This is a genomic window from Pseudomonas sp. ATCC PTA-122608, from assembly GCF_001952855.1.
Classification (GTDB): domain Bacteria; phylum Pseudomonadota; class Gammaproteobacteria; order Pseudomonadales; family Pseudomonadaceae; genus Aquipseudomonas.
Window position 1 is genome coordinate 455322 of the sequence record NZ_LPNO01000001.1, and the last position, 54963, is coordinate 510284.

General features: G+C 60.5%; 57 protein-coding genes (2 of these 57 running past the window's edge). 34 read left to right on the forward strand and 23 right to left on the reverse strand.

The window, feature by feature from the left end; translation table 11 throughout:
- A protein-coding gene (gene dgoD, locus AU074_RS02160; protein ID WP_003213645.1) for a galactonate dehydratase crosses the window boundary here: on the forward strand, positions 1-688 show its 3' portion. It extends 461 nt beyond the left edge of the window; 688 of the gene's 1149 nt are visible here — the last part of the coding sequence; its start codon lies off the left edge, out of view; it ends in the stop codon at positions 686-688.
- Positions 689-868: 180 nt separating this feature from the next.
- Complete coding sequence (locus AU074_RS02165) at positions 869-2173, forward strand: MFS transporter (protein WP_076013291.1); 1305 nt, start codon at positions 869-871, stop codon at positions 2171-2173.
- 129 nt (positions 2174-2302) lie between these two features.
- Here AU074_RS02165 and AU074_RS02175 read toward each other — a convergent pair whose 3' ends face one another.
- The 3 genes from AU074_RS02175 to trpB form a co-directional block, all read right to left on the reverse strand.
- Positions 2303-2749: an anti-virulence regulator CigR family protein gene (locus tag AU074_RS02175; RefSeq protein WP_076013293.1), complete on the reverse strand. Its 447-nt coding sequence runs from the start codon at positions 2747-2749 to the stop codon at positions 2303-2305.
- 139 nt (positions 2750-2888) lie between these two features.
- Positions 2889-3698 carry a tryptophan synthase subunit alpha gene (gene trpA, locus AU074_RS02180; RefSeq protein WP_008439583.1) on the reverse strand — a complete coding sequence of 270 codons (810 nt, stop codon included), beginning with the start codon at positions 3696-3698 and terminating at the stop codon, positions 2889-2891.
- Positions 3698-4918 carry a tryptophan synthase subunit beta gene (gene trpB / locus AU074_RS02185; RefSeq protein WP_076013294.1) on the reverse strand — a complete coding sequence of 407 codons (1221 nt, stop codon included), beginning with the start codon at positions 4916-4918 and terminating at the stop codon, positions 3698-3700. The genes trpA and trpB overlap by 1 nt, the downstream gene beginning before the upstream one ends.
- A 109-nt stretch (positions 4919-5027) precedes the next feature.
- Here trpB and AU074_RS02190 point away from each other — a divergent pair, with 109 nt between their 5' ends.
- Positions 5028-5924, forward strand: a complete 897-nt coding sequence (locus AU074_RS02190) for a LysR family transcriptional regulator (RefSeq protein ID WP_076013295.1) — start codon at positions 5028-5030, stop codon at positions 5922-5924.
- Here the strand turns inward: AU074_RS02190 and AU074_RS02195 are convergent.
- Positions 5921-6247: a YqjD family protein gene (locus AU074_RS02195; RefSeq protein ID WP_003170746.1), complete on the reverse strand. Its 327-nt coding sequence runs from the start codon at positions 6245-6247 to the stop codon at positions 5921-5923. The genes AU074_RS02190 and AU074_RS02195 overlap by 4 nt on opposite strands.
- A 156-nt stretch (positions 6248-6403) precedes the next feature.
- Here AU074_RS02195 and AU074_RS02200 point away from each other — a divergent pair, with 156 nt between their 5' ends.
- Together AU074_RS02200 and AU074_RS02205 are read left to right on the forward strand one after the other, a co-directional pair.
- A complete protein-coding gene (locus AU074_RS02200; RefSeq protein ID WP_017848986.1) occupies positions 6404-6619 on the forward strand; it encodes a dodecin in 216 nt (71 codons plus the stop codon).
- 117 nt (positions 6620-6736) lie between these two features.
- A complete protein-coding gene (locus tag AU074_RS02205; protein WP_003214893.1) occupies positions 6737-6964 on the forward strand; it encodes a DUF1161 domain-containing protein in 228 nt (75 codons plus the stop codon).
- Positions 6965-7078: 114 nt separating this feature from the next.
- On the opposite strand, the gene AU074_RS02210 is transcribed toward AU074_RS02205, so the two are convergent.
- Positions 7079-8080 carry an LLM class flavin-dependent oxidoreductase gene (locus AU074_RS02210; RefSeq protein WP_076013296.1) on the reverse strand — a complete coding sequence of 334 codons (1002 nt, stop codon included), beginning with the start codon at positions 8078-8080 and terminating at the stop codon, positions 7079-7081.
- A gap of 217 nt (positions 8081-8297) precedes the next feature.
- On the opposite strand from AU074_RS02210, the gene AU074_RS02215 reads away from it, so the two are divergent.
- A complete protein-coding gene (locus tag AU074_RS02215) occupies positions 8298-8729 on the forward strand; it encodes an OsmC family protein (RefSeq protein ID WP_003170750.1) in 432 nt (143 codons plus the stop codon).
- A gap of 182 nt (positions 8730-8911) precedes the next feature.
- A complete protein-coding gene (locus AU074_RS02220) occupies positions 8912-9151 on the forward strand; it encodes a DUF1161 domain-containing protein (RefSeq protein WP_076013297.1) in 240 nt (79 codons plus the stop codon).
- Here AU074_RS02220 and AU074_RS02225 read toward each other — a convergent pair whose 3' ends face one another.
- Complete coding sequence (locus tag AU074_RS02225; protein WP_076013298.1) at positions 9152-9574, reverse strand: hypothetical protein; 423 nt, start codon at positions 9572-9574, stop codon at positions 9152-9154.
- 140 nt (positions 9575-9714) lie between these two features.
- On the opposite strand from AU074_RS02225, the gene AU074_RS02230 reads away from it, so the two are divergent.
- A complete protein-coding gene (locus tag AU074_RS02230; RefSeq protein WP_076013299.1) occupies positions 9715-10770 on the forward strand; it encodes an aminopeptidase in 1056 nt (351 codons plus the stop codon).
- 79 nt (positions 10771-10849) lie between these two features.
- Here AU074_RS02230 and AU074_RS02235 read toward each other — a convergent pair whose 3' ends face one another.
- Both AU074_RS02235 and AU074_RS02240 read right to left on the reverse strand, forming a co-directional pair.
- Positions 10850-11503: an HAD family hydrolase gene (locus AU074_RS02235; protein ID WP_076013300.1), complete on the reverse strand. Its 654-nt coding sequence runs from the start codon at positions 11501-11503 to the stop codon at positions 10850-10852.
- Positions 11504-11514: 11 nt separating this feature from the next.
- Positions 11515-12057 carry a gamma carbonic anhydrase family protein gene (locus AU074_RS02240; protein WP_076013301.1) on the reverse strand — a complete coding sequence of 181 codons (543 nt, stop codon included), beginning with the start codon at positions 12055-12057 and terminating at the stop codon, positions 11515-11517.
- 54 nt (positions 12058-12111) lie between these two features.
- Here AU074_RS02240 and prlC point away from each other — a divergent pair, with 54 nt between their 5' ends.
- Complete coding sequence (gene prlC, locus AU074_RS02245) at positions 12112-14211, forward strand: oligopeptidase A (RefSeq protein WP_173860305.1); 2100 nt, start codon at positions 12112-12114, stop codon at positions 14209-14211.
- Positions 14208-14480, forward strand: a complete 273-nt coding sequence (locus tag AU074_RS02250) for a YheV family putative zinc ribbon protein (RefSeq protein ID WP_003214872.1) — start codon at positions 14208-14210, stop codon at positions 14478-14480. Before prlC ends, AU074_RS02250 begins: the two co-directional genes overlap by 4 nt.
- A gap of 27 nt (positions 14481-14507) precedes the next feature.
- Here the strand turns inward: AU074_RS02250 and AU074_RS02255 are convergent, their stop codons facing one another.
- Complete coding sequence (locus tag AU074_RS02255) at positions 14508-15194, reverse strand: tyrosine-protein phosphatase (protein WP_076013303.1); 687 nt, start codon at positions 15192-15194, stop codon at positions 14508-14510.
- A 283-nt stretch (positions 15195-15477) separates the two neighbouring features.
- Here AU074_RS02255 and AU074_RS02260 point away from each other — a divergent pair, with 283 nt between their 5' ends.
- From AU074_RS02260 to AU074_RS02285, 6 genes are all read left to right on the forward strand, one after another.
- Positions 15478-16218, forward strand: coding sequence for a gluconate 2-dehydrogenase subunit 3 family protein (locus AU074_RS02260; protein WP_003214869.1), 741 nt, complete (start codon positions 15478-15480; stop codon positions 16216-16218).
- A 2-nt stretch (positions 16219-16220) separates the two neighbouring features.
- A complete protein-coding gene (locus AU074_RS02265; RefSeq protein ID WP_076013304.1) occupies positions 16221-18005 on the forward strand; it encodes a GMC family oxidoreductase in 1785 nt (594 codons plus the stop codon).
- Positions 18006-18017: 12 nt separating this feature from the next.
- Positions 18018-19316 carry a cytochrome c gene (locus tag AU074_RS02270; protein WP_076013305.1) on the forward strand — a complete coding sequence of 433 codons (1299 nt, stop codon included), beginning with the start codon at positions 18018-18020 and terminating at the stop codon, positions 19314-19316.
- An 81-nt stretch (positions 19317-19397) separates the two neighbouring features.
- Positions 19398-20456 carry a PA0069 family radical SAM protein gene (locus AU074_RS02275; protein ID WP_063033715.1) on the forward strand — a complete coding sequence of 353 codons (1059 nt, stop codon included), beginning with the start codon at positions 19398-19400 and terminating at the stop codon, positions 20454-20456.
- Positions 20457-20653: 197 nt separating this feature from the next.
- Complete coding sequence (locus AU074_RS02280; protein ID WP_076013306.1) at positions 20654-21385, forward strand: carbonic anhydrase; 732 nt, start codon at positions 20654-20656, stop codon at positions 21383-21385.
- 85 nt (positions 21386-21470) lie between these two features.
- A complete protein-coding gene (locus tag AU074_RS02285; RefSeq protein ID WP_076013307.1) occupies positions 21471-23012 on the forward strand; it encodes a SulP family inorganic anion transporter in 1542 nt (513 codons plus the stop codon).
- Between the two features lie 129 nt (positions 23013-23141).
- Here AU074_RS02285 and AU074_RS02290 read toward each other — a convergent pair whose 3' ends face one another.
- A complete protein-coding gene (locus AU074_RS02290; protein ID WP_076013308.1) occupies positions 23142-23789 on the reverse strand; it encodes a hypothetical protein in 648 nt (215 codons plus the stop codon).
- A 368-nt stretch (positions 23790-24157) separates the two neighbouring features.
- Here AU074_RS02290 and coxB point away from each other — a divergent pair, with 368 nt between their 5' ends.
- From coxB to AU074_RS02310, 4 genes are all read left to right on the forward strand, one after another.
- A complete protein-coding gene (coxB, locus tag AU074_RS02295) occupies positions 24158-25285 on the forward strand; it encodes a cytochrome c oxidase subunit II (RefSeq protein ID WP_076013309.1) in 1128 nt (375 codons plus the stop codon).
- 58 nt (positions 25286-25343) lie between these two features.
- Positions 25344-26933 (forward strand): cytochrome c oxidase subunit I, encoded by a 1590-nt coding sequence (gene ctaD, locus AU074_RS02300; protein ID WP_076013310.1) that lies wholly within the window; start codon positions 25344-25346, stop codon positions 26931-26933.
- Positions 26934-27074: 141 nt separating this feature from the next.
- Positions 27075-27626 carry a cytochrome c oxidase assembly protein gene (locus AU074_RS02305; protein ID WP_076013311.1) on the forward strand — a complete coding sequence of 184 codons (552 nt, stop codon included), beginning with the start codon at positions 27075-27077 and terminating at the stop codon, positions 27624-27626.
- A 35-nt stretch (positions 27627-27661) separates the two neighbouring features.
- On the forward strand, positions 27662-28549 hold the full coding sequence (locus tag AU074_RS02310) for a cytochrome c oxidase subunit 3 (RefSeq protein ID WP_076013312.1): 888 nt from the start codon (positions 27662-27664) through the stop codon (positions 28547-28549).
- 6 nt (positions 28550-28555) lie between these two features.
- Here AU074_RS02310 and AU074_RS02315 read toward each other — a convergent pair whose 3' ends face one another.
- Complete coding sequence (locus tag AU074_RS02315; protein WP_010168612.1) at positions 28556-28759, reverse strand: twin transmembrane helix small protein; 204 nt, start codon at positions 28757-28759, stop codon at positions 28556-28558.
- Positions 28760-28842: 83 nt separating this feature from the next.
- Here AU074_RS02315 and AU074_RS02320 point away from each other — a divergent pair, with 83 nt between their 5' ends.
- From AU074_RS02320 to AU074_RS02340, 5 genes are read left to right on the forward strand one after another with little or no spacing between them, the layout of a single operon-like run.
- Positions 28843-29583, forward strand: a complete 741-nt coding sequence (locus AU074_RS02320; protein WP_076013362.1) for an SURF1 family protein — start codon at positions 28843-28845, stop codon at positions 29581-29583.
- Entirely contained in the window at positions 29549-30148 is a 600-nt protein-coding gene (locus AU074_RS02325) for a hypothetical protein (RefSeq protein WP_076013363.1), read from the forward strand. The genes AU074_RS02320 and AU074_RS02325 overlap by 35 nt, the downstream gene beginning before the upstream one ends.
- A 10-nt stretch (positions 30149-30158) precedes the next feature.
- Positions 30159-31238, forward strand: a complete 1080-nt coding sequence (locus tag AU074_RS02330) for a heme A synthase (RefSeq protein WP_076013313.1) — start codon at positions 30159-30161, stop codon at positions 31236-31238.
- On the forward strand, positions 31226-32125 hold the full coding sequence (cyoE, locus tag AU074_RS02335; RefSeq protein WP_076013314.1) for a heme o synthase: 900 nt from the start codon (positions 31226-31228) through the stop codon (positions 32123-32125). Before AU074_RS02330 ends, cyoE begins: the two co-directional genes overlap by 13 nt.
- Positions 32122-32757: an SCO family protein gene (locus AU074_RS02340; RefSeq protein ID WP_003214837.1), complete on the forward strand. Its 636-nt coding sequence runs from the start codon at positions 32122-32124 to the stop codon at positions 32755-32757. The genes cyoE and AU074_RS02340 overlap by 4 nt, the downstream gene beginning before the upstream one ends.
- Positions 32758-33039: 282 nt before the next feature.
- Here AU074_RS02340 and AU074_RS02345 read toward each other — a convergent pair whose 3' ends face one another.
- The 3 genes from AU074_RS02345 to AU074_RS02355 are packed head-to-tail and all read right to left on the reverse strand — an operon-like array spanning position 33040 to position 35546.
- Complete coding sequence (locus AU074_RS02345; RefSeq protein ID WP_076013315.1) at positions 33040-33813, reverse strand: MetQ/NlpA family ABC transporter substrate-binding protein; 774 nt, start codon at positions 33811-33813, stop codon at positions 33040-33042.
- A gap of 51 nt (positions 33814-33864) precedes the next feature.
- On the reverse strand, positions 33865-34539 hold the full coding sequence (locus AU074_RS02350) for a methionine ABC transporter permease (protein ID WP_063033708.1): 675 nt from the start codon (positions 34537-34539) through the stop codon (positions 33865-33867).
- Positions 34539-35546, reverse strand: coding sequence for a methionine ABC transporter ATP-binding protein (locus AU074_RS02355; protein ID WP_076013316.1), 1008 nt, complete (start codon positions 35544-35546; stop codon positions 34539-34541). Before AU074_RS02355 ends, AU074_RS02350 begins: the two co-directional genes overlap by 1 nt.
- A gap of 268 nt (positions 35547-35814) precedes the next feature.
- Here AU074_RS02355 and katE point away from each other — a divergent pair, with 268 nt between their 5' ends.
- Positions 35815-37956, forward strand: a complete 2142-nt coding sequence (gene katE / locus AU074_RS02360) for a catalase HPII (RefSeq protein WP_076013317.1) — start codon at positions 35815-35817, stop codon at positions 37954-37956.
- A 112-nt stretch (positions 37957-38068) separates the two neighbouring features.
- Here the strand turns inward: katE and AU074_RS02365 are convergent, their stop codons facing one another.
- The 4 genes from AU074_RS02365 to zur are packed head-to-tail and all read right to left on the reverse strand — an operon-like array spanning position 38069 to position 40874.
- A complete protein-coding gene (locus tag AU074_RS02365) occupies positions 38069-38788 on the reverse strand; it encodes a PA5502 family lipoprotein (protein WP_076013318.1) in 720 nt (239 codons plus the stop codon).
- A 37-nt stretch (positions 38789-38825) separates the two neighbouring features.
- Complete coding sequence (gene znuB / locus AU074_RS02370; RefSeq protein ID WP_076013319.1) at positions 38826-39614, reverse strand: zinc ABC transporter permease subunit ZnuB; 789 nt, start codon at positions 39612-39614, stop codon at positions 38826-38828.
- Positions 39607-40392: a zinc ABC transporter ATP-binding protein ZnuC gene (gene znuC / locus AU074_RS02375; protein WP_076013320.1), complete on the reverse strand. Its 786-nt coding sequence runs from the start codon at positions 40390-40392 to the stop codon at positions 39607-39609. Before znuC ends, znuB begins: the two co-directional genes overlap by 8 nt.
- Positions 40392-40874 carry a zinc uptake transcriptional repressor Zur gene (zur, locus tag AU074_RS02380; protein ID WP_026078035.1) on the reverse strand — a complete coding sequence of 161 codons (483 nt, stop codon included), beginning with the start codon at positions 40872-40874 and terminating at the stop codon, positions 40392-40394. The genes znuC and zur overlap by 1 nt, the downstream gene beginning before the upstream one ends.
- Positions 40875-40932: 58 nt before the next feature.
- Between zur and AU074_RS02385 the strand changes: the two genes are divergently transcribed.
- Positions 40933-41862 (forward strand): zinc ABC transporter substrate-binding protein, encoded by a 930-nt coding sequence (locus AU074_RS02385; protein WP_076013321.1) that lies wholly within the window; start codon positions 40933-40935, stop codon positions 41860-41862.
- A gap of 128 nt (positions 41863-41990) precedes the next feature.
- On the opposite strand, the gene AU074_RS02390 is transcribed toward AU074_RS02385, so the two are convergent.
- Both AU074_RS02390 and AU074_RS02395 read right to left on the reverse strand, forming a co-directional pair.
- A complete protein-coding gene (locus AU074_RS02390; protein WP_076013322.1) occupies positions 41991-42944 on the reverse strand; it encodes a homoserine kinase in 954 nt (317 codons plus the stop codon).
- A gap of 56 nt (positions 42945-43000) precedes the next feature.
- Positions 43001-43291, reverse strand: a complete 291-nt coding sequence (locus tag AU074_RS02395; RefSeq protein WP_003214814.1) for a DUF2782 domain-containing protein — start codon at positions 43289-43291, stop codon at positions 43001-43003.
- A 74-nt stretch (positions 43292-43365) separates the two neighbouring features.
- Between AU074_RS02395 and polA the strand changes: the two genes are divergently transcribed.
- The gene (gene polA / locus AU074_RS02400; RefSeq protein ID WP_076013323.1) at positions 43366-46158 is read left to right on the forward strand and encodes a DNA polymerase I; all 2793 of its coding nucleotides are present in this window, start codon (positions 43366-43368) and stop codon (positions 46156-46158) included.
- 265 nt (positions 46159-46423) lie between these two features.
- Here polA and yihA read toward each other — a convergent pair whose 3' ends face one another.
- A complete protein-coding gene (gene yihA, locus AU074_RS02405) occupies positions 46424-47065 on the reverse strand; it encodes a ribosome biogenesis GTP-binding protein YihA/YsxC (protein ID WP_003214811.1) in 642 nt (213 codons plus the stop codon).
- A 192-nt stretch (positions 47066-47257) separates the two neighbouring features.
- Between yihA and AU074_RS02410 the strand changes: the two genes are divergently transcribed.
- From AU074_RS02410 to AU074_RS02435, 6 genes are all read left to right on the forward strand, one after another.
- Positions 47258-47560, forward strand: a complete 303-nt coding sequence (locus AU074_RS02410; RefSeq protein WP_076013324.1) for a cytochrome c5 family protein — start codon at positions 47258-47260, stop codon at positions 47558-47560.
- A 33-nt stretch (positions 47561-47593) separates the two neighbouring features.
- Positions 47594-48199, forward strand: coding sequence for a cytochrome c4 (locus AU074_RS02415; protein ID WP_076013325.1), 606 nt, complete (start codon positions 47594-47596; stop codon positions 48197-48199).
- Between the two features lie 169 nt (positions 48200-48368).
- On the forward strand, positions 48369-49004 hold the full coding sequence (locus tag AU074_RS02420) for a thiol:disulfide interchange protein DsbA/DsbL (protein WP_008439638.1): 636 nt from the start codon (positions 48369-48371) through the stop codon (positions 49002-49004).
- Positions 49005-49014: 10 nt separating this feature from the next.
- Positions 49015-49893, forward strand: a complete 879-nt coding sequence (locus tag AU074_RS02425; protein ID WP_010168652.1) for an endonuclease/exonuclease/phosphatase family protein — start codon at positions 49015-49017, stop codon at positions 49891-49893.
- The gene (locus AU074_RS02430; protein WP_076013326.1) at positions 49890-51989 is read left to right on the forward strand and encodes a diguanylate cyclase; all 2100 of its coding nucleotides are present in this window, start codon (positions 49890-49892) and stop codon (positions 51987-51989) included. Before AU074_RS02425 ends, AU074_RS02430 begins: the two co-directional genes overlap by 4 nt.
- 98 nt (positions 51990-52087) lie before the next feature.
- Positions 52088-52864, forward strand: a complete 777-nt coding sequence (locus AU074_RS02435; protein ID WP_076013327.1) for an N-acetylmuramoyl-L-alanine amidase — start codon at positions 52088-52090, stop codon at positions 52862-52864.
- Positions 52865-52880: 16 nt separating this feature from the next.
- Here AU074_RS02435 and AU074_RS02440 read toward each other — a convergent pair whose 3' ends face one another.
- Positions 52881-54668, reverse strand: a complete 1788-nt coding sequence (locus AU074_RS02440; RefSeq protein WP_076013328.1) for a KinB sensor domain-containing domain — start codon at positions 54666-54668, stop codon at positions 52881-52883.
- 10 nt (positions 54669-54678) lie between these two features.
- Positions 54679-54963: the 3' end of a sigma-54-dependent response regulator transcription factor AlgB gene (gene algB, locus AU074_RS02445; RefSeq protein WP_076013329.1), read on the reverse strand. Its footprint extends 1062 nt past the window's final position; the window shows 285 of its 1347 coding nt (coding positions 1063-1347); its start codon lies beyond the right edge, outside the window; its stop codon occupies positions 54679-54681.

Genomic DNA, 54963 nt, shown 5'->3' on the forward strand with positions numbered 1-54963 from the left:
CGACAGCTTCGAAAAAGTCGACCAGGCCCTGGCCAATGTCGCCGCCGTGCGGGATGCGGTCGGCCCGAACGTCGGCATCGGCGTCGACTTCCATGGCCGGGTGCACAAGCCCATGGCCAAGGTGCTGATGAAGGAGCTCGATCCCTACAAACTGATGTTCATCGAAGAGCCGGTGCTCAGCGAAAACTACGAAGCGCTGAAAGAGCTGGCGCCGCTCACCAGCACCCCGATTGCCCTTGGCGAGCGCCTGTTCTCGCGCTGGGACTTCAAGCGCGTGCTCAGCGAAGGCTACGTCGACATCATCCAGCCGGATGCTTCCCACGCCGGCGGTATCACCGAAACCCGCAAGATCGCCAACATGGCCGAAGCCTACGACGTGGCCCTTGCCCTGCACTGCCCGCTCGGCCCGATTGCCCTGGCGGCGTGCCTGCAACTGGATGCGGTTTGCTACAACGCGTTCATCCAGGAACAGAGCCTGGGCATTCACTACAACGAGAGCAACGACCTGCTGGATTACGTACGTGATCCGGGGGTTTTCGACTACGACCAGGGCTTTGTGAAAATCCCCAATGGGCCAGGCCTGGGCATCGAGATCAACGAGGAATACGTGATTGAGCGCGCGGCCATCGGGCATCGCTGGCGCAACCCGATCTGGCGTCATGCCGATGGCAGTTTTGCGGAGTGGTAAACACCGCGAATTTGAGGTGAAAACCCGATCAATGTGGGAGCGGGCTTGCTCGCGAAGGCGGAGGGTCAGTCAACACATCCGCTGCTGGTAGACCGCTTTCGCGAGCAAGCCCGCTCCCACATTTGATTCGGTTTCTTCAGTAAGACCTGTCCTCAATAACCATAAGAAGAGGCAACCCCCATGCAATCCGAGTCCTTCACCGGGCAGGCTTCTTTAGTCACGCCCAGCCGAAAGCGTTTCTTCATCATGGTGCTGCTGTTCATCACCGTGGTGATCAATTACCTGGACCGCAGCAACCTGTCGATTGCCGCCCCGGCCCTGACCAGCGAGTTGGGGATCGACCCGGTGCATGTCGGGCTGATTTTCTCCGCGTTCGGCTGGACCTACGCTGCCATGCAAATCCCCGGCGGCTGGCTGGTGGACCGGGTGCCGCCGCGCATTCTCTACAGTGTCGCCCTGCTGCTGTGGTCGATCGCCACCGTGATGCTCGGCTTTGCCGCCAGCTTCATCGCGCTGTTCGTATTGCGCATGGCGGTCGGTGCCCTGGAAGCCCCGGCCTACCCGATCAACAGCCGCGTGGTCACCACCTGGTTCCCCGAGCGTGAGCGGGCCACGGCGATTGGCTTCTACACCTCCGGGCAGTTTGTCGGGTTGGCGTTTCTCACGCCGGTGCTGGCTTGGCTGCAACACGCTTTTGGCTGGCACATGGTGTTTGTCGCCACCGGCGGCGTGGGCATTCTGTGGGCGTTGATCTGGTACGCGGTGTACCGCGAACCACGGGATTTCAAGGGCGCGAATGCGGCGGAAATCGAGCTGATCCGCAAAGGCGGCGGGTTGGTGGATATCCAGGCACAAGCGGCCAAGGCGCCGTTCAGTTGGGTCGACCTTGGCATCGTACTGAGCAAGCAAAAGTTGTGGGGTATCTACCTGGGGCAGTTCTGCCTGAACTCCACGCTGTGGTTTTTCCTGACGTGGTTTCCGACCTACCTGGTGAAATATCGCGGCATGGACTTCATCAAGTCCGGCCTGCTGGCTTCACTGCCGTTTCTGGCGGCGTTTGTCGGGGTGCTGTGTTCGGGGTTGTTTTCCGACTGGCTGATTCGACGGGGGACGTCGGTAGGGTTCGCGCGCAAGTTGCCGATCATCGGCGGGCTGTTGATTTCCACAGCGATCATCGGCGCCAACTTTGTTGACTCCACGGCATGGGTGATTGCGTTTCTGGCGGTGGCGTTTTTCGGCAATGGCCTGGCGTCGATCACCTGGTCATTGGTGTCGACCCTCGCGCCGTCAAGGCTGTTGGGGCTGACGGGCGGGGTGTTCAACTTCATCGGCAATCTGTCGGCGATTACCACGCCGATTGTGATTGGCTTTCTGGCCACCGGAGATTCGTTTGCACCGGCGATTACGTACATCGCGGTGTTGGCGTTGCTGGGGGCGTTGTCCTACATCTTGTTGGTCGGCAAGGTCGAGCGCATAGAGATTTAGGCGACTGGTTAATACCTGTGGCGAGGGAGCTTGCTCCCGCTGGAGTGCGCAGCGCTCCCAAGATTTTTGGGCCGCTGCGCAGCCCAACGGGAGCAAGCTCCCTCGCCACAGTGGGTCAGACTCGCGCTACTAGTACAGCGCGCCATCCAGAATCTGATAGACGATGCTGGTGCCAATCGCGATCAGCACGATGTCCCCGCCCGAGCGGCGCCATTCGTAGCCCGGGTATTGCGGCAGATGGCCCAGCGCCCGTGGGTCCAGGCGCTCGCCGTAGTAGTTCGGCGGCAGGCGCTGGCCGCGCACCAGGTGGATACCGGGAGGCGGCGGTGCGCCACGGCGGAAGTCGCCATGGTTATCGCGGATGACCTGTCTCACAGGGCCGAAATCCTGAGGAGGCCCGCCACGGTGATTGTCCTGGGGCCCGCGACGGTCATCGCCACGGTGATCGTTCTGCTGGCCCGGCGGGCCGCCACGGTCAGGTCCGCCGCCTTGGTCATACGGTGCGGCTTGCACCAGCGCGCTGGCGCCGAGCAACAGCACACCCAGACTGGCTATCACACGTTTAGGCATCTTCATCAGGGGTTTCCTCAACTGCACAAACAACAAAAAGGGATTTCGAACCACGTTCGAAATCCCTTGGTCTTGTTAGCTTAGGTGCTGATTTCCCGGCTTGATTCCTCTGTATCAGGAACTTTACCTACCGCTTACGAGCCGCTTACTTACGGGCGTTGCGCACACCTTCCGACAGCGCTGAACACAGGGTCAATACACCGTCGATGGCCTGTTGATCGTTGCTGGCATTGGCGATGTGATCGATCAGTGCCGAACCCACCACCACACCATCTGCCAGGCGGGCGATTGCAGCGGCCTGCTCCGGGGTGCGGATACCAAAACCGATGCTGATCGGCAGGTCGGTATGCCGACGCAGACGGGTTACGGCTTCTTCAACGTGTTCCAGGGTTGCGGCACCGGCACCGGTCACACCGGCCACCGAAACGTAGTACACAAACCCGGAGCTGCCGTTGAGTACGGTCGGCAGACGCACGTCATCGGTGGTCGGCGTGGTCAGGCGGATAAAGTCGATACCGGCAGCCTGGGCCGGGTCGCACAGCTCGCCGTTATGCTCGGGCGGCATGTCGACCACGATCAGGCCGTCGACGCCGGCTTCTTTTGCATCGCTGATAAAGCGTGGCACGCCGTACATGTGGATCGGGTTGAAGTAGCCCATCAGCACCAGCGGCGTGTCGCTGTTGCCCTCGCGGAACTCGCGAACCATTTGCAGGGTTTTCGTGAGGTTCTGCTTGGCGGTCAGTGCACGGATGTTGGCCAGTTGAATGGCCGGGCCGTCGGCCATCGGGTCGGTGAACGGCATGCCCAGCTCGATTACATCGGCGCCGGCCGCCGGCAAGCCCTTGAGGATCGCCAGCGAGGTGTCATAGCCCGGGTCGCCAGCGGTGACGAAGGTCACCAGGGCGGCGCGGTTTTGTTCTTTCAGTTGCGCAAAACGTGTTTGCAGGCGGCTCATCAGTGTTTCTCCTGCTTGGACTGTTCCATGTGGTGCATCACGGTTTGCATGTCTTTGTCGCCACGGCCGGACAGGTTGACCACCATCAGGTGATCTTTCGGCAAGGTCGGCGCGCGTTTAAATACTTCGGCCAAGGCGTGGGCGCTTTCCAGTGCAGGAATAATCCCTTCCAGGCGGCAGCATTTGTGAAAGGCGTCGAGGGCTTCGTCGTCGGTCACCGAGGTGTACTGGACGCGGCCGATGTCGTGCAACCAAGCGTGTTCAGGGCCGATGCCCGGGTAGTCGAGGCCAGCGGAGATCGAGTGGGCGTCGATGATCTGGCCATCGTCGTCCTGCAACAGGAAGGTACGGTTGCCGTGGAGCACACCCGGTACGCCGCCGTTGAGGCTGGCCGCGTGTTTGCCGGTCTCGATGCCGTAGCCGGCCGCTTCAACGCCGATGATTTCGACGCTGGTGTCATCCAGGAACGGGTGGAACAGGCCCATGGCGTTGGAACCGCCGCCGATGCATGCCACCAGGCTGTCGGGCAGACGGCCTTCCTGGGCCTGCAGTTGGGTACGGGTTTCCTTGCCGATCACGGCCTGGAAGTCGCGAACCATGGCTGGGTACGGGTGCGGACCGGCTACGGTGCCGATCAGGTAGAAGGTGCTGTCGACGTTGGTGACCCAGTCGCGCAGGGCTTCGTTCATTGCGTCTTTCAGGGTGCCGGTGCCGGCGACTACCGGGATCACTTCAGCGCCCAGCAGCTTCATGCGGAATACGTTGGCCTGCTGGCGCTCGATGTCGGTGGTGCCCATGTAGATCACGCAGTCCAGGCCAAAACGCGCGGCGACGGTGGCGGTGGCCACACCGTGCATGCCGGCGCCGGTCTCGGCGATGATGCGTTTTTTGCCCATGCGCCGCGCCAGCAGGATCTGGCCGATGCAGTTGTTGATCTTGTGGGCGCCGGTGTGGTTCAGCTCTTCGCGCTTGAGGTAGATCTTGGCGCCGCCGCAGAATTCGGTCAGGCGTTCGGCGAAGTACAGCGGGCTTGGGCGTCCGACGTAGTCGCGCTGGAAGTAGGCCAGTTCTTCATTGAAGGCCGGATCGATCTTGGCCGCTTCGTATTCGCGGGCCAGATCAAGGATCAACGGCATCAGGGTTTCCGCCACGTAGCGGCCGCCGAACGAACCAAACAGGCCATTGGCGTCTGGGCCGTTGCGTAAATCGGTCTGAGTCATGGGACGCTCCAGGTAGAAAATGTGTAATTGGCAATGACGGTCACTCTACCCCTGACGCTTCCACGTGAAAACCGATAAGATCGCCACAACCTGTCAGGAAAACTCACAGATGAGCCGAGACCTCCCACCCCTGAACGCCCTGCGCGCTTTCGAGGCGGCTGCACGCCTGAACAGCGTCAGCCAGGCCGCTGAGCAACTGCACGTGACCCATGGCGCCGTCAGCCGGCAGCTCAAGGTGTTGGAAGAACACCTCGGTGTCAGCCTGTTCGTCAAGGACGGGCGCGGCCTCAAACTCACAGATGCCGGCATCCGCCTGCGAGATGCGAGTTTTGAGGCGTTCGAGCGTCTGAGGGACACCTGCGCAGAACTCACACAAAGCAGCGCAGACGCACCATTTGTGCTCGGCTGCTCCGGCAGTCTGCTGGCGCGCTGGTTTATTCCGCGTTTGGGGCGCCTGAACGCCGATCTGCCGGATTTGCGCCTGCATCTGTCGGCGGGCGAAGGCGACCTCGACCCGCGTCGCCCCGGATTGGACGCGCTGCTGGTGTTCGCTGAGCCGCCGTGGCCGGCGGATATGCAGGTGTACGAATTGGCCAGCGAGCGCATTGGCCCGGTCATGAGCCCGCGATTTGCCGATTACGAGCGTTTACGCCAGGCACCTGCCGAAGCCCTGCTGGATCAAGCCTTATTGCACACCACTTCGCGCCCACAAGCCTGGCCCAGCTGGGCGCAGCACCACGGAATCGACGCTGGCGCGTTGAAGTACGGTCAGGGTTTCGAGCATTTGTATTATTTGCTGGAGGCGGCGGTGGCCGGGCTGGGGGTGGCAATTGCGCCTGAGCCGCTGGTGGCAGAGGACCTGCGAGCGGGTCGCCTGGTTGCGCCGTGGGGTTTCAGTGAAACCCCGGCGCAACTGGCGTTGTGGCTACCCAAGCGCGCCGCGGATGGGCGCGCCCGGCAACTGGCGCAGTGGCTCAAGGCTGAGCTTGCGCGCCAGGTTGTTTAGTCGCCGCGTTTGCACAGCAAGTAAGCAGCCAGCAGGCCCAGCGCGCCAACGGCGACGCCAGCGGTAGTCCATGGGTGCTCTTGCGCGTAGTCCCGTGTCGCAACACCGGTTTCGCGGATTTTGACTTTGCTTTCTTCGTAAGCATCGCTGATCAGGTGACGGGAATGCTTGAGAGCATTCTCGGCATTGCTTTTCAGGGCCTTCAAGGTTTTGCGCGACTCGTCAGACGCATCGTCCTTGAGGCTTTCCAGAGATTTGAGCAGGCTCGAAATCTCGGCTTCCATGCTTTCCAATGACGCTTTGCGTAAAGAGGTGTTGGCCATGTGGGCTCTCCTGGAGTGATTGAGTGGCGTGTGTTGTTTCCGACTGCGGCGGTTTCAGAAAGTGCAGTAAATCTGAACTTTCGTATGGGAATGGTCGCCAGAAGCAGTACGAGAATTCACTGCTAGGCTTCATTAACGACCCCAGGAGAAAACCTTATGAGTGATCATCACACCTACAAGAAAGTCGAACTGGTGGGCTCTTCCACCACCAGCATCGAGGAAGCCATCAACAATGCCTTGGCCGAAGCCAGCAAGAGCATCAAGCACTTGGAGTGGTTTGAAGTGACCGAAACCCGCGGTCATATCAAGGACGGCAAGGCCGCGCATTTCCAGGTCACCCTCAAGGTGGGGTTCCGTATTGCCAGTAGTTGATACAGCTTGTTGAACTTGCGCGCTGGCCGATTGCCATAAACTCCGCTACAACCTTTAGGCACGTCGACGTGACGAGCGGCGACGTGCTTCCTTTCGATCAACCCAAGGAAGTGACGGATGAAGAACTTTTTGTTGGCGGTAGGTTTGTTGAGCATTGCGGGCACAGCCCTGGCGGCGGGCAAGCCTTGTGAAGAGCTGAAAAGCGAGATCGCGGCGAAAATCGACGCGAAAGGCGCTTCGGGCTACTCCCTGGAAATCGTGGACAAAGGTGCTGCACCTAGTGACCACACGGTTGTCGGCAGCTGTGAAGCCGGTACCAAGGAAATCGCCTACAAGCGCGGGTGATCCCGTGTTGCAGACGTAAAAAACCGACGCAAGTGCGTCGGTTTTTTTGATCGTTCCCTCGCTCCGCGTGGGAATGTAGCCTGGGATGCTCTGCGTCCCGCCTTACTCCTAGATTCAGCCCTTCATGATCTGCGAAAGCAGCTCGTAGGAATGAATCCGGTCGGCATGCTCGTACAGGTCACAGGTGAAGATCAGCTCATCAGCGCCGGTCTGCTCCACCAGCACTTCCAGCTTGGCGCGGATCTTCTGCGGGCTGCCCACCATGGCCAGGCCAAGGAAACTGCCTACAGCGTCTTTCTCATGGGGCAGCCACAGGCCGTCCATGGTCTTGACCGGCGGGCGCTGCACCAGGCTTTGCCCACGCATCAAAGCGAGGATTCGCTGGTACACCGAGGTGGCCAGGTAATCAGCCTGTTCATCCGTATCGGCGGCCACCAACGGGATGCCGAGCATCACGTAGGGCTTGTCCAACACGGCCGAAGGCTTGAAGTGGTTGCGATAGACGCGAATCGCTTCATGCATCAGGCGCGGTGCGAAATGTGAGGCAAAGGCGTAAGGCAAACCGCGCTCGCCTGCCAGCTGCGCACTGAACAGGCTCGAACCCAATAGCCACACAGGGACGTTGGTGCCGGTGCCGGGTACGGCGATCACTCGTTGGTCCGGAGTGCGTGGGCCGAGGTAGGCCATCAATTCCGCTACGTCTTCCGGGAAATCATCGGCGCTGCCGGAGCGTTCACGGCGCAGGGCGCGGGCGGTCATCTGGTCGGAGCCAGGTGCGCGGCCCAAGCCCAGGTCGATGCGGCCCGGGTACAGGCTTTCCAGGGTGCCGAACTGCTCGGCGATCACCAACGGCGCGTGGTTGGGCAGCATCACGCCACCGGAACCGACACGAATCGTCGAAGTGCCGCCTGCCAGATAGCCCAGCAATACCGAGGTCGCCGAGCTGGCGATGCCGTCCATATTGTGGTGTTCGGCCACCCAGAAACGGTTGTAGCCGAATTTTTCTACATGCTGGGCCAGGTCCAGGGAATTGCGCAGCGACTGCGCCGGGCTGCCGTTGGCACGCACTGGCACGAGGTCGAGGGTCGAGAACTTTACGTCGGACAGCGATTTCATAAGCCTGCTTCTCCAATGGGGGCGCAGGCTTCTTAGACGAACCAAAACCTGCCGCTTCATGTGCATGTTCTATGCAATGAGGGCATATACCCGAGATTCAATAGCGAAGGTGAAATTTCCTACTTAATCGCTAGGTTTCTCCGACAAGATGAACTTTGCCGGGGCGTCTATCCTCAGAACCCTTACTGAGGCAAAACCACCGTTCGAGGAGACCGCTATGAGTATCGTTAAAAAAGCATCCGCGCATTGGGAAGGCGACCTGAAGACTGGCCTGGGTTCCATTTCCACGGAAACCGGCGTGCTGCGCGAAGCGCCCTACGGTTTCAAGGCCCGTTTTGAAGGCGGCAAGGGCACCAACCCTGAAGAACTGATCGGCGCCGCCCATGCCGGTTGTTTCTCCATGGCCTTTTCCATGATTCTCGGCGACGCCGGGCTCAAGGCAGATAGCATCGACACCCAGGCCGAAGTGACCCTGGACCAAGTGGACGGTGGCTTTGCGATTACAGCCGTGCACCTGATCCTCAAGGCAAAGATCCCGGGCGCCAGCCAGGCCCAGTTCGATGAGTTGAGCAAGAAAGCCAAGGAAGGATGCCCGGTATCCAAGGTACTGAACGCAACCATTACCCTGGATGGCACCCTCGTTAATTGATCGACCCTTGTAGGAGCGAGCGTGCTCGCGAAGACTTCAAAGGCGCCGCGCCCTTCCAGGCGGCACGCGTTATCGTTGAGGTTTTTCGCGAGCACGCTCGCTCCTACACGTTCAGGTATGGTCGAATAGCCGATTGCAGACTCAGCGCACACCCGTGCGCGTGCATTCAGGGAGCTTCACACATGAAACGTATTGCCTTGGCGGTTATCTGCGGTGCACTGGCCACGTCGGCCCTGGCGGCGCCGAAAGATTGTGAAGAGCTCAGGAAAGAGATTGAGGTCAAAATCCAGGCGAATGCCGTTCCGTCCTACACCCTCGAAATCGTCACCAAGGAAGAAGCAGACAAGCACGACAGCGCCATGGTTGTCGGCAGCTGTGAGAATGGCACCAAGGCCATCGTCTACCAGAAGAACAACGACTGATCAGATGCAGTTGACGCTACGTTCTTCGGCCAGCAATTGACCCGCTTTGTTGTACAGCCGGATATTCGGGTTGTAGCCCAGTGAGCGCCCTTCCAGGCGATAGCGCTGGCCTGCCTCGAAACGGTCGTATTGCAGGGTCATGAAGCAGGTTCGGTCGGTAGTTTGGCCAAATCCGCTGAAACTGCCGCCAGTGGGCACCTCGAAATCAAATCGCACCATCAATTCGTGGCTGCCAGGTGGCACCTGGAAGTAGCGCCCGTCGTTCAGGTTTTTCCCGTCCAGGCGTTGCGCCATCACCAGCTTGGCGCCGGGTGTCGGGGTGGCGAAGTCGACCCAGGCTTGCTGCGGATCAACCGCGGGTAGCGGCGTCGACGCGCAGGCACTGAGAAAGATCGCGGCGACGGGAAGCAGTAGCTGACGCATGTTAAGCACTCAACTGTAGGAATGTTCGTTTGAGCGGCTGCGCTCGGCAGCACGCTCCCTGAGTATAAACACGCCACGCCATGGAAAAATTCCCCACAGGCGAGATAGTCTGGCGGGATAGTTACCTGCGAGAGGTTTTAATGGTCAGGCGTTTACTTCCCGGGTTGATGCTGCTGTTGCTCAGTGGCTGTTCCAGCGTCAGTTACTACAGCCAACTGGCAGACGGGCAATTGCAACTGCTGCGGGCCCGGGAGCCGGTCTCCGTGGTCATCGCCGATCCGTCTCGTCCACAGGTGCTGCGCGAGCATTTGGTGCAATCCCAGAAAGCCCGCACCTTCGCCAGCGAACACCTGCACCTGCCGGATAACCAGAGTTACCGCTTGTATACGGATATTGGCCGCCCTTATGTGGTCTGGAACGTCTTCGCCACGCCTGAATTTTCCCTGTCGCCACAGACTCACTGCTTCCCGATTGCCGGGTGCGTGGCCTATCGCGGTTATTACAACCAGGGCGCCGCGCGTGGCCAGGCGGCGTTGTTGAAACAGCAAGGCATGGACGTGTCGATTGGTGGCGTGGAGGCCTATTCCACCCTCGGCTGGTTCAATGATCCGATCATGAGTTCGATGATGAGCTGGGGCGACGAGCGCCTGGCCACGCTGATTTTTCATGAGCTGGCGCACCAGCGGTTTTATGTGAAGGACGACACTGAGTTCAACGAGTCGTACGCCACCTTCGTCGAGCAAGAAGGCACCCGGCAATGGCGCGCGGCCCGGGGCTTGCCGCCTGCCAGCGAGTCGGCGTTGAAACAGCGCGACCAGTTCACCCGGTTGGTGCTCGACACCCGCAAGCGTCTGGAGCAGCTGTATACCCAGCCACTGGCGGCAGATGCCATGCGCCTGGCCAAGGCGGCTGAATTCGAACGCCTGCGCCGTGACTACCGGCAAATGCGCGATAGCCAGTGGGGTGGCGACAAGCGTTATGACGCCTGGATGAACTTGCCGATGAACAACGCCAGGTTGTTGCCGTTTGGCCTGTATGACCAGTGGGTGCCGGCGTTTGCCGCGTTGTTCCGGCAGGAAGGCGGGGATTGGCCGAAGTTCTTTGCGGCGGTGGAGAAGCTGGGCGGGTTGCCCGTAGTTGAGCGTAAAGCGGTACTGAGGCGTTTGGAGGAACCCGAGCCTTTGGTTGGCACATAGGGCCTCATCGCGGGCAAGTTCGGCTCCCACAGTGGGTCGCGTTTCCCTGTGGGAGCCGGGCTTGCCCGCGATAGCGATCTTATGGCCGCTGCAAAAACGCCTGATGCATCTGCGCCAATGTTTCGAAATGCCAGGTCGGCGCTTCGGCACTCAGCTCCTCATGGCTGCCAAACCCGTAACCCACTGCCGCGCAATCCAGCCCGTTGCTGCGGGCCCCGATCAGGTCGTGCTTGCGGTCGCCAATCATCAGGGTGCTGGCCGGGTCCAGGCCTTCCTCTGCCATCAGGTGGGCGATCAGCTCGACCTTGTTGGTGCGGGTGCCGTCCAGCTCGCTGCCGTAGATCACCTTGAAGTGTTTGGCGAAATCGAAATGCCGGGCGATTTCACGGGCGAACACCCAAGGCTTGGACGTGGCCACATACAGCTGGCGGCCCTGGCCATTCAACGCTTTCAGCAGCGGCATCACGCCGTCGAATACGCGGTTTTCGTACAGGCCGGTAACCTTGAAGCGCTCGCGGTAGAAATTCACTGCTTCCCAGGCCTTGGCTTCGTCGAAGTCATAAAACTGCATGAACGCTTGCAGCAGCGGCGGGCCGATGAAGTGCTCAAGCTTGGTCAGGTCCGGCTCATCGATCCCCAGTTTGGCGAGGGCGTACTGGATCGAGCGGGTGATCCCTTCGCGCGGATCGGTGAGGGTGCCATCGAGGTCGAACAGAACGGTTTGGTAATGCATGGGTGTCCTTGTCATTGGTCGAAGCCTTCGGCCAGGTGCAGGTCTTTGAGCTTTACGTAGTTCGCAGCGCTGTAGGTGAAAAACGCCCGTTCCTTGTCAGTCAGCGGGCGGATCTGTTTAACCGGGCTGCCGACATACAAGAAACCGCTCTCGAGTTTCTTGCCCGGCGGCACCAGGCTGCCGGCGCCGATGATCACGTCGTCCTCCACCACGGCGCCGTCCATCACAATGCTGCCCATGCCGATCAGAATCCGGTTACCCACCGTGCAGCCATGCAGCATGACCTTGTGGGCAATGGTCACGTCGTCGCCGATCAACAGCGGGAAACCATCAGGATTGAAGGGCCCGGCGTGGGTAATGTGCAGCACGCAGCCGTCCTGCACGCTGGTGCGCGCACCGATGCGGATACGGTGCATGTCGCCGCGAATCACCGTCAGCGGCCATACCGAGCTGTCGGCGCCGATTTCGACGTCGCCGATCACCACCGCCGATGCATCGACGAAAGCCCCGGCAAGCAAGGCCGGCGTGTGATTCTGGTAGGTGCGAAGGGTCACGATAGGCTCTCTCTCTTCTGCTGATAGCTGCGGTGGGCGTTGATTGTAATTAAGATGGCCCCATCTTTGTTCTTACATGTTTCTTCAGCCAAGGTGCCAACCGTGAGCGCGAACAACCCTCTTCTGCAGTCCTACGACCTGCCGCCGTTCTCGGCGATCCGTGCCGAGCACGTACAGCCGGCCATCGAACAGATCCTCGCCGACAACCGCGTCGCCATCGAAGGCATCCTGCAAAGCCAGGGTAAAAATCCGACCTGGGCCGGCCTGATCCTGGCCATGGACGAACTCAACGACCGCCTGGGCGCCGCCTGGAGCCCGGTCAGCCACTTGAACGCCGTGTGCAACAGCGCCGAACTGCGCGAAGCCTACGAGGCTTGCTTGCCGGCACTGAGCGCCTACTCCACCGAGATGGGCCAGAACCGTGAACTGTTCCAGGCGTTCGAAGCCCTGGCCAACAGCCCGGAAGCCGCCGGCTTCGACGTGGCGCAAAAAACCATTCTGGAACACTCCCTGCGGGACTTCCGCCTGTCAGGTATCGATTTGCCGCCTGAGCAGCAAAAGCGTTATGCCGAAGTGCAGAGCAAGCTTTCCGAGTTGGGCAGCAAGTTCTCCAACCAATTGCTCGACGCCACCCAGGCCTGGACCAAGCACGTCACCGACGAAGCGACCCTCACCGGCCTGACCGATTCGGCCAAGGCGCAAATGGCGGCCGCAGCCCAAGCCAAGGGCCTCGACGGTTGGCTGATCACCCTGGAATTCCCGAGCTACTACGCGGTGATGACCTACGCTCACGACCGCGCGCTGCGTGAAGAAATCTATGCGGCCTACTGCACCCGTGCGTCGGACCAAGGCCCGAATGCCGGTCAGAACGATAACGGCCCGGTCATGGAACAGATCCTCGACCTGCGTCAGGAGCTGGCGCAACTGCTGGGCTTCGCCTCGTTCTCCGAATTGAGCCTGGCCACCAAAATGGCCGAGTCCAGCGACCAGGTGCTGAGCTTCCTGCGGGACCTGGCCAAGCGCAGCAAGCCGTTCGCCACCCAGGACCTGCAACAGCTCAAGGCCTATGCCGCCGAACAAGGCTGCCCGGACCTGCAAAGCTGGGACAGCGGTTTCTACGGCGAAAAGCTGCGTGAACAACGCTACAGCGTGGCCCAGGAAGCCCTGCGTGCTTACTTCCCGATCGACAAAGTGCTCAGCGGTCTGTTCGCGATTGTGCAGCGCCTGTACGGCATCGAAATCGCCGAGCAGAAAGGCTTCGACACCTGGCACCCGGACGTGCGCCTGTTCGAAATCAAGGAAAACGGCCAGCACGTCGGCCGCTTCTTCTTCGATCTGTACGCCCGCGCCAACAAGCGTGGCGGTGCCTGGATGGACGGCGCCCGTGACCGTCGCCGCACCGTTGATGGCGTGCTGCAAAGCCCGGTGGCCAACCTGGTGTGCAACTTCACCCCGGCTGACAGCGGCAAGCCAGCCCTGCTGACTCACGATGAAGTGACCACACTGTTCCACGAATTCGGCCACGGCCTGCACCACCTGTTGACCCGTGTCGACCACGCTGGCGTGTCCGGCATCAACGGCGTGGCCTGGGATGCGGTGGAGTTGCCGAGCCAGTTCATGGAGAACTGGTGCTGGGAGCCGGAAGGCCTGGCGCTGATTTCCGGTCACTACGAAACCGGTGAGCCGCTGCCTCAGGACCTGCTGGAAAAAATGCTCGCGGCGAAGAACTTCCAGTCTGGCCTGATGATGGTTCGCCAGTTGGAGTTCTCGCTGTTTGACTTCGAGCTGCACGCCACCCACGGCGATGGCCGCAGTGTGCTGCAGGTGCTGGAAGGCGTGCGTGATGAGGTGTCGGTGATGCGTCCGCCGGCCTACAACCGCTTCCCCAACAGCTTTGCGCATATCTTCGCCGGCGGTTACGCGGCGGGTTACTACAGCTACAAGTGGGCCGAAGTGCTGTCGGCGGATGCCTTCTCCAAGTTCGAAGAAGACGGCGTGCTCAATGCCGAGACTGGCCGCGCGTTCCGCGAGGCGATCCTGGCCCGTGGCGGCTCCCAGGCACCGATGGTGCTGTTCGTCGACTTCCGCGGACGTGCGCCGTCGATTGACGCACTCTTGCGCCACAGCGGCCTGAGTGAGGACGCGGCAGCATGAGTGAAGCGCCTGTGAAAACCAAAAAACGCTTTATCGCCGGGGCCGTCTGCCCGGCGTGCAGCGAGCCGGACAAGTTGATGATGTGGAGTGAAGACGATGTGCCGCATCGCGAGTGTGTGGCCTGCGGCTATTCCGACACGCTTAATGAGCAAGGTCTGTCAGTGCCCAAGGAATTGGGTACACGGGTCAATACATCGGCGTTGAAAGCACCGGATCCCAAGGTGCAGGCGGTGCAGTTCTTCCCCAATCCGAAGCTGAAAAAAGACTGACCTGCGAGCGCTCCCTGAGCTGGTGGCTCAGGGAGAGATCACTAATGCTGTTTTTTCCTGAGCCGGGTCTTTGGCGTTGTCCGCGGTATTCAGCCAGCTTTTCATCGAGCACAGTGCAAAAGTGCTGGTGCTGCATTCACCGCTGGCCAGTGCCGTGCGTAACTTGTCGACATCGGCCTTCATCATGTAGCGAACGCCGTCCTTGAAGCCACTGCTGGCGCCAAACCCGCCCAAGGTCATTTCGTTCAGCGCGTCTTCCTTGCTCCATCCCTGAATCACCACCCGATACATCGCCGCCATCAGGCCTGTGCGGTCGGAGCCGTGTTTGCAGTGCATCAGCACCGGGCCGTTGGCTTCGGCGTCTTGAATGGCACGCAGCGCCGCGAGCACATCGGCGTCGTCGACATGGTTGGTGCGATAAGACAATTGCACCTGGTTGATTCCGGGTGATTTCAGCCAGCTGGCATCGGACTCTGGCAGAAAGTTGATCACCGTTGCGATCTTGAGTTTTTCCAGTACAGGAACAGCACCGCTATCCGGCAGCGCGCTGCGATAGAGCGTGGGCGTCATCTGGTACAGGTTGTATTGATCGCCCACCGGCTGGGCCCATTCCAATGAACGCATGGGCGTAAGTTCTTCGGCTTGGGCAGGGGCAGTTGTGAACAGCGCCATGAACACGAAGCTGAGAGCAGGCAGCAATTGATTCTTGAACATGCGCGATGTAACCGAATAGGGAGAGGGCTGATAGGGCCCAGATTCGCTTACAGGGGGTCAATGCCGTGTGAGGTGCTCGTCAAAGAATCGTGAATAAGCCGGCTACCTGTGTGTTTTTTCCCGTTGAATCGATTTTCATCGATCCTTAGCCTGCTATCATTTGTAACTATTGATTACTACTGTGTTCTATCTTTTGGGTCCTTTGGATCCCATTTGCTGCCAAAACTATAAGTCGTTCCTTGAAGCGGCTGATAAACCCGTGACCACATGATGAGGTGCCACCATGTCTGATCAAGATCAAGACAACCCCCGGCGTGAGTTTTTGCGCAAATCCTTGACCTTGATCCCCGTGGTCACTGTCGCCAGCACGGGCCTGGGCGGTTCGATGCTGATGGCTGTTCCCGAGCCCGCTCAAGCCAGCCCGGAAAAGGCGCCTGTCAGCAGCAAGGCCTATGAGCCGAGCTATTTCACTGCCGAGGAATGGGCGTTTATCAACGCGGCCGTAGCCCGCTTGATCCCGGCGGACGACCAAGGCCCAGGCGCCCTGGAAGCCGGCGCGCCGGAATACATCGACCGTCAGATGAACACCCCATACGCGGCTGGCGCCCTCTGGTTCATGCAAGGCCCTTTCAATGCCGATGCGCCGCCTGAAATGGGCTGGCAGAGCAAGTTGGTGCCCAAGGAGATCTATCGCCTGGGCATTGCTGCCACGGATGCCTGGTCGAAAGCGATGAACGGTAAGCTATTTGCTGAGCAAGACAGCGCTACCCAGGAAAAATTGTTGCAACGACTGGAAGCCGGTGACGCGCAGTTCGACAGCGTACCGCCGAAGATTTTCTTCAATCTGTTGCTGCAAAACACCAAGGAAGGGTTCTTCTGCGACCCGGTCCACGGTGGTAACAAAGGCATGGTTGGCTGGACCATGATCGGCTTCCCCGGCGCCCGCGCCGATTTCATGGATTGGGTTGAACGCAACGAGCAATACCCCTTCCCGGCTGTATCGATCCGTGGCGAGAGGGCATAAACGTGGCGACCATCATGAAGAAAGTGGATGCAGTGATCGTCGGCTTCGGCTGGACTGGCGCGATCATGGCCAAGGAGCTGACGGAAGCGGGCCTCAACGTGGTAGCGCTGGAGCGCGGCCCGATGCAGGACACTTACCCGGACGGCAACTATCCCCAGGTCATCGACGAACTGACCTACAGCGTGCGCAAGAAACTCTTTCAGGACATCTCCAAGGAAACCGTGACCATTCGCCATAGCGTGAATGACGTGGCGATGCCCAACCGACAACTGGGCGCCTTCCTGCCCGGCAACGGCGTCGGCGGTGCCGGCCTGCACTGGTCCGGCGTGCACTTTCGGGTGGACCCGATCGAGTTGCGCATGCGCAGCCATTACGAAGAGCGTTACGGGAAAAACTTCATTCCCAAGGACATGACCATCCAGGATTTCGGCGTCAGCTATGAAGAGCTGGAGCCATTTTTCGACTATGCCGAGAAAGTCTTCGGCACCTCCGGGCAAGCCTGGACGGTGAAGGGCCAGTTGGTAGGTGAAGGCAAGGGCGGCAACCCTTATGCGCCGGATCGCTCCAATCATTTTCCGTTGGAATCGCAGAAGAACACCGTCTCCGCACAGCTGTTCCAGAAGGCCGCCACGGCCGTAGGGTACAAACCCTACAACCTGCCTTCCGCGAATACTTCCGGGCCGTACACCAACCCTTACGGTGCGCAGATGGGGCCGTGCAACTTTTGCGGCTTCTGCAGCGGTTATGTCTGCTACATGTATTCCAAGGCTTCGCCGAACGTGAACATCCTGCCGGCATTGCGCCTGGAGCCCAAGTTCGAACTGCGGCCCAATTCCCACGTGCTGAAGGTCAACCTCGACAGCACCAAGCGCAAGGCCACCGGTGTGACGTATGTCGACGCCCAAGGTCGGGAATGTGAGCAGCCGGCGGATCTGGTGATCCTCGGTTCCTTCCAGTTCAACAACGTGCGCCTGATGTTGCTGTCGGGCATTGGCAAACCCTACGACCCGATCTCCGGCGAGGGTGTGGTGGGCAGGAACTTCGCCTACCAGAACATGGCCACCATCAAGGCGTTCTTCGACAAGGACGTGCACACCAACAACTTCATCGGCGCTGGCGGCAATGGCGTGGCGATCGATGACTTCAACGCCGACAACTTCGACCACGGGCCTCACGGCTTTGTGGGCGGCTCGCCTATGTGGGTCAACCAGGCGGGCAGCCGGCCGATTGCCGGCACTTCCAACCCGCCGGGCACGCCGGCCTGGGGCAGCGCGTGGAAGCGCGCCACGGCTGATTACTACACCCACCAGGTGTCGATGGATGCCCACGGCGCCCATCAATCCTACCGTGGCAACTACCTCGACCTGGACCCGGTTTACCGCGATGCCTACGGCATGCCGCTGCTGCGCATGACCTTCGACTGGCAGGAAAACGACATCAAGATGAACCGCTTCATGGTCGACAAAATGAGCAAGGTTGCCGAAGCGATGAACCCCAAGGCGATCGCCTTGCTGGGCAAAAAAGTGGGCGAGCACTTCAACACCGCGGCCTACCAGACCACCCACCTCAACGGTGGCGCAATCATGGGCACCGACCCGAAAACCAGTGCCTTGAACCGCTACTTGCAGTGCTGGGACGTACACAACGTGTTTGTCCCGGGTGCTTCCGCGTTCCCACAAGGCTTGGGCTACAACCCTACGGGCCTGGTGGCGGCGTTGACCTACTGGTCGGCGCGGGCGATTCGCGAGCAGTACCTGAAAAACCCCGGCCCACTGGTTCAGGCATAAGGAGCGATGACCATGAAAGCATTTGTGATTGCCTCCTTCGCCTTGATCAGCAGCTGCTCGGTCAGTGCGGCGGAAACCGACCTGGTCAAACAGGGCGAATACCTGGCGCGAGCCGGTGACTGCGTGGCCTGCCACACCGCCAAGGGCGGCAAGCCGTTCGCCGGCGGCCTGCCGATGGAAACCCCGATCGGCACCCTTTACTCCACCAACATCACCCCGGATAAAACCGGCCTGGGCGACTACAGCTTCGAAGACTTCGACCAGGCCGTGCGCCATGGCGTCGCCAAGAACGGTAGTACGCTTTACCCGGCGATGCCCTACCCGTCTTACGCGCGCGTCAGCGAAAGCGATATGCAGGCGCTGTACGCGTACTTCATGAAGGGCGTGGAGCCGGTGGCGCAGGTGAACAAGGACAGCGACATTCCCTGGCCGTTGAGCATGCGCTGGCCGTTGACTGGGTGGCGCTGGATGTTCGCGCCCAAGGTTGAGGACTATCAGGCTCAGGCGGGCGCAGACCCCGTGATCAGCCGTGGCGCGTATCTGGTAGAAGGCCTTGGCCACTGCGGCGCCTGCCACACGCCACGGGCGCTGACCATGCAGGAAAAATCCCTGAGTGCGTCGGACGGCAGCACTTTCTTGTCCGGCAGCGCACCGCTGGAAGGCTGGATTGCCAAAAGCCTGCGGGGCGACCACAAGGACGGCCTGGGTAGCTGGAGCGAAGACCAACTGGTGCAATTCCTCAAGACCGGTCGCAGTGATCGCAGCGCGGTGTTTGGCGGCATGAGCGACGTTGTGGTCCACAGCATGCAGTACATGTCGCAAGATGACCTGACGGCTATCGCCCGCTATCTCAAGAGCCTGCCGGCGGTGGATCCCAAGGATCAGCCGCACCAGTACGACAAGCAGGTCGCCGACGCGCTGTGGAAAGGCGATGCCAGCAAGCCCGGGGCATCGGTGTATATCGACAACTGCGCGGCGTGCCACCGCACTGACGGCCATGGCTACACCCGGGTATTCCCGGCGCTGGCGGGCAATCCGGTGTTGCAGACGGCGGATGCCACGTCGTTGATCAATATTGTGTTGAACGGCGGTACGTTGCCGGCGACCCACACCGCGCCTTCGACCTTCACCATGCCGGCGTTTGCCTGGCGTTTGTCGGATCAGGAAGTGGCGGATGTCGTCAGTTTCATTCGGGGCAGTTGGGGTAACAAAGGCGAGCCGGTGAAAGCCAGTGACGTGGCGAACCTGCGCAAAAATGATATGCAGACCACCTCCGGCGATGACCTTGGCCAAGTGACCTCCAAGCATTGATTGGAGGTTGACCGCCCAACGGCACTGGTCATAAACCCTGCGCCTCTATACTGTATAAAAAAACAGTATAGAGGCGCTTTCATGTCCACTCCTCTGCCGCCTCGCGGGCGCGGCACGGCCACCAACCTGCACAACCGTTTCGCGCCCACCGTCAGCGTGGCGGAAGACGACGGCTGGTATCAGGAAGTGCCACAGACCCAGGGCACCGAAGTCCGTATCGAAACCGCGAAAACCATCATCACCCGCAACAGCTCGCCGGATATCCCGTTTGATCGGGCAATCAATCCGTATCGCGGCTGCGAACATGGCTGTATCTACTGCTACGCGCGGCCCAGTCACGCCTATTGGGACCTGTCACCGGGGCTGGATTTCGAAACCAAGCTGATCGCCAAGACCAACGCCGCCGACGTGCTGGAGCAGCAACTGTCGAAGCCGGGCTACACCTGCGCGCCGATCAACCTGGGCTCCAACACCGACCCGTACCAGCCTATCGAACGCGAGTACAAGATCACCCGCCAAACCCTCGAAGTGCTGCTGCGCTATCGTCACCCGGTGACGATCATCACCAAGGGCTCGCTGATCCTGCGGGACCTCGACCTGCTGACCGAGCTGGCGCAGCAGCGGCTGGTGGCGGTGATGATCAGCCTCACCAGCCTGGACGACGAGCTCAAGCGCATCCTGGAACCGCGTACGGCTGCGCCCAAGGCGCGGCTGAGGGCGATTCGGGTGATGCGTGAGGCGGGAATCCCGGTCGGCGTGTTGTGTTCACCGATGATTCCGATGATCAACGACAGCGAGCTGGAAAGTTTGCTGACCGAGGCGCATGCCGCTGGCGCACAAAGTGCGGCGTACATGATGCTGCGCCTGCCCCTGGAGGTTGCGCCGCTATTTGAAGAATGGCTGGCGGCCCACTACCCGCAGCGCGCGGCCCATGTGATGAGCCTGGTGCGGCAGGTGCGCGGTGGTGAGGTCTATGACAGTCGCTTCGGGGTACGCATGCGTGGCGAAGGGCCGTTTGCCGATCTGTTGGCGCAACGTTTCGCCAAGGCGATCAAACGATTGGGGCTCAATCGCCGGGAAGGATTTAATCTGGATTGCACCGCGTTTTGTCCGCCTGGCAGGCAGATGGCATTATTGTAAACTGCTGGGTAAAGCGCACGGCCTTGTAGGAATAGTCGCGTTTTGACATCACTGAAAGCCCCGATCTAGAGCGGTTCATTCAGTTTGAGTTAAGTTTCGGCGGGTACCTTGTTCATCGAGTGACTAATGAGTCGGCGCTTCGGTTTGGGCGCCAACCACACTGGAAAACGCCCCTGCTCCAACCAAGAGGATGAATCATGAGTGACAAGGATAAACAGCCGTTGGCTGCGTCGGCTTCAGCCCCTCACGAGGCGGAGTCCGCCGATGCAGCGCTGCAGCACATCGTTGAAGGCTTTTTGCATTTCCATAACGAGATCTTTCCGCAGCAGGAAGAACTTTTCAAAAAACTCGCCACGGCCCAGAGCCCACGAGCGATGTTCATTACCTGCGCAGATTCGCGCATCGTTCCCGAACTGATCACCCAGAGCTCCCCCGGGGATTTGTTTGTGACCCGTAACGTCGGCAACGTCGTGCCGCCTTATGGGCAGATGAACGGCGGTGTTTCCACGGCCATCGAGTACGCGGTACTGGCTCTTGGCGTGCAGCACATCATCATTTGTGGCCACTCCGACTGCGGCGCCATGCGCGCAGTGCTCAACCCTCAAAGCCTGGAAAAAATGCCCACGGTAAAGGCTTGGCTGCGCCACGCCGAGGTCGCCAAGACCATGGTCCAGGACAACTGTGACTGCGCCAACGAACACGAAAGCATGCACGTGTTGACCGAAGAAAACGTGATCGCCCAGTTGCAGCACCTGCGCACTCACCCGTCGGTGGCCTCGCGCATGGCCAATGGGCATCTGTTTATCCATGGCTGGGTCTACGACATCGAGACCAGCGAGATCAGGGCCTACGATGCGGATCAGGCGGCGTTCCTGCCGTTGAACGGTACTCAGCCGATCCCGTCCGCGACGCCTAAAGCGCGCTTCTAAAACAATCCCCTGTCGGGTAACGCGATGGCTGCCATTCGAGCAGCCAGGCGTTGCTACGCCCGGCAAATGCCTCGGGAGAGTCATCATGCGTGCTGCTCAATTAAAAGCTGTGCTGCCACGGGAGCTGCTGGCCTCCGTGGTTGTGTTTCTGGTCGCCCTGCCGCTGTGCATGGGGATCGCAATCGCGTCCGGAATGCCTCCGGCCAAGGGCTTGATCACCGGGATCATCGGCGGCCTGGTGGTCGGTTGGCTGGCGGGGTCGCCGCTGCAAGTCAGTGGCCCGGCCGCGGGCTTGGCGGTGCTGGTGTTCGAACTGGTGCGCCAGCATGGCATGGCCATGCTCGGGCCGATCCTGTTGCTGGCGGGCTTCCTGCAGTTGGTGGCCGGGCGCTTGCGCCTGGGCTGCTGGTTTCGCGTGACGGCGCCTGCGGTGGTCTACGGGATGCTGGCGGGGATCGGGGTGCTGATTGTCCTGTCGCAGGTCCATGTGATGCTCGACGGTGTGCCAAAACCCTCCGGGCTGGATAACCTCGCCGGCTTTCCCGCCGCTTTGATTCAGGCGATTCCTACACTGGGCGGCGGGCTTGGTTGGCAGGCGGGCCTGCTAGGGCTGTCGACGATTCTGGTTATGTGGCTGTGGGACAAGTTCCGTCCGCAAAAGCTGCGTTTCGTCCCCGGCGCCTTGCTCGGCGTGGGATTGGCGACGGTCACCAGCCTGGCGCTGGCGTTGCAGGTCAAGCGTGTGGAAGTGCCGGAAAACCTGGCGGACGCCATCGACTGGCTGCGGCCCAGCGACCTGTTGAACCTGGCGGATCCCAACCTGTTGATCGCCGCGTTCGCGGTCGCCTTTATCGCCAGCGCTGAAACGCTGCTTTCGGCAGCAGCCGTTGATCGTATGCACAGTGGCCAGCGTTCCGATTTCGACAAGGAATTGTCGGCACAAGGCGTGGGCAACATGCTGTGTGGCCTTGTCGGCGCCCTGCCGATGACTGGCGTGATCGTGCGCAGCTCGGCCAACGTCCAGGCCGGCGCAACCACGCGCTTGTCGGCGATGTTCCACGGGTTGTGGCTGCTGGCGTTCGTGCTGTTGCTGTCCAGTGTGCTGCAAAGCATTCCGGTGGCGAGCCTGGCGGGTGTACTGGTGTACACCGGGATCAAGCTGGTGGACATGAAGGCGTTTCGTGGCCTGGCGCGTTACGGGCGGATGCCGATGTTTACCTACGCAGCGACGGCCCTGGCGATCATCTTTACCGACTTGTTGACAGGTGTGTTGGTGGGCTTCGGGCTGACCCTGGTCAAGCTGGCGTTCAAGGCTTCACGCCTGAAAATCAGCCTGGTCGACCTGCCGCAGGACGGCGAGATGGAGTTGCGATTGACGGGGGCTGGGACCTTTCTCAAGGTACCGGCATTGACCCAGGTGTTGTCGACGGTACCCGCCGGGACCACCTTGCATGTGCCACTCAATAACCTGAGTTACATCGACCACTCCTGCCTAGAATTGCTGGAAGAATGGGGTCGGGCCAACGCGGCCAAGGGCTCGAAGCTGATGATTGAGGCGCGGGGGTTGAAGCGCAGGTTGGAAGGGCGGGTAAGAACGACGACCGGAATAGGCTCGGCTGCGTTGTGACCTTCTGTAGGAGCGAGCTTGCTCGCGAAAAACTTCAGCACGCCGCGTGCATTCAGAATGCCCGCGTTATCGTTGACGTCCTTCGCGAGCAAGCTCGCTCCTACAGTGAATCTGCGTCAGCGATAAAAATCAGGCCGGCTGATCCAGCTCCAACCCAACCCCCAACTGCCGTGACAGGCACGGCCAGCGCTTCCACGCCGCTTCCGTGTCCGGGCTCTTGAGCTTGTCGCGGTACGCTTCGACCGACTCCAGCGCAAAGCTTTCTTCGTTGAGCATCTCATCCACCGCGTGGTGCACCGCTTCATCCAGCTGATTGGCAAAGGTCTCGCCGATCAATTGGTGAGCAATCACGTTCGCCACCGTGGTATCCAGCGGAATCAACGGCTGGCCGAAGTGCTTGATATACAGATCGTTGACCTCTTCCACCAGGCGATGAGCCAGGTAGGCCTCGTCCAGCAAACCGTCCAGGCCTTCATGCCCGGCCAGGATCGCTGGCGGCTGCAGGAAGAAATGCTCGGCGATTTTCAGCACCGGTTTGATCTGGCTTTCAATACCGGCTTCACGGGCAACATCATTGGCCGCATCCAGCAAATCCGGGACCTGGTCAATGTAGGCGCTGACAAAGCGCGTCATCACGCCCTTGGCGTCAACGTCCGGCAGGGCAATCGCCGGGTGCAGGTGCGGTAACTGGACTTCCAGCTGCTGAGCAAGCTGGCCAGTGCTGGATTCGTGTTGATGGGCACGGGAAATCTGCTCGCGCAAAGCGGCGGTGTTCATGAAAGCTCCAGTGATGCAGGCGTAGGAAATAGGGAGAGGATAAGGTAGCTCGTTTATACGAGCGCCTAAGACACATTTGTCATAATTATTTCATGGTTATGCGCTGTCGTTATATCAAATCGCCATCGTTCGTCGGATAACGGGCTCCATCGGTCTTGTTGTGTGGTCTGTTTCCTCATTTTCGTTCATTTGCCCGATCACATTGCGGGGTGGCGGTCGCTGTCTATACTCGGTTTTGTACGCAATTAGCTGATGACGCCCGACTGCATTAGCAGGCAAGGCTTGGCGGTTGTAAGCAGTATGGAAGCCGCTCCCTTGGTCGCAGGTGCAAACCGGCGGGATAACAAGAACGATAAGGGGAACCCGCAATGACGCGACATCCACATGTTTGGATGGGCCTACTGTTGTGGTCAGTATTCAGCCAGGCGCAAGCCGCCTGGACAACGAATATGGCACCAGGGGCCACTGAAGTCAGTCACGCCGTGTTTGACCTGCACATGACCATTTTCTGGATTTGTGTGGCGATTGGCATCGTTGTGTTTGGCGCGATGTTTTGGTCGATGATTGTTCACCGGCGCTCAACGGGCCAAGTGGCGGCCAAGTTTCACGAGAGTACGACGGTGGAGATTCTATGGACCGTGGTGCCCTTGCTGATCCTGGTGGCGATGGCCATTCCGGCCACCAAGACGCTGATCAACATCTACGACAGTACGGAATCGGATATCGATATCCAGGTCACCGGCTACCAGTGGAAGTGGCATTACAAATACCTGGGCCAGGACGTCGAGTTCTTCAGCAACCTGGCTACGCCCGCCGAGCAGATCCATAACCAGGCCGTCAAAGGCGAACATTACCTGTTGGAAGTCGACCAGCCGCTGGTGCTGCCGGTGGGCGCCAAGGTGCGCTTCCTGGTGACCGCCGCCGACGTGATCCACTCCTGGTGGGTGCCCGCGTTTGCGGTCAAGCGTGATGCGATCCCAGGCTTCGTCAACGAGGCGTGGACCCGGGTCGAGAAGCCAGGCATCTATCGTGGCCAGTGCGCCGAGCTGTGCGGCAAAGACCATGGTTTCATGCCGATCGTCGTGGAGGTCAAGTCCAAGGCGGACTACGACACCTGGCTCGGCGAGCGTAAGGCAGAAGCCGCCAAGCTCAAGGAGTTGACCTCCAAGGAATGGACCCTGGATGAGCTGGTGGCCCGTGGCGACAAGGTTTACCACACCACTTGCGTGGCCTGTCACCAGGCTGAGGGCCAGGGCCTGCCGCCAATGTTCCCGGCGCTCAAAGGCTCGCCGATTGCCGTCGGGCCCAAGGAAGACCACCTGCACCGCGTGTACTTCGGCAAACCCGGCACCGCCATGGCGGCGTTCGGCAAGCAACTGTCGGAAGTCGATATCGCGGCGGTCGTGACCTACGAACGTAACGCCTGGGGCAACAACAAAGGCGACATGGTCACTCCTAAAGACGTGCTGGCTCTGAAACAGGCGCAAAGCAAATGACTTCCTTCATTGCGTATTCCCTGAACCGTCCCGCCCACTCGTTCGCAGGAGAAAGGCCATGAGCGCTGTGATCGACGACCATGGTCATGCCGGTGAGCACGCTCACGGCCCCGCCAAGGGCCTGATGCGTTGGGTGCTGACCACCAACCACAAAGACATCGGGACCATGTACCTGTGGTTCAGCTTTGCCATGTTCCTGCTTGGCGGCTCGTTCGCCATGGTGATCCGCGCCGAGCTGTTCCAGCCGGGCTTGCAGATCGTGGAGCCGGCGTTCTTCAACCAGATGACCACCATGCACGGCCTGGTGATGGTGTTTGGTGCGGTGATGCCGGCGTTTGTCGGCCTGGCCAACTGGATGATCCCGTTGATGATCGGCGCGCCCGACATGGCCCTGCCGCGTATGAACAACTTCAGTTTCTGGCTGTTGCCGGCGGCGTTCCTGATGCTGGTGTCGACGCTGTTCATGCCCGGTGGCGGGCCGAACTTCGGCTGGACCTTCTACGCCCCGCTCTCCACCACCTACGCGCCGGAAAGCGTGACCTTCTTCATCTTCGCCATCCACCTGATGGGTATCAGCTCGATCATGGGCGCGATCAACGTCATCGCCACCATCCTCAACCTGCGTGCCCCTGGCATGACCCTGATGAAAATGCCGCTGTTCGTCTGGACCTGGCTGATCACCGCGTTCCTGCTGATCGCGGTGATGCCGGTGCTGGCAGGTTGCGTGACCATGATGCTGATGGACATCCACTTCGGCACCAGCTTCTTCAGTGCCGCCGGTGGTGGTGACCCGGTGTTGTTCCAGCATGTGTTCTGGTTCTTCGGGCACCCTGAGGTGTACATCATGATCCTGCCGGCCTTCGGTGCCGTCAGCTCGATCATCCCGACCTTCTCGCGCAAGCCGCTGTTCGGCTACACCTCGATGGTGTACGCCACGGCGAGCATCGCGTTCCTGTCGTTCATCGTGTGGGCGCACCACATGTTTGTGGTGGGCATCCCGCTGGTGGGCGAGTTGTTCTTCATGTACGCCACGCTGCTGATCGCGGTACCTACGGGGGTGAAGGTGTTCAACTGGGTCAGCACCATGTGGCAAGGCTCGCTGACTTTCGAGACGCCGATGCTGTTCGCGGTGGCCTTCGTGATTTTGTTCACCATCGGCGGCTTTTCCGGGCTGATGCTGGCCATCGCTCCGGCGGACTTCCAGTACCACGACACCTACTTTGTGGTGGCGCACTTCCATTACGTACTGGTGCCTGGCGCGATCTTCGGGATCTTCGCCTCGGCCTACTACTGGCTGCCGAAATGGACCGGCCACATGTATGACGAAACCCTGGGCAAGCTGCATTTCTGGCTGTCGTTCGTGGGGATGAACATGGCGTTCTTCCCGATGCACTTTGTAGGACTTGCCGGCATGCCGCGTCGGGTGCCGGACTACAACCTGCAGTTCGCCGATTTCAACATGGTCTCCTCCATTGGTGCCTTCACCTTTGGTGCGACGCAGATCTTCTTCCTGTTCATCGTCATCAAGTGCATTCGTGGCGGTAAGCCTGCACCGGCCAAGCCGTGGGATGGCGCCGAAGGGCTGGAGTGGAGCATCCCTTCGCCCGCGCCTTACCACACCTTCACCACGCCGCCGGAGGTCAAATGATCACCTCCCTATCCTGTGGGAGCTGGCTTGCCTGCGATGGCATCACTTCGGTGTACCTGAAAGACCGAGTTGCCAGCATCGCAGGCAAGCCAGCTCCCACAGAAAAGCCATTCACAGAACATTCATTCGTAGGTGGCTGCCATGCTTGAGTCCGTGCCTATCAAGCGCCTGGTCACGCGGCTGCTGATCCTGGTGGTGGCGATGTTCGCCTTCGGCTTTGCCCTGGTGCCGATCTACGACGTGATGTGCAGGGCGTTCGGCATCAATGGCAAGACTGCCGGACAGTACGAAGGCGAGCAGGTGGTGGACCCGACGCGCCAGGTGCGGGTGCAGTTCCTGTCCACCAATGCCATCGACATGGTCTGGGAGTTCCACTCCAAGGCCGATGAGGTGGTGGTCAATCCCGGAGCGGTTACCGAGATGCTGTTCGTGGCCTACAACCCCACCGACAAGCCGATGACCGCCCAGGCGGTGCCAAGCATTTCGCCCGCCGAGGCGGCGATGTACTTCCACAAGACCGAGTGTTTTTGCTTCACCCAGCAAGTGCTACAGCCAGGTCAGCGCATAGAAATGCCGGTGCGCTTCATTGTCGACCGCGACATGCCGAAGGATGTGAAGCATTTGACCCTGGCGTACACGCTGTTCGATATCACCGCGCGCCAACCGCCCGTGGCTGTCCATACCGGCGGCTAGGCGTTGCTTGCGGGCTCGATTAGGAGAACGAATACATGTCGACTCATGATACGTACTACGTACCAGCGCAAAGCAAATGGCCAATAATTGCCACGCTGGGCATGCTGATTACGGTGTTCGGGCTGGCTACCTGGTTTAACGATTTGAAGGCCGCACGCCCGGAATCCCACGGACCGCTGATCTTTTTCGTCGGCGGCTTGCTGCTGGCCTACATGATGTTTGGCTGGTTCGGCGCGGTGATCAAGGAAAGCCGCGCCGGTTTGTACAGTTCACAGATGGACCGCTCCTTTCGCTGGGGCATGACCTGGTTCATCTTCTCCGAAGTGATGTTCTTCATCGCGTTCTTCGGTGCACTGTTTTATGTGCGGCACATGTCGGCGCCTTGGCTGGCGGGCGAAGGCTCAAAAGGCGTTGCCCACATGTTGTGGCCGAACTTCGAATTCGCCTGGCCGCTGCTGAACAATCCTGACCCGAAACTGTTCCCTGCGCCCAAGGGCACCATCAGCCCCTGGGGCTTGCCGCTGATCAACACGATCTTGCTGGTCAGTTCCAGCGTGACCATCACCATCGCCCACCACGCCTTGCGCAAAGGCCATCGCGGCGCGCTGAAGATCTGGCTGGCGATCACCGTGTTGCTGGGTTGGGCGTTCCTCGGGTTCCAGGCCGAGGAATACATCCACGCTTATAAGGAGTTGGGCCTGACCCTCGGTTCCGGCGTGTACGGCGCGACCTTCTTCATGCTCACGGGTTTTCACGGCGCCCACGTGACCATCGGCACCATCATTTTGTTTGTGATGCTGATGCGCATCCTGAAGGGGCATTTCAATGACGAACACCAGTTCGGTTTCGAGGCGGCCAGTTGGTATTGGCACTTTGTGGACGTGGTGTGGATCGGGTTGTTTTTCTTCGTTTACGTGCTTTGAGGTCGTTCACCAAGGCGCATGAGACACCAGCTGGCCGCTGAAGAAACCCCAGGTGATCAAACCCAGGGTGATCACGGCCAGCACCACACGCACGGTCAAGGCAGTGACGAGGCGATTGGAGTTGCCCTCGTCCTTGACCAGGAAGAACAAGCCACTGAACAGGCTCACGACGGTAGCAATCAGCATCAGGGCAATGGCTGCTTTGAGCATGGTGGGCTCCGGGGCTTTTTTTGGAGGGGGCGAGCAATGAGATTCAGTATAGCCAGCGCAGCACCGACCTCTGCGGCAATGCCATGAAACCCTTTCGCCCCGGTATTGCGCCGACGCTGGTGGTGCTTGTGCTACTGCCGCTGATGGTGTTTCTCGGCTTCTGGCAGCTGTCTCGCGGCCAGGAAAAACAGGCGCTGCTGGAAATCTACGCCGAGCGCCGCGCTGCCGAGCCCATGAGCAGTACGCAATTACAGGCCACCGAAGATCCTGCCTTCCGCCGCGTGCATTTGCGCGGGCAATTTGATGCGGAGCACAGCGTGCTGCTGGATAACCGCTTTCGTGACGGCAAGGTCGGTGTGGAGGTGCTGCAACCGTTCCACGATCAGGCCAGCGGGCAGTGGCTGTTGCTCAATCGAGGCTGGCTGCCTTGGCCGGACCGGCGCACACCGCCCGTTTTCAATACCCCCGAACAACCGCTGAATCTCGACGCCTGGATCTATGTGGCCCCGGGCGAGACCTTCCAGCTGCATGCCGATCCAGCGGGCGCACAGTGGCCGCGATTGCTGACTGCCCTGCATCCCGAAGCGCTTTGGACAGAGTTGGGTCGCAGCGGATTCGCCTATGAAGTCAGGGCCGAAGCGGGACCGGCAACCTTTGAAACCAATTGGCCTGTGGTCGCCATGGGCCCGGAAAAACACCTGGGCTACGCCGTGCAATGGTTCGCCATGGCGCTGGCGCTGTTCGGTCTTTACCTCTACCTCGGATGGCACAACACAAAGGAGAAGCGCCATGGGAGCGGCCATGAATCCACTCAACATGTCTGACGCGCCAGCAGCGCCCAACCGGCGCAAGGGCCGCTGGCAACTGATTCTGATCCTGCTGATGGTGATCGGCCCGATGGTGCTCGCCACCTTCATGTACAAGTTGCAGTTCTGGGTACCGGACAACCGCAGCTACCACGGCGAGATGATCGGCAATGGGCAGACTCGCGCCGACATCGGCGTGCAGGCCGATGAAGATCGCTGGCAACTGCTGGTGACCGCGCCCACTGCCTGCGCCGCCGACTGCCAGCAACTGGTTTACCTGGCTCGCCAGCTGCAAATCGGCCTGGGTCGCGATGCCTCTCGTGCCAGCCACGCCCTGGCCAGCGCGCAGCCGGTGAACACTGCGTATGACGCCAAGCTCAAGGCCGAATACCCGCAACTGCAACGTTATTCCCTGGACCTGTCGACCTTCAACAAAGACGCCGCCGCCCAAGGCCGCGGCGATGCCCAGCTGTGGATCGTCGACCCCCACGGCAACCTGGTGCTGCGCTACGACGCCCGGGTCAAGGGCAAGGACCTGCTCAACGACCTGCGCCTGCTGTTGAAACTGTCGAACATCGGATAAGGACACCGTCATGGCCAAACCTGGATTTCGCCTCGCGCTGTTTGCCACCCTGCTGGCCTTGATCGTGGTGCTGCTGGGTGCTTATACCCGCCTGACACACGCGGGCCTCGGTTGCCCGGATTGGCCGGGTTGTTATGGCTTTATCAGCGTGCCAAAAAGCGAAGCCCAGCTGGCCCATGCCGAACTGCATTACCCGGACACGCCGGTCGAGGCAGACAAAGGCTGGAACGAGATGACCCACCGTTATTTCGCCGGCGCCCTCGGGCTGCTGATCGTGCTGCTGGCGGCGCGTGCCTGGACCCATCGGCGTCATCCGGGGCAGCCATTGAAGTTGCCGTTGTTCCTGCTGGCGGTGGTGTTTGCCCAGGCGGCGTTTGGCATGTGGACGGTGACGCTTAAGCTCTGGCCACAAGTGGTCACCGGGCATTTATTGGGCGGGTTTGCGACGCTGAGCCTGCTGTTCTTGCTGACACTGCGACTGTCCGGCGTGCTGCCGGCGCTGATCGTGCCCAGGCGTTTGCAGTATTGGGCGACGGCCGGGCTGGTGCTGGTGATCGGCCAGATTGCCCTGGGCGGTTGGGTCAGCTCCAACTACGCGGCCGTGGCCTGTATCGACCTGCCGACCTGTCACGGGCAGTGGTGGCCGGCGGCGGATTTTGCCAATGGTTTTCACCTGACCCAGCATATCGGCCCCAATTACCTCGGCGGGCAACTGGACAGTGATGCGCGCACGGCGATTCATCTCACCCACCGAATTGGCGCGCTGCTGGTCACCGTCGTACTGCTGGGCCTCGCCTGGCAACTCAAGGTGGTCGGCATGACCCGCTTGGCCGGCCTGTTGTTGATCGCCCTGGCGGCGCAAATCTGCCTGGGCTTGAGCAACGTGTACTTTCACCTGCCGCTGCCGGTTGCCGTTGCGCATAACGCCGGCGGCGCGGCACTGCTGCTGACGCTGGTACTGGTCAATTACCACGCCCGCACCAGCCTGGTCCGGGTGCGCCATCAGTTGCCGTTCGGCTGGCGCTTCAGCCCGCGTAAACACGTCTCGGGCCTCATAACCCTAAAAGGAGAGATGCCATGGCGACCTTGATCGGCGAGCGTCATAGCCAGGCTATCTGGCGTGACTATCTTGAGCTGACCAAGCCAAAAGTGGTGGTGCTGATGCTCATCACCTCGCTGGTGGGTATGTTTCTCGCCACCCGCGCCGGGGTGCCTTGGCCGGTGCTGATTTTTGGCAACCTGGGAATCGCCCTGTGTGCCGGTGGCGCGGCGGCGGTGAACCATGTGGTGGATCGGCGCATCGATGCGCTGATGGCGCGCACCCATAAACGTCCGCTGGCGCAAGGGCGCGTATCGCCCGTGGCGGCGCTTGTTTTTGCGATGGTGCTGGCGGTTGCCGGGCTGGCGTTGTTGCTGGCGTTTACCAATCCGCTGGCCGCCTGGCTGACCCTGGCTTCGCTGTTGGGCTACGCCGTGATCTACACCGGTTTCCTCAAGCGTGCGACGCCGCAGAACATCGTGATCGGCGGCCTTGCCGGCGCCGCGCCACCGTTGCTGGGTTGGGTTGCCGTCACGGGCCACGTCAGCGCCGAACCATTGCTGCTGGTGCTGATCATCTTCGCCTGGACTCCGCCGCACTTCTGGGCCCTGGCGATTCACCGCAAGGAGGAATACGCCAAGGCCGACATCCCGATGCTGCCGGTGACCCATGGCGAGCACTACACCAAGGTGCATATCCTGCTCTACACCTTCGCCCTGCTGGCGGTCAGTCTGATGCCGTATGTCATCCACATGAGCGGCGTGCTGTACCTGGTGTGCGCACTGGTTCTGGGCGGGCGCTTTCTGCAATGGGCCTGGGTGCTGTACCGTGGCAGTCGGCCGCACGCGGCGATCAACACCTTCAAGTACTCTATCTGGTACTTGTTCGCGCTGTTTATCGCCCTGCTCGTAGACCATTACCTATTGTTGAACCTATGACTCGAACTCAAAAAACTGTCTTCATTCTGGTGGCCATTGTCGCGTTGATCATGGGCCTGACCGTCAACAAAGTACTGAGCGGCAAAGGCCAGGGCGACCCGACTGCCTTGATCGATGCAGGCATCATCCTGCTGCCGCAAAGCCGCCAGTTGCCGCCGGTGACCATGACCAACCAGGACGGCCAGCCGGTGGTGGTCAATGAGTTGAAAGGCAAGTGGAGCGTGCTGTTCTTCGGCTACACCTTCTGCCCGGACATCTGCCCGACCACCCTCGCCCAACTGCGCCAGATCAAGAGCGAGCTGCCTAAAGACGTTGTGGATAAGTTGCAGGTGATCCTGGTCAGCGTTGACCCGAACCGTGATACGCCGGCGCAACTCAAGCAGTACCTGGGCTACTTCGATCCACAGTTCGAGGGCCTGACCGGCGCGAATGTGGACGATGTGCAGAAAGTGTCCAATGCGGTAAGCATTCCGTTTATTCCGGCGGACACCAGCAAGCCCAACTACACCGTCGACCACAGCGGCAACCTCGCGCTGATCGGGCCGGATGGAACGCAACGCGGGTTTATCCGGGCGCCGTTGAACAACCAGAAGCTGGTGGCGCAGTTTCCGGGGTTGTTGCAGCGTAAATAAGCCTGCCGACCATTTCCTGAGCGACACAAATCAAATGTGGGAGCGGGCTTGCTCGCGAAGGCGGTGTGTCAGTCAACAGATGTATCGACTGAACCACCGCCTTCGCGAGCAAGCCCGCTCCCACATTGGTTATGTGCACGGCATTAGATCGTTCCCACGCTCTGCGTGGGAATGCCGCACTGGACTCTCTGCGTCTGCTTTTGAGGTCGTGACGCGGAGCGTCACAGGATGCATTCCCACGCAGAGCGTGGGAACGATCGATCATTGGGTTTCAGCTTTGGATCAGAACGCCGGCAGAATCGCGCCTTTGTACTTCTCGGCAATGAACGCTTTCACTTCCGGGGTGTGCAGGGCTGCTACCAGCTTCTTCACCGCATCCGAATCTTTGTTGTCTTCGCGGGTCACCAGGATGTTCACGTAAGGCGAGTCTTTGCCTTCGATGGCCAGTGCGTCCTTGGACGGGTCCAGCTTGGCTTCCAGCGCGTAGTTGGTGTTGATCAGCGCCAGGTCGACCTGGGTCAGCACGCGCGGCAGGGTGGCGGCTTCCAGCTCGCGGAACTTCAGGTTTTTCGGGTTTTCAGTGATGTCCTTGATGGTCGACAGGATGTTGGTCGGGTCCTTCAGGGTGATCAGCTTGTTGTTGGCCAGCAGCAACAGCGCACGGCCGCCGTTGGTGGCGTCGTTCGGGATCACGACGTTGGCACCGCTTGGCAGTTCGGCCAGGGTTTTGTATTTGCTGGAGTAGGCGCCCAGAGGCTCTACGTGCACAGCGCCGACGCTCACCAGGTGAGTGCCCTTGGCTTTGTTGAATTCATCCAGGTACGGCTGGTGCTGGAAGAAGTTGGCGTCCAGGCGTTTTTCGGCAACCTGTACGTTTGGCTGGACGTAGTCGGTGAAGACTTTGACCTGCAAATCCACGCCTTCTTTAGCCAGAACCGGCTTCACGAACTCGAGGATTTCAGCGTGGGGCACCGGGGATGCGGCCACGGTCAGGGTTTCGGCGGCGTGGGCGGAGAACGCGGCAACGGCGGCGAAAGCAACCAGTAGTTTTTTCATTCAACAAGCTCCTTGTTCGGGAATTGGCCGGCTTCGCGCCGGCAATAGCCGTTATTTTCGAGAAAAGTGCACCACCAGCTTGTCGCCGACGGTTTGCAGAATTTGTACCAGGATCAACAGCAGCACCACGGTGACCACCATCACATCGGTCTGGAAGCGTTGATAACCGAAGCGGATCGCCAGGTCTCCCAGGCCACCAGCACCCACTACACCGGCCATGGCCGTGTAGGAAACCAGTGTAATCGCCGTCACCGTAATCGCCGCGAAGATGCCGGGGCGGGCTTCGGGCAGCAAGGCGTTGGTGATGATCTGCCGGGTAGTGGCGCCCATGGCCTGGGTCGCTTCGATAATCCCGCGGTCCACTTCACGCAGCGCGGTTTCCACCAGGCGTGCAAAGAACGGCGTGGCCCCCACCACCAGCGGCGGAATCGCACCGGCAACACCCAGCGAGGTGCCGGTGATCAGCACCGTGAACGGAATCATCACGATCAGCAGAATAATGAACGGCAGCGAACGCAGGATGTTCACGATCAGCGACAGCATCGCGTACAGGCCTTTTTGTTCGAACAGCTGGCGCGGGCTGCACAGGAACAGCAGCACGCCCAGCGGCAGGCCCAACAACACGGTGAACAGCAGCGAGCCGAACAGCATGGTCATGGTGTCGCCGGTGGCCAACAGAATTTCGGACCAGTCGATGTTCGAGAAAAAGCTCAAGAAGATTTCCATTAGCGCAGCACCTCCATGTGGACGTCTGCGGCGGTGAAGGCGGCGAACGCGGCCTCCATGTCACCACCGGTGACGGCGAGGGTCAGTTGCCCGTAGGGAATGTCTTTGATGCGGTCGATACGACCGGCCAGGATGCTGTAGTCCACACCCGTTTCACGGGCGACGGTACCCAGCAGCGGTGCGTAGGTCGCTTCGCCCTGGAACGTCAGGCGCACAATGCGGCCCGGCACGTGAGCGAAGTCATCACGCTGCTCGCCTTCGTCAACCTGCTCGGACTCTTGCACGAAACGCTTGGTGGTCGGGTGCTTGGGGTGCAGGAACACGTCGGCGACGGTGCCTTGCTCGACGATCACGCCCGCGTCCATCACGGCCACGTGGTCGCAGACCCGGCGGATTACGTCCATTTCATGGGTGATCAGCACGATGGTCAGCTTCAGCTCACGGTTGATCTCGGCCAGCAGTTGCAGCACCGAGGCGGTGGTCTGCGGGTCGAGGGCACTGGTGGCTTCGTCGCACAGCAGGATCTTTGGCTTGGTGGCCAGGGCGCGGGCGATGCCGACGCGCTGCTTCTGGCCGCCGGACAGCTGCGCCGGGTACTTCTTGGCATGGTCGGACAGGCCGACCCGGGCCAGCAGTTCGGCCACGCGCACGTCGATTTCCTTGCGGGAAAGTTCGCCGGCGAGGGTCAGCGGCAGCGCCACGTTGTCGGCGACGGTCTTGGATGCCAGCAGGTTGAAGTGCTGGAAGATCATCCCGACCTGTTGCCGGAAACGGCGCAGGCCGTTGGCGTCGAGGGCGGTGACTTCTTCGTCATCGACCTTGATCTGGCCGCCGCTGGGTTCTTCCAGGCGATTGATCAGGCGCAGCAAAGTACTTTTTCCCGCACCGGAATGGCCGATCAGACCAAACACCTGGCCATTTTCGACGCGCAGGTTGGTGGAATGCAGTGCGGGGATATCCTTACCGGCGACCCGGTAGGTTTTATGGACGTTATGAAACTCGATCACGTAGCGAACCTTGTGGGGCGCATTAAAAAGGGATCAGCGGTTAGCCGGGCGCGCATTTTAGCCTGTCCGTATAGCGTTTCTTAGCATTTATTTCTCATCCGACCAGCGATTTGGCAATAACGCGATCAAAGGTCATAAAAAAGGAACGGTACAAAACCGTGTCAGTCACTACATAAGCAACTCGAAATTCCCAGGTGCCGTGCCTGGGGTTTTGCTCAAGAAGAGCCGGGGATCGCTCTGGCCTACGCAAACGAGGAGTTTTTGTCTGATGAGCACTAAAAAGCCAGTCACCCCGCCCAAGAGCGAACTTGCGGGTACCGACACTCTGGACCGTGGCAATACCAACGCCAAGCTGCAAAGCCTGGAAACATTTCGCTCCGACGCTACCGGCCAGGCGCTGCGTACCAACCAGGGCGTGAAGGTTTCCGACAACCAGAACAGCTTGAAGGTCGGCTCCCGTGGTCCTTCGCTGCTGGAAGACTTCATCATGCGTGAAAAAATCACGCACTTTGACCATGAGCGCATCCCGGAACGCATCGTTCATGCCCGGGGTACCGGTGCCCATGGTTATTTCCAGACCTATGAAAACCATTCGGCGCTGACCAAGGCCGGGTTCCTGCGTAACCCTGAACACAAAACCCCGGTATTTGCGCGTTTCTCTACGGTTCAGGGCCCTCGCGGCTCGGGTGATACCGTGCGTGACGTGCGTGGCTTTGCCGTGAAGTTCTTCACCGACGAGGGCAACTTCGACTTGGTGGGTAACAACATGCCGGTGTTTTTCATTCAGGACGCGATCAAGTTTCCTGACTTCGTGCATGCGGTAAAACCTGAGCCGCATAACGAGATTCCTACAGGCGGCTCGGCCCACGATACGTTCTGGGATTTTGTTTCGCTGCAGCCAGAGTCGGCGCATATGGTGATCTGGGCCATGTCTGACCGGGCGATTCCGAAAAGCCTGCGGACCATGCAGGGTTTTGGCGTGCATACCTTCCGTTTGGTGAATGCCGAGGGGAAATCCAACTTCGTCAAATTCCATTGGCGGCCGACAGTCGGCACTTGTTCCCTGGTGTGGGACGAGGCGCAGAAGCTGGCGGGCAAAGACACTGATTTCCACCGGCGCGACCTCTGGGAATCCATTGAAAGCGGCGATTACCCGGAATGGGAATTGGGCGTGCAGATCATCGCCGAAGAAGACGAGCATAAGTTCGACTTCGACATTCTCGACCCGACCAAGCTGATTCCCGAAGAGCTGGTGCCGATCACGCCGCTGGGCAAGATGGTGCTCAACCGCAACCCGGACAACTTCTTCGCCGAGGTCGAGCAGGTGGCGTTTTGCCCAGGGCATATCGTGCCGGGCATCGACTTCTCCAATGACCCGCTGCTTCAGGGCCGGTTGTTTTCCTACACCGACACGCAGATCAGCCGACTGGGTGGGCCGAACTTTCACGAGCTGCCGATCAACCGTCCGGTCGCGCCGTTTCATAATGGCCAGCGCGATGCCATGCATCGCACCACCATCGACAAGGGCCGCGCGTCCTACGAGCCGAACTCGATTGATGGCGGCTGGCCGAAAGAGACGCCGCCTGCTGCCGAAGACGGCGGTTTTGAGACGTATCCGGAGCGAATCGACGCCCACAAGATTCGTGAGCGCAGCGAGTCGTTCGGTGATCACTTCTCCCAGGCGCGGTTGTTTTTCCGCAGCATGAGCAAGCACGAGCAGGAGCACATCATTGCGGCCTACAGCTTCGAGCTGGGCAAGGTGGAGCGTGAATTCATCCGGGCGCGGCAGGTGAACGAGATCCTCGCCAACATCGACCTGGAGCTGGCCAAGCGCGTGGCGCAGAACCTGGGCTTGCCGGCGCCGAAGAAAGGCACCGTGCCGGAGCGCAAGACGTCTCCGGAACGTTCGCCAGCGTTGAGCCAGGCCAACTTGTTGTCGGGTGATATCAAGACTCGCAAGGTGGCGATTCTGGCCGCCAACGGCGTTGATGGTGCGGCGATTGCTGCCTTGAAGGCGGCGCTGGAAGCCGAAGGTGCGCACGCGAAGCTGCTCGGGCCGACATCGGCACCGGTGACGACGGCAGATGGCAAGAGTCTGCCGGTGGATGCGTCAATGGAAGGTTTGCCGTCAGTGGCGTTCGATGCGGTGTTTGTGCCGGGCGGGGCCAAGTCGGTGCAGGCCTTGAGTGGCGATGGCGTTGCATTGCACTACCTGCTGGAGGCGTACAAGCACCTGAAGGCGATTGCCCTGGCTGGTGAGGCGAAGCAGTTGCTGGATGTGCTGAAGCTTGAGGCGGATGCGGGGCTGATAGTGGGCGGCGATGCGAAGGCGTTGAAGGCGTTTTTTGCGGCGATTGCCCAGCATCGGGTCTGGGATCGGGAGCCGAAGGCTAAAGCTGTTCCGGCTTAAGTTATCGGTTGTTTGTTAGACCGCCTTCGCGAGCAAGCCCGCTCCCACATTTGACCGCATTCCAAAGGTGGAACTCGGTTAAATGTGGGAGCGGGCTTGCTCGCGAATGGCGTTATTCAGTCTTACGCGGAATCAACACAACCTGCGCCGGTACCTTCTTCAGGATCTGCCGGTGAATCTTCAAGTCATACCCCGAATCGATGCGCTTCACCCGTTTGGTCAGCAACGTGGCCAGCCATGGGTAATCTTCGGTGCGCGGTGCCTGGATGCTCACATCACACTGGTAATTCACCACATCGGTGGCGATCTCATCCAGTTGATGGCGCAGCGCCTCAATATCGGTGAGGTTCAGTGCAACCGTGGTACTGGGTGCTGCCGGGTCGATGACCTTGGCGGGCGGCTTGGCTTCAGCGGCTTTCAAGGCAGCCTCGGCTTTATCCAGCTCGACCTTGCGGGCGTGGGTAATTGCGCTGTTGACGCCACCGGTCAGCGCCGGCGCCTTGGGCATTAATGCACGGGCGCGGCTCAGGGCCGTGGCGGCTGCATTGACGTCACCTTTTTGCAGAACGATCTGGCTGCGCTGCAAATAGGCTTCGGCCAGTTGGCGCTGATAAGGCTCCAGCGCCGGGTCGTTGGGCGATTGGGCCTGCAAGGCGGCCAGCTCATCTTCGGCGGTGGCCAGTTCACTGCTGGCGAGGTTTTGCTCCAGCTGTGCGATGGCCGCAGCACGTGCGTCCGGGGCCTCAGGGGCGGCGGGCGGGGTGCTTTGGCAGGCGCCCAGCAGCAAGGAAAATGCGGCAAGGAGCAGATAACGGGCGTTGAACAGCTTCATTCCTGCGACTCTCTAATTGCGCAAAAAGCGAGCAAGTCTACACCCCACGACGGGGCAGGACAAAACTCAGCAGAAACAGGGCGGCCGCCGTGACCACAATCGACGGCCCGGCCGGGGTGTCCTTGAACCATGACAGCGCCAGGCCACCACACACCGCAAGCATCCCCAGCAGGCTGGCGCCGACCGCCATTTGCTCCGGCGAGCGGGCATGACGCTGGGCCGCAGCCGCCGGGATGATCAGCAGCGATGTGATCAACAATACGCCGACAATCTTCATCGCGACAGCAATCACCACGGCGATCAGCAACATCAGGGTCATGCGCAGCGCCGCCACGGGCAAGCCTTCGACAGTGGCCAGTTCTTCGTGGACGGTGATCGCCAGCAGCGGGCGCCACAGCGCCACCAGCAACACGAGCACTGCCGCGCTGCCGCCGAGAATCCAGGCCAGGTCGGTGGGGCTGATTGCCAGCAGGTCGCCGAACAGGTAGGCCATCAGGTCGATGCGCACTTCATGCATGAAGCTCAGAACCACCAGGCCCAGGGACAGCGTGCTTGGCGCCAGGATGCCCAGCAGCGTATCGGAAGCCAGCGGCTGGCGCTGTTGCAGGGTCACCAGCAACACGGCCAGCAGCAGGCAGCCGACGGTGACGGCAATGGTCGGGCTCACATCCAGCAGAAAGCCCATGGCCACGCCCAGCAGCGCGGCGTGGGACAGCGTGTCGCCAAAATAGGCCATGCGCCGCCAGACCACGAAAGAGCCCAGTGGGCCCGCCACCAGTGCCAAAGCCAAGCCTGCCAGCAGGGCGTAGAGCAGAAAATCAGCCATGCTTGCAGCTATCTCCATGAACGTGGGTTTGGGGTGCGGTGGGGTCATCAACTACGGCGCCATGCAGGTCATGGGCGTGGTCGTGATGGTGGTGATAAATCGCCAGGCTCTGGGCGTTCTTGCCGAACAGCTCGACGAAAGCCGGATCGCCGCTGACTTGTTCCGGGTGGCCGGAGCAGCACACGTGGCGATTGAGGCACACCACCTGGTCGGTGGTGCTCATCACCAGGTGCAGGTCGTGGGAGACCATCAGCACGCCGCAGCCATGGCGGTCCCGCAGGCGGGTGATCAGGCTGTACAACTCGGCCTGGCCGGCCACGTCGACACCCTGCACGGGTTCATCGAGTACCAGCAATTCCGGCTCGCGCAATAGGGCGCGGGCGAGTAGCACACGCTGCATTTCGCCGCCGGAGATGCTTTGCACCGGGCTGTCGATCACCTGTTCGGCGCCGACTTCCTTGAGCGCGGACTGCGCGCGGGCACGGTCAACACCAGGAACCAAGCGCAGGAAGCGCAGCACCGACAGGGGCAAGGTCGGGTCTACATGCAGCTTCTGCGGCATGTAGCCAACCCGCAGCTTCGGCTTGCGCCACACGCTGCCGCTGTCGGGCTTGAGCAGGCCGAGCACGGCGCGCACCAGCGTGGTCTTGCCGGCGCCGTTGGGGCCGATCAGCGTGACGATCTGCCCCGGCTCGACGCTCAGCGCGATGTTATCCAGCACGTTTTGCCCGGCGAACGTGACCCCGACCTGTTCCAGGCGGATTAACGCAGTGCTCATCAAGCCCCCTGGCAGCCCGAGCACACACCGACCACTTCGACGGTTTGCCCTTCGACCTTGAAGCCGACGTCGCCGGCGCTCTTGATGATGCTGTCGCTGATGCTTTTTTGCTCAAGTTCGATGGCGGCGTGGCATTCGCGGCAAATCAGGAACTGGCCTTGGTGCGCGTGCTCCGGGTGGTTGCAGCCGACAAAGGCGTTCAGCGACGAGATGCGGTGCACCAGGCCGTTGTCCAGCAGGAAGTCCAGCGCGCGGTACACCGTGGGCGGCGCGGCGCGGCGGCCGTCCTGCTCGCTGAGTACGCCGAGGATGTCGTAGGCACCCAGCGGCTTATGGCTTTGCCACACCAGTTCCAGCACCCGGCGACGCAGGGCGGTCAGGCGCAGGCCTTGGCGCGCGCACAATGCGTCGGCCTCTGACAGCGCGGTGTGCACGCAGTGAGAGTGGTCGTGGGGACGGCTGGCAAGCGGTGTTTTAGGCATGAGCGGCGACAGATATTTGTGAGAGACGTTATTATGTTACCTGTTCCTGCCTCCTTGAGTGGTCATCGTGTCCAGACTTTTTCCCGTTTTTGTCGTATTTGTCACCAGTTTGCTGCTTGCCGGTGCCGCTCAGGCGGAGGTTCGGGTGCTGACCAGCATCAAACCGTTACAGCTGATTGCCGCTGCCGTGCAGGACGGCGTGGCGGTTCCCGAGGTATTACTGCCGCCGGGCGCCTCGCCGCATAACTATGCGCTGCGTCCATCCGACGTACGGCGCGTGCAGTCGGTGGACCTGCTGTATTGGATTGGCCCGGACATGGAAACCTTTCTGCCGCGAGTCCTGAAAGGCCGTACCTTGCCGACGGTGGCGGTGCAGGACCTTGCGGGGATGAAACTGCGCCGGTTCACCGAAGACAGCCACTCCCATACCGAAGATGCCGACGAACATGATCACGATCATCGTCCGGGAAGCCTGGACGCGCATCTTTGGTTGTCGACGGTCAACGCCCGAGTAATCGCCAACCGCATGGCAGCGGACCTCAGCGCTGCAGACCCGGCCAACGCAGAGCGTTATCAGAGCAACGTGAAGGCCTTTGATGGCCGTATGGACGCCTTGGATGCGCGCTTGAAAGCACGTATGGCGGATGTCGCCGGCAAGCCGTATTTCGTATTCCATGAGGCATTCGACTACTTCGAAGATGCCTACGGCCTCAAGCACACGGGTGTGTTCAGCGTTGCCGCAGAAGTGCAGCCAGGCGCCCAGCATGTGGCGGCGATGCGCACGCGTTTGCAGGAAGTGGGCAAGACGTGTGTGTTCAGCGAGCCGCCGTTGCGCCCTCGCCTGGCGGAAACCTTGGTGGCGGGTTTGCCGGTGAAGCTGGCGGAGCTGGATGCGTTGGGCGGCTACACGCCGGCGACGGCTCAGGGGTATGAGCAGGTGCTGGAGAAGCTGGGGAATGACTTGGCAGGGTGCCTGGAGTCGCTCTGACAGACGCCGCATAACCAATGTGGGAGCGGGCTTGCTCGCGAATGCGGAGTTTCAGTCACCAGATGCGCTGACTGATCCACCGCATTCGCGAGCAAGCCCGCTCCCACATTTTTGACCGCGTACGACCTTTACAACGCGAACGGCAGTGGTGTCTTGACCTGCTGGCGTTGCGCCAGGCGCACTTGAAACTCCCGCGGGTCGTGAATCAGCACGTCCTGCCCGGCGAACGATTCCGCCGCAATCAGGCGTGACAGCCAGAACCGCACACAGGCCACGCGCAACATGGTCGGCCACAGCTCCGCTTCCTTGGCGGTAAACGGTCGCAAGCCCGCATAAGCCCCCAACAATGCCCGCGCCCGTTGGCCGTCGATCACGCCGTCGGCGTCCGAGCACCAGTCATTCAAGGCGATCGCCACGTCATACAGCATTGGTCCGGAGCAGGCATTGTAGAAGTCGATCAGCCCGGTCAGGTGCGTGCCTTCGAACATCGCATTGTCGCGAAACAGGTCGGCGTGGATATTCGCCCGGGGCAGCGCGAGGATCTGCGCCTTATGCGCCTCGATCTCATCCAGCGCGGCTTGCAGCAGGCGCTGTTGTTCTGTGTCGAGGTGCGAAATCAGTTGCGCGCCTTCGCTGAGCATCCAGTCCAGCCCGCGATCGGTCTTGCGTTCCAGTACCTTGTCGCCTTGGGTGGCCAAGTGCAGGTGACCGAGCAATTCGCCCACTTGCACGCAATGCTGGGCGTTGGCGTCCTTGATGTGCTTGCCCGCCAGGCGCGGTTGCAGCAGCGCCGGTTTGCCGGCAAGCGTGCGCAAGGCCACGCCGTCGGTGGTACGCAGGGCGTAAGGCACTGGCAGGTCGGCGTCGTGGAGCACGTCCAGCAGTTCGATGAAGAACGGCATTTCCTGCACCGGGCCACGTTCAACCAGGGTCAGGACAAATTCGCCCTGTTCCAGGCTGATAAAGAAATTGGTGTTTTCACTACCAGCGGCAATCCCCTGGAAATCAAGCAGGCGGCCGAGCCCATAAGGGGCAAGAAAGGTTTCCAGCTCGGGCCGAGCCAGGGGGGTGAACACAGACATGGTTAAAACTGCCGTTACGGGCGCTGCGGGGAGCAGCGCCGATTAAAGTTAAGAAATCATTTCCATTCGAAGATCTTCCATGACGGGATCAGCATATCCGGCTGGTCAGAGCGGATGAAGTTCGCATCGGTTCCGTCCGCGCGCACCAGGAAGTAAGGCGGAAAGCCTTTCTGAGTCACCTTGATTGCGTACAGGAAGCCATTTTGGCGGTATTCCTGGATGGTCTTGTCGCCTTCCGTGCGAATGGTGACCTCCGGGTCGCCTGAAGGGGCAGTATCTGCCGCCATGGCCACCATCGGAGTGAGTGCAATCAAGCCGGTCAACAACAGGCGATTTACTGTACGCATGATAACCTTGTCCCTTTGTCGTCATTGGTCCGGCTATTCTAGCGCCTGACCCGCCGAAAAGGTTGATCCTGCTCATGAGCCAAGCCCCCCTCGTCCTGGTGGACGGTTCTTCTTACCTGTACCGCGCCTTTCACGCGCTGCCGCCGCTCACCACGTCCAAAGGCCTGCCTACCGGCGCGGTCAAGGGCGTGCTGAACATGCTCAAAAGCCTGCGCAGGCAATACCCGAACAGCCCGTTCGCGGTAGTGTTCGACGCCAAGGGCGGGACATTTCGCGATGAGCTGTACGCCGAATACAAGGCCAACCGCGCGAGCATGCCCGATGACATGCGCGTGCAGATCGAGCCGCTGCACCAGAGCGTGATCGCCCTGGGCTTCCCGCTGCTGTGCGTCGAAGGCGTTGAAGCGGACGACGTGATCGGCACCCTGGCCCGCAGCAGCGCGGCTGCCGACCGGCCGGTGGTGATTTCCACCGGTGACAAGGACATGGCGCAACTGGTGGACGGGCACATTACCTTGGTCAACACCATGACCGGTAGCGCCATGGACGTTGAGGGCGTGAAGGAGAAATTCGGTGTCGCTCCCGAGCAGATCATCGATTACCTGGCGTTGATGGGCGACTCGTCCGACAACATCCCGGGCGTTCCCGGCATTGGTCCGAAGACAGCGTCCGGCTTGCTGGTAGGCGTGAACGGCGGTTTGAAAGAGCTCTACGAGCAGCTCGATATCGTGCCGACCTTGCCGATTCGTGGTGCCAAGACCTTGGTCGCCAAACTGGAAGAGCATAAGGCGAGTGCGTTCCTGTCCTACGAGTTGGCGACGATCAAGATCGACGTGCCGCTGGATGTGGGCCTGGACGACTTGCACCTGATCGAGCCGGATCGCGAGAAGCTGCTGGAGCTGTACACGCTGCTGGAGTTCAAGAGCTGGATTGACGAGATTCAGCGCGATGCCAAGCGGGTTGAATTGAGCGCAGCTCCGTCGGCTGCGGCCGCCGAGGAAGCGGTTGAGACAGTCGCTCCGGTTTCTGTCGAGCCGGTGTACGAAACCATCCTCACCCAGGCTCAGTTTGATGCCTGGCTGAAGAAGCTCAACGACGCCAAGCTGTTCGCCTTCGATACCGAAACCACCGGGATCGACGCCCAGAAAGCGCAACTGGTGGGTGTTTCGTTTGCCGTGCAGGCCCATGAAGCGGCCTACATTCCGCTGACCCATTCCTACATCGGCGCGCCGGAACAGCTGGATCGCGACACCGTGCTGCTGGCCCTGAAGCCCTTGCTCGAAGACCCGGAAAAACTCAAGGTCGGCCAGCACGCCAAGTTCGACATGAACATCCTGGCCAACTGCGCCATCGGTGGCGACCCGGCACACGGCATCACCGTGCGCGGCATCGCCTTCGACACCATGCTTGAGTCCTACGTGCTCAACTCCGTCGCGACCCGCCACGACATGGACAGCCTGGCGAAGAAGTACCTGGACTACGACACCGTCAGCTTCCAGGACATCGCCGGCAAAGGCGCCAAGCAGCTGACCTTTGACCAGATTGCCTTGGAGCAAGCCGGGCCTTACGCGGCGGAAGACGCTGATGTAACCCTGCGCCTGCACCAGGAACTGCATAAGCAACTGTCGGCCATTCCTACCTTGGCCAGCGTCGTGTCCGACATCGAGATGCCGCTGGTGCCGGTGTTGGCGCGCATTGAACGCCAGGGCGCCCTGGTGGATGCCGCCTTGCTGGGTATCCAGAGCATCGAGCTGGGCAACAAGATGGTCGACCTGGAGCGCCAGGCCTACGAGATCGCAGGCGAGGAATTCAACCTGGGTTCGCCCAAGCAGTTGGGCGCGATCCTCTACGAGAAGCTAGGGCTGCCGGTGCTGAAGAAGACCGGCAAGGGCCAGGCCTCGACGGCCGAGGAAGTCTTGGCCAAATTGGCTGAAGACGACTATCCGCTGCCGAAAGTGCTGATGCAGTACCGCAGTATGAGCAAGCTGAAAAGCACTTACACCGACCGCCTGCCCGAGCAGATCAACCCGCGCACCGGGCGGGTTCACACGTCCTATCACCAGGCCGTCGCGGCTACCGGGCGTCTGTCTTCCAGCGATCCAAACCTGCAGAACATTCCGGTGCGTACCGCCGAAGGCCGGCGGATTCGCCAGGCGTTTATAGCACCGAAAGGCTACAAACTGCTGGCGGCGGACTATTCGCAGATCGAGCTGCGCATCATGGCGCATTTGTCCAAGGATGAAGGGTTGCTGAATGCGTTCCGCGACGACCTGGACGTGCACACCGCCACGGCGGCCGAGGTGTTCAAGGTTGAGTTGGCTGAGGTCACGTCCAATCAGCGTCGCAGTGCCAAGGCGATCAACTTTGGCCTGATCTACGGCATGGGTGCCCAGAAGCTCGGCAAGGACATTGGTGTCGACACCAAGACCGCCAAGGCTTACATCGATGTGTATTTCGCCCGCTACCCGGGGGTTCGCGAGTACATGGACCGCACCCGCGCCCAGGCGGCTGATCAGGGCTACGTGGAAACCCTGTTCGGGCGCCGCCTGTACTTGCCTGAGATCAACTCCAACAAGCCTCAGGAGCGTGCTGGCGCCGAGCGAACGGCGATCAACGCGCCGATGCAGGGTACCGCAGCCGATATCATCAAGAAGGCCATGGTCAAGGTCGACAACTGGCTGACGGCCTCGGGCCTGGATGCCAAGGTCATCCTTCAGGTGCACGATGAATTGGTGCTGGAAGTGCGTGAGGATCTGGTGGCTGAAGTCAGCGCGAAGATTCGTGAGCACATGAGCGATGCGGCGAAGCTGGATGTGCCGCTGGTGGTGGACGTCGGCGTGGGCGACAACTGGGACGAGGCGCACTAAGCACGGGCCTGGGCCGCAGCGTCATGCCGCGGCAGCGCTTTAGATCGGAAAACGCGGCGAGTTATTTCCAATAGTTTTTTGAGCGTGCTGGAACTTAACCCGTGAATTGCTACTCAGAGTTACTGAATGGGTGGTGAAGCCCTTCAATGCTCCTATGTTGTGTTAAGTGTTGGCAGATATCTGGACCCCGCCCTAGCGGTCCGGAACTTGGACCCCGAACTTCCCCTCCCCATACGAAGTCCGGGGTTTTTTTTGCCCCGAGTTTTTACTCGGCAGCTTCCGAACCCTTGTCAGCCAGTTCCATCCAGCCTGCCAGTACCGTGTAGGCATCTTCCAGGCCCATGCGTTTTGGCGCCGAGAACAGCTGGATAGTCACCGCATCGCCCCAACCTTTACGGATTTCTGCCTGCACTTTGAGCAGGGTGTTTTTCGCTGCGCCGTAGGTCAATTTGTCGGCCTTGGTCAGCAGGACATGCATCGGCATGCCGCTGGCGACGGCCCAATCGAGCATCAACAGGTCGAAGTCGGTCATTGGATGACGGATGTCCATCATCAGAATCAGACCCTTCAAACTCTCCCGGCCACCCAGATAAGCTTCCAGGTGACGCTGCCAGTGCAGCTTCAGCGGGATAGGTACTTTTGCATAACCGTAGCCCGGAAGGTCGACCAGACGCCGATCATCGTCTAGCTTGAAGAAGTTGAGGAGCTGTGTGCGCCCCGGGGTTTTCGAGGTGCGGGCCAGGCTGGCGTGGGTCAGGGTGTTCAGCGCGCTGGATTTACCGGCGTTGGAACGGCCGGCGAATGCGACTTCGAAGCCTTCGTCATCGGGGCATTGGTCGACTTTGGCGGCGCTGAGCATGAAGGTGGACTGTTGGCACAGGCCGAGGATGGGATTCTTGAGTTGCATGAGTTTTCCGATGTGGGCGGTGCCGGGAATGGGTGCGGCAAGCGGTGTCGTTTCCGTTTCAGTAGCGCCAGTATATAATGCCGCAGATTTTGTGTGTGCTTTGTCCCAGCGAAGGATGAAGTTCACGGGAGCGATAGACCTTTATTGCGCATTAGAACGCAAAACGCTCTCAAACCCTGAAAAGGTCGATGTATGACCAGGTGGCTGCTAGCCGTCGGTGTCTTGATGCCACTTTACAGTGCTCAGGCTACACAGGATCCGGAGGCTGTGTACAACCGCGTTTGCGGGGCCTGCCATGCCGGACAGTTGCCCAACGCCCCGAAACGGGGTGACCAGGCAGCCTGGAAGCCAAGACTGGCTCAAGGTATGGACACGCTGGTGCAACACGTGACCCAGGGTTTCAAGGCGATGCCGCCGCGTGGTTTGTGCATGGACTGCAGTACCGAGGATTACCATGCCGTCATTCAGTTGATGGTGAGTGAACCCGGTCCATAACTCTTTAACCCTTAGCCGTAGTTGGATTAGCTGATGAACAAACTGATCGTGAGTCTGCTGTTGACCTTGGGCATCACCGGTGTTGCCCATGCCGCAGGCGACGCCACAGCCGGCCAGGCGAAAGCTGCCGTATGTGGTGCTTGCCATGGACCGGACGGTAATAGCCCGGCGCCAAATTTTCCAAAACTGGCCGGCCAGGGTGAGCGTTACCTGACCAAGCAGATGCACGACATCAAGGACGGCAAGCGTACGGTCCTGGAAATGACCGGCTTGCTGACCAACCTCAGCGATCAGGACCTGGCGGATATCGCGGCGTATTTTGCCAGCCAGAAAGGCAGTGTGGGAGCTGCTGATGCGAAACTGGTGACCCGCGGTGAAGAATTGTTCCGCGGCGGCAACCTGGAAAAAGGCATGCCTTCCTGCATCGGTTGCCACTCGCCTAACGGCGCAGGCCTTGCTGCAGCGGGCTTCCCGCACTTGAGCGGGCAGCATGCGCAGTACATCGGCAAACAGCTGACAGACTTCCGCGAAGGCAATCGCACCAACGACGGCGACACCAAAATCATGCAGAGCATCGCCGGGAAACTCAGCAACAAGGACATCGAAGCCGTGTCCCAATACATCCAAGGCCTGCACTAAGTGCCCCGGCTACGTTAACGCTCGATTAATCCGTCGATGCAAGCATAAAAAGGGTGGCCCAGGCCGCCCTTTTTTGTGGCCGGTGCCGTTACACTAACGAACTCATGCCCGCGTAGACCTGTCACAACAAAGGTCGCGTGAGGCGACTTTATTTGTCCAGGAGTAAAGCATGCGTAATCTGATCCTCAGCGCCGCTCTCGTCACTGCCAGCCTTTTCGGCATGACCGCACAAGCCGCCGACGTGCCGCTTGAAGCCGGTAAAACCTATGTCGAACTGACCAATCCTGTGCCGGTTTCCGTACCGGGCAAGATCGAAGTGGTGGAGCTGTTCTGGTATGGCTGCCCGCATTGCTACGCTTTTGAGCCAGTCATCAATCCGTGGGTCGATAAGCTGCCTCAGGACGTGAATTTCAAACGTATTCCTGCCCTGTTCGGCGGCCCATGGGACGCCCACGGCCAGCTGTTCATTACCCTGGACACCATGGGTGTAGAACACAAGGTTCACGCGGCTGTGTTCAATGCCATCCAGAAAGAAGGCAAGCGCCTGGTGAAGCCTGAAGACATGGCCGATTTCGTCGCCACCCAAGGCGTCGACAAAACCAAGTTCCTGGAGACATTCAACTCGTTCGCTGTGAAGGGCAAGATGGCCCAATACAAGGAACTGGCCCAGAAATACGGCGTGCAAGGCGTACCGACGCTGATCGTCAACGGCAAATACCGCTTTGACATCGGCAGTGCCGGCGGCGAAGAGCAAGCGCTGAACGTGGCCGATCAGTTGATCGCCAAAGAGCGCGCAGCCAAGTAAGGGGCCTGTCATGCGTCGCTGGGGTACTGAACGTGTCGTTGGCCTGCATGACCCGAAGGTCAACGAACACCACTTGGAATCTACAGGCCTGCCGGCAGACAGCCGGTTGCGCCTGCTCAGTTTCAATATCCAGGTGGGCATCAGCACCGAGAAATACCGGCATTACCTGACCCGTGGCTGGCAGCACCTGCTGCCCCACAATGGGCGTGCCGGTAATCTGCAGAAGATCGGTGACCTGCTGGGCGACTTCGACCTGGTAGCCCTGCAGGAGGCCGATGGTGGCAGCCTGCGCTCCGGTTACATCAACCAGGTCGAGCATCTGGCCCAGTTGGGTGCCTTTCCGTACTGGTACCAACAACTCAATCGCAACCTCGGCAAACTCGGCCAACACAGCAATGGTGTGCTCAGCCGCCTGAAGCCGTGGGCGATCGAGGATCACCCATTACCGGGCCCAAAAGGCCGAGGGGCGATTCTCGTGCGGTTCGGCGAAGGGCCGGAAGCGTTGGTAGTGGTGATGATGCACCTCGCGTTGGGGGCTCGAACCCGCACCCTGCAGTTGGCCTACATCCGTGAGCTGATTGGCAACTACAAACACCAGGTGCTGATGGGTGACATGAACACCCATGCCACAGACCTGCTACAGAATTCCCCGTTGCGCGACCTTGGGTTGCTGGCGCCGCAAGTCGAAGCCACCTTTCCCAGCTGGCGTCCGCAGCGCTGTCTTGATCACATCCTGCTCAGCCCGACCCTGACACTCGAAAGTGTGCAGGTACTGGCGCAGCCCATCTCCGATCACCTGCCCGTCGCGGTAGAGATTCGTCTGCCGGGTTCGCTCACGGCTGATGCATTGCCCGCGTTGAGCCCCGGCCCTCGCGGACCTCTTGCATGAGCGACGACGCCCAGCGTTGGAAAGAAAAATACCTTAAAAGCGTCGAGCAACAAGAAAAGCTCGAGCGCCGCTGGGCCGCCCGCCTCGACCTGCTGCGCCGGGGGCTGGTACGCAGCACCCTGGCGGCAGAAGGGACCGACCGTGCGGTTGACCAATGCATGAAGGAAATGCGCGACGTGGTGCGCACCGACGACATGGACGCTGCCCTCGCCGCATTGTTGCCGCGCCTGGAAAAGGCCGTGCTGGATTCGGAGCAGCGCCGCGAAACCCGGGTTGACCAGATCGGCAGCGCGTTGACGGCCTTGGTCACCCAGTTGCAGAAGCTGCCCTTGCCGCGTGAGGTGAGTCGCCCGCTGAAGGCGTTCGCCAAACAGCTGGATGGTCGGGTCGGCCAGGCGCGGGAGATCCCGCTGTTGCTGAGTGAGTTGAGCGGCCTTCAGGGGCAGGCGTTGAGTAACCTGGAACCAGAGGGCGAAACGAGTCGCTCGAGCCCTGGCCTGTTGCAGCGTCTGTTTGGCGCCAAAGAAGCAGCGACCGAAGCCTCGGAGGTCGAGCCGCCCGCGCAATCCCGCCCGGCTGTTCAGGCGCCTGCTGTGCCAAAGCCGGTGGATGAAGTTGAAGCGCCGGTGCAATCGGCGGAGCTGACCCAGGCGCTGCGGGCTTTTGCACCGCAGCCGAAGGTCACGGCCCCTGTCGAGTCGTCCCCTGAGCCCGTACCGCAAGTAAAGCCTGTCGAGGTTATCAGCGAAGCGGCGCCAGTGGCACCCGCCGTCGTGGCCAAAGCGCCCGTCATCGAGGCATCTGCTGCGATTATCGAACCACTGGAGCCCGAACAACCGCTTGAGCCGGAGGTTGAGCCAGCGCTCGAGAGTGCTCTTGCCGCCATGGTCGAGGCACCAGAGGTTCAGGCCTGTGAGCCGGAGCAGACGGAAATCGGCAGTCTTTCCTTGCCACCGGTCATGTCCGACGAGCCCGAAGAGTCGCCAGAGCTCAATCCCGACGAGCTGCAAGCGGATCAGACCTACGCCCTGCCCGACACCCCCGAGCCGTCTTACAGTTCGGTGGCCAAACACATCGAAGACACCCTGCTCGGCTTGTTGGAAGACCTGTCGCTGCCCGAGCGTCACAGGCCCCAGGCCGAAGCCATGCGTGAGCGCCTGGCCCACGGATTGAACTGGTACGAACTGCTGCCGATTCTCGATGACCTGGCGGTGTTGATGCTGGCGATTACCGACAGCGGCCAGCACGAGTTTGAAGCCTACCTCAAGCAACTCAACGAGCGTCTCGAGGCATTCCAGGGGCATCTGCAGGTCGCCAGCGACGGCCACGCCGACAGTCGCTCGGCCGCCAGAGAGCTGGATACTCAGATCCGCGAACAGGTGGATGGTTTGCAAACCAGCGTCCAGGATGCCGCGGATCTGGACAGCCTCAAGCACGTGCTGGAGAGCCATCTCGAAGGGCTGTTGGGCACCATGGACCAACACCAGCACCAGCGTGACCAGCGCGAGCAGGAAGTGGCTGCACGCCTCAAAAGCCTGGCCGAACGGGTCGCCAATATGGAGCAAGAGGCTCAGGGCTACCGAGAGCATTTGGAGGTTCAGCGCCAAAAAGCCTTGATCGACCCGCTCACCGGCTTGCCCAACCGTGCTGCCTGGACCGAGCGCCTGGAGCAAGAGGTCAACACCTGGCACCAGCGTGGCAACAGCCTGTCATTGGCGATGCTGGACCTGGATCACTTCAAGCGCATCAATGACGGCTATGGCCATCTGGCTGGCGACAAGGTGCTGAAGATCATCGCCACGGTGCTGCGAAAACGCCTGCGGCCCAACGACTTCATCGCACGCTTTGGCGGTGAAGAGTTTGTGTTGCTGGTGCCGAACTCATCACTGTCAGATGCGTTGGCCGTGGGTGAAACCCTGCGTGCAGCCATCGAAGCGTGCCCGTTTCACTTCAAGGGCGAGCCGGTGACCATCACGGTCTCCATGGGCGTGGCGCAGTTTCAGCCGGGTGAGCGCAGTGATCTGGCGCTTAAACGTGCCGACGAGGCGCTTTACCGTGCCAAGGCTGCCGGACGCAATCAGGTGCAGGCGGCCTGAAAATGTTCCATTTTGTTTAAAACTTTGCATTTGGCCGCCCGGCAGCAAACGGTACGTTACACTGTTGCATTATCGTCTTAAGCGTATTGTCTGCTGCCATGAAATTTCTGTGCTCCGCTTTTCTGCTTCTCCTGCTCGCCGGCTGCGCGAGCGGCCCTCGCCTGGACACCAGCCATCCGTCGTTGAACCACGACAATCGTGTTCAGTTCGTCATCGTGCACTACACCTCGGCGTCCCTTGAGCGCTCCCTGGCGCTGCTGACCCATGGCCAGGTCAGCAGTCATTACCTGATCGGTGATGACGCCTCGGCCACCATCTATAAACTTGTGGATGAAAGCCAACGCGCCTGGCATGCCGGGGAAAGCGAGTGGATGGGCCGCACCTGGCTCAACTCCAGCTCCATCGGGATCGAGATTGTGAACCCGGGCTATCGAGACCTGCCGACGGGCCGCGTCTGGTACCCGTACTCCGAAGCGCAGGTGCAGTCGCTGGTGGTGCTGCTCAAGGACATCAGCAAGCGCAACGGCATCGACCCGCGAAACATCATCGGTCATAGCGACATCGCCCCGCTGCGCAAGCTGGACCCGGGGCCATTGTTCCCGTGGAAGCGCCTGGCGGATGAAGGGCTGGGCATATGGCCGGACGCCAAGGCGGTTGCCCGTTACCAGGTGCAGTACGCAGCCGAGCTGCCGAGCATTACCTGGTTCCAGGAAGAGTTGGCGAAGCTGGGCTATCCGACGCCGCAGACGGGCGAGCTGGATGTGGCAACGCGGCATGTGGTGGCCGCGTTCCAGATGCATTTCCGGGCGTCTCTGTTTGACGGGACGCCGGATGCCGAGAGTGCCGCGATCCTGCAGGCGTTGAATCACCAATAACGGTTGGCGCGTGATCCTACAGGGGCAGCGCCATATAGAACTGCGTCCCCTGCCCTGGCCGTGAATAAACCCCCATCCGGCCACCGTGCAATTGCACGATCTCCTTGCACAGCGCCAGGCCCAGCCCGGCGCCGCCTTTCTTGCGGCCTACCTGCACAAATGGTTCGAAGATTCGTCCCTGCTGGCCGTAGGCAATGCCTTCACCGTTGTCTTCGACGCTGACAATTACCCGTTCGCCATGACGACGCGCCTGCAAGCGGATCTGTCCACCGTCGGCCGTGTGCCGCAGGGCATTGCCTAAAAGGTTGTCGAGCACCCGCTCCAGCTGCGCTCGATCAGCATGCAACCTCGGCAGCGGGGATTGCTCCTCAACCAGCAGCTCGATGTTCTGCGCGTTCGCCTGCTCTGCGAAACGCGCGCGGGCATGTTCCAGCAGGTCGCTGATATCGCACGGGCCGAGGGTAAGTTTCTGTAAGCCATTCTGATAGCGCGAGAAGTTGAGCAAGTCGTTGATCAACTGCATCAGGCGCTGCATTTCCTCATTGACCGTATCCAGCAGGTCCGCTTCGCGGGATTCCGCAGGAAACTTCGCCCGTTCCCGGAACAAGCCGAAAGCCATGTGCATGCCCGTGACTGGCGTGCGTAATTCATGGGACGCGCGCAACACGAACTCACTGCGTACCCGTTCAAAGGCGCGTTGTTCGGTAACGTCATGCAGCACCATCACTGCGCCCAGAATGTGCCCCTGGGTATGGCTCACCGGCGTCAGGCTATACGTCAGCAGGCGCAGCTCACCCTCAACCTCCACTTCCAGGTCTTCAGGTGCGCGTTCGAGGTTGCCGCCGCGCAGCACCAGATGCAGTTGCTCATCCAGTTCCGGGCGGCCCAATGCTTCGCCAAGGCCTTGGCCCAGGCGGTTCTCGTCCCAACCCAGTTGGCGCTGCGCTACCGGGTTAAGGTGCTCCAGGCGACCTTGGCGGTCGATCATCAGCAGGCCGTCGTCGATGCTGTCGAGCACCGCCTGCAGGCGTTGCTGCCCGGCGAGCAGCTCATCGACATTGGTTGCCTGATGTTGGCGCAACGCTTCGGCCATGATGCCGAAACGCCGGGTCAGCAAGTTCATCTCGGCGGCTGACGAAATGGGCAGCGTGACTTCGAAGTTGCCCTGGCCGATCTTGTCGGCGGCCTTGGCCAGCGCTTCGATCGGCCCGCCAAAGCGCCGGGCGATCCCGTGGGCGGTGACGAAGCCAATGATCAGCACCGCCAGCCCGACCAAACCCAGCAAGCCGGCGATCAACAGCGCGCGCTCACGGGACTTGTGTTCGGTGTCGTTGATGTTATCCAGGGCTTTCTTGTGCTCGGCGATGAGGCCGTTGCGCAAAATGTTGAAACGCTTGGTCAACTCGTCGTTGTTGCGCAACTGCGCCGGAGCGTTCTCCTTTTTATCGAATGCCTCGAGAAAGCTCAGGTAATCAGTCTTGGCCTGGGTGAAACCGCTGCTTGCCGCATCCTTTTCTTCGTGTTCGATGCCTTGCTGCAGCAGCGCGAAATAACGTTGCTTGGAATCTTCCAGCGCAGCGGTATTTGGCTGCTCGTTGAGCATGATCATCAGCTGGTCGCCGAGGGTCTGCCGCAGCTTGAGGCCCAGGTCCAGGGTGATGAAGTTGCTGCGAATCAGCGATTCCTGGGTCTTGGCCATTTGCATGACACTCACCAGGCCCAGCAGCAATCCCAGCAGGGCAACGGTGATCAGCGCGGAAATGCTCAGGAACAGCCGAGTGCGCAGCTTCATCGCAAGCTTCATAGGCTACAGCTCACAGGTTGTATTGTTTGCGTTTGCGGTACAGCGTTGACGCATCAATGCCGAGGGTTCGTGCCGCCTGGTCCAGGGTGTCACTGGTGGCCAGTACGGCGCCGATATGGGCCTTTTCCAGTTCATCCAGGCTCAACGCCGCACCAATACGCGGGGCGTTGTTGGTCGGCTGTTCGGCCATGCCGAGGTGGCTGATCTCAACCTTTTCCTGAGGGCAGATGATGCTGGCTCGCTCTACCACGTTGCGCAGCTCGCGAATGTTCCCCGGCCAGCGATAGTTCAGCAG

What these genes read in the sequence shown, in the direction of transcription:
- AU074_RS02280 (WP_076013306.1), top strand. Translation starts at nt 20,654, where the DNA reads ATGAGTGACAAGGATAAACAGCCGTTGGCTGCGTCGGCTTCAGCCCCT.
- coxB (WP_076013309.1), top strand. Translation starts at nt 24,158, where the DNA reads ATGACGCGACATCCACATGTTTGGATGGGCCTACTGTTGTGGTCAGTA.
- AU074_RS02305 (WP_076013311.1), top strand. Translation starts at nt 27,075, where the DNA reads ATGCTTGAGTCCGTGCCTATCAAGCGCCTGGTCACGCGGCTGCTGATC.
- AU074_RS02200 (WP_017848986.1), top strand. Translation starts at nt 6,404, where the DNA reads ATGAGTGATCATCACACCTACAAGAAAGTCGAACTGGTGGGCTCTTCC.
- AU074_RS02215 (WP_003170750.1), top strand. Translation starts at nt 8,298, where the DNA reads ATGAGTATCGTTAAAAAAGCATCCGCGCATTGGGAAGGCGACCTGAAG.
- AU074_RS02365 (WP_076013318.1), bottom strand. Translation starts at nt 38,788, where the DNA reads ATGAAGCTGTTCAACGCCCGTTATCTGCTCCTTGCCGCATTTTCCTTG.
- AU074_RS02260 (WP_003214869.1), top strand. Translation starts at nt 15,478, where the DNA reads ATGTCTGATCAAGATCAAGACAACCCCCGGCGTGAGTTTTTGCGCAAA.
- AU074_RS02290 (WP_076013308.1), bottom strand. Translation starts at nt 23,789, where the DNA reads ATGAACACCGCCGCTTTGCGCGAGCAGATTTCCCGTGCCCATCAACAC.
- AU074_RS02255 (WP_076013303.1), bottom strand. Translation starts at nt 15,194, where the DNA reads ATGTTCAAGAATCAATTGCTGCCTGCTCTCAGCTTCGTGTTCATGGCG.
- AU074_RS02330 (WP_076013313.1), top strand. Translation starts at nt 30,159, where the DNA reads ATGGCCAAACCTGGATTTCGCCTCGCGCTGTTTGCCACCCTGCTGGCC.
- AU074_RS02285 (WP_076013307.1), top strand. Translation starts at nt 21,471, where the DNA reads ATGCGTGCTGCTCAATTAAAAGCTGTGCTGCCACGGGAGCTGCTGGCC.
- AU074_RS02425 (WP_010168652.1), top strand. Translation starts at nt 49,015, where the DNA reads ATGCGTCGCTGGGGTACTGAACGTGTCGTTGGCCTGCATGACCCGAAG.
- AU074_RS02410 (WP_076013324.1), top strand. Translation starts at nt 47,258, where the DNA reads ATGACCAGGTGGCTGCTAGCCGTCGGTGTCTTGATGCCACTTTACAGT.
- AU074_RS02390 (WP_076013322.1), bottom strand. Translation starts at nt 42,944, where the DNA reads ATGTCTGTGTTCACCCCCCTGGCTCGGCCCGAGCTGGAAACCTTTCTT.
- cyoE (WP_076013314.1), top strand. Translation starts at nt 31,226, where the DNA reads ATGGCGACCTTGATCGGCGAGCGTCATAGCCAGGCTATCTGGCGTGAC.
- zur (WP_026078035.1), bottom strand. Translation starts at nt 40,874, where the DNA reads ATGCCTAAAACACCGCTTGCCAGCCGTCCCCACGACCACTCTCACTGC.
- AU074_RS02165 (WP_076013291.1), top strand. Translation starts at nt 869, where the DNA reads ATGCAATCCGAGTCCTTCACCGGGCAGGCTTCTTTAGTCACGCCCAGC.
- trpA (WP_008439583.1), bottom strand. Translation starts at nt 3,698, where the DNA reads ATGAGCCGCCTGCAAACACGTTTTGCGCAACTGAAAGAACAAAACCGC.
- AU074_RS02225 (WP_076013298.1), bottom strand. Translation starts at nt 9,574, where the DNA reads ATGCGTCAGCTACTGCTTCCCGTCGCCGCGATCTTTCTCAGTGCCTGC.
- katE (WP_076013317.1), top strand. Translation starts at nt 35,815, where the DNA reads ATGAGCACTAAAAAGCCAGTCACCCCGCCCAAGAGCGAACTTGCGGGT.
- AU074_RS02435 (WP_076013327.1), top strand. Translation starts at nt 52,088, where the DNA reads ATGAAATTTCTGTGCTCCGCTTTTCTGCTTCTCCTGCTCGCCGGCTGC.
- AU074_RS02205 (WP_003214893.1), top strand. Translation starts at nt 6,737, where the DNA reads ATGAAGAACTTTTTGTTGGCGGTAGGTTTGTTGAGCATTGCGGGCACA.
- AU074_RS02340 (WP_003214837.1), top strand. Translation starts at nt 32,122, where the DNA reads ATGACTCGAACTCAAAAAACTGTCTTCATTCTGGTGGCCATTGTCGCG.
- znuB (WP_076013319.1), bottom strand. Translation starts at nt 39,614, where the DNA reads ATGGCTGATTTTCTGCTCTACGCCCTGCTGGCAGGCTTGGCTTTGGCA.
- AU074_RS02250 (WP_003214872.1), top strand. Translation starts at nt 14,208, where the DNA reads ATGAGTGAAGCGCCTGTGAAAACCAAAAAACGCTTTATCGCCGGGGCC.
- znuC (WP_076013320.1), bottom strand. Translation starts at nt 40,392, where the DNA reads ATGAGCACTGCGTTAATCCGCCTGGAACAGGTCGGGGTCACGTTCGCC.
- AU074_RS02320 (WP_076013362.1), top strand. Translation starts at nt 28,843, where the DNA reads ATGAAACCCTTTCGCCCCGGTATTGCGCCGACGCTGGTGGTGCTTGTG.
- AU074_RS02235 (WP_076013300.1), bottom strand. Translation starts at nt 11,503, where the DNA reads ATGCATTACCAAACCGTTCTGTTCGACCTCGATGGCACCCTCACCGAT.
- AU074_RS02440 (WP_076013328.1), bottom strand. Translation starts at nt 54,668, where the DNA reads ATGAAGCTTGCGATGAAGCTGCGCACTCGGCTGTTCCTGAGCATTTCC.
- yihA (WP_003214811.1), bottom strand. Translation starts at nt 47,065, where the DNA reads ATGCAACTCAAGAATCCCATCCTCGGCCTGTGCCAACAGTCCACCTTC.
- AU074_RS02315 (WP_010168612.1), bottom strand. Translation starts at nt 28,759, where the DNA reads ATGCTCAAAGCAGCCATTGCCCTGATGCTGATTGCTACCGTCGTGAGC.
- AU074_RS02210 (WP_076013296.1), bottom strand. Translation starts at nt 8,080, where the DNA reads ATGAAATCGCTGTCCGACGTAAAGTTCTCGACCCTCGACCTCGTGCCA.
- trpB (WP_076013294.1), bottom strand. Translation starts at nt 4,918, where the DNA reads ATGACTCAGACCGATTTACGCAACGGCCCAGACGCCAATGGCCTGTTT.
- AU074_RS02220 (WP_076013297.1), top strand. Translation starts at nt 8,912, where the DNA reads ATGAAACGTATTGCCTTGGCGGTTATCTGCGGTGCACTGGCCACGTCG.
- AU074_RS02195 (WP_003170746.1), bottom strand. Translation starts at nt 6,247, where the DNA reads ATGGCCAACACCTCTTTACGCAAAGCGTCATTGGAAAGCATGGAAGCC.
- AU074_RS02230 (WP_076013299.1), top strand. Translation starts at nt 9,715, where the DNA reads ATGGTCAGGCGTTTACTTCCCGGGTTGATGCTGCTGTTGCTCAGTGGC.
- AU074_RS02430 (WP_076013326.1), top strand. Translation starts at nt 49,890, where the DNA reads ATGAGCGACGACGCCCAGCGTTGGAAAGAAAAATACCTTAAAAGCGTC.
- AU074_RS02345 (WP_076013315.1), bottom strand. Translation starts at nt 33,813, where the DNA reads ATGAAAAAACTACTGGTTGCTTTCGCCGCCGTTGCCGCGTTCTCCGCC.
- AU074_RS02175 (WP_076013293.1), bottom strand. Translation starts at nt 2,749, where the DNA reads ATGAAGATGCCTAAACGTGTGATAGCCAGTCTGGGTGTGCTGTTGCTC.
- AU074_RS02420 (WP_008439638.1), top strand. Translation starts at nt 48,369, where the DNA reads ATGCGTAATCTGATCCTCAGCGCCGCTCTCGTCACTGCCAGCCTTTTC.
- AU074_RS02325 (WP_076013363.1), top strand. Translation starts at nt 29,549, where the DNA reads ATGGGAGCGGCCATGAATCCACTCAACATGTCTGACGCGCCAGCAGCG.
- AU074_RS02190 (WP_076013295.1), top strand. Translation starts at nt 5,028, where the DNA reads ATGAGCCGAGACCTCCCACCCCTGAACGCCCTGCGCGCTTTCGAGGCG.
- AU074_RS02270 (WP_076013305.1), top strand. Translation starts at nt 18,018, where the DNA reads ATGAAAGCATTTGTGATTGCCTCCTTCGCCTTGATCAGCAGCTGCTCG.
- ctaD (WP_076013310.1), top strand. Translation starts at nt 25,344, where the DNA reads ATGAGCGCTGTGATCGACGACCATGGTCATGCCGGTGAGCACGCTCAC.
- AU074_RS02395 (WP_003214814.1), bottom strand. Translation starts at nt 43,291, where the DNA reads ATGCGTACAGTAAATCGCCTGTTGTTGACCGGCTTGATTGCACTCACT.
- prlC (WP_173860305.1), top strand. Translation starts at nt 12,112, where the DNA reads ATGGCCCCATCTTTGTTCTTACATGTTTCTTCAGCCAAGGTGCCAACC.
- AU074_RS02350 (WP_063033708.1), bottom strand. Translation starts at nt 34,539, where the DNA reads ATGGAAATCTTCTTGAGCTTTTTCTCGAACATCGACTGGTCCGAAATT.
- AU074_RS02415 (WP_076013325.1), top strand. Translation starts at nt 47,594, where the DNA reads ATGAACAAACTGATCGTGAGTCTGCTGTTGACCTTGGGCATCACCGGT.
- AU074_RS02275 (WP_063033715.1), top strand. Translation starts at nt 19,398, where the DNA reads ATGTCCACTCCTCTGCCGCCTCGCGGGCGCGGCACGGCCACCAACCTG.
- AU074_RS02310 (WP_076013312.1), top strand. Translation starts at nt 27,662, where the DNA reads ATGTCGACTCATGATACGTACTACGTACCAGCGCAAAGCAAATGGCCA.
- polA (WP_076013323.1), top strand. Translation starts at nt 43,366, where the DNA reads ATGAGCCAAGCCCCCCTCGTCCTGGTGGACGGTTCTTCTTACCTGTAC.